The 57,671-nt window shown below is 71.3% G+C and carries 48 protein-coding genes (2 of these 48 only partly in view); 30 read left to right on the top strand and 18 right to left on the bottom strand.

What is annotated here, in order from left to right:
* A protein-coding gene (locus ACQPZX_RS42235; protein ID WP_433368788.1) for a hemerythrin domain-containing protein crosses the window boundary here: on the top strand, positions 1 to 243 show its 3' portion. Its footprint begins 417 nt before the window's first position; the window shows 243 of its 660 coding nt (coding positions 418–660); the start codon falls outside the window, past its left edge; the stop codon is at positions 241 to 243.
* On the opposite strand, the gene ACQPZX_RS42230 is transcribed toward ACQPZX_RS42235, so the two are convergent.
* Positions 240 to 1,031, bottom strand: a complete 792-nt coding sequence (locus tag ACQPZX_RS42230; protein WP_433368785.1) for an SAM hydrolase/SAM-dependent halogenase family protein — start codon at positions 1,029 to 1,031, stop codon at positions 240 to 242. The genes ACQPZX_RS42235 and ACQPZX_RS42230 overlap by 4 nt on opposite strands.
* A gap of 84 nt (positions 1,032 to 1,115) precedes the next feature.
* Here ACQPZX_RS42230 and ACQPZX_RS42225 point away from each other — a divergent pair, with 84 nt between their 5' ends.
* A complete protein-coding gene (locus ACQPZX_RS42225; protein ID WP_433368782.1) occupies positions 1,116 to 2,042 on the top strand; it encodes a TIGR03560 family F420-dependent LLM class oxidoreductase in 927 nt (308 codons plus the stop codon).
* Here the strand turns inward: ACQPZX_RS42225 and ACQPZX_RS42220 are convergent.
* Positions 2,029 to 2,811: an NAD(P)H-binding protein gene (locus ACQPZX_RS42220; RefSeq protein ID WP_433368780.1), complete on the bottom strand. Its 783-nt coding sequence runs from the start codon at positions 2,809 to 2,811 to the stop codon at positions 2,029 to 2,031. The genes ACQPZX_RS42225 and ACQPZX_RS42220 overlap by 14 nt on opposite strands.
* 74 nt (positions 2,812 to 2,885) lie before the next feature.
* Here ACQPZX_RS42220 and ACQPZX_RS42215 point away from each other — a divergent pair, with 74 nt between their 5' ends.
* On the top strand, positions 2,886 to 3,539 hold the full coding sequence (locus ACQPZX_RS42215; RefSeq protein WP_433368777.1) for a helix-turn-helix domain-containing protein: 654 nt from the start codon (positions 2,886 to 2,888) through the stop codon (positions 3,537 to 3,539).
* Here the strand turns inward: ACQPZX_RS42215 and ACQPZX_RS42210 are convergent.
* The 3 genes from ACQPZX_RS42210 to ACQPZX_RS42200 all read right to left on the bottom strand — a co-directional run bounded on the left by ACQPZX_RS42210 (position 3,523) and on the right by ACQPZX_RS42200 (position 7,637).
* Positions 3,523 to 5,064: a PHP domain-containing protein gene (locus ACQPZX_RS42210; protein WP_433368774.1), complete on the bottom strand. Its 1,542-nt coding sequence runs from the start codon at positions 5,062 to 5,064 to the stop codon at positions 3,523 to 3,525. The two genes, ACQPZX_RS42215 and ACQPZX_RS42210, sit on opposite strands and share 17 nt — an antisense overlap.
* Positions 5,065 to 5,126: 62 nt before the next feature.
* Positions 5,127 to 7,037: a LamG-like jellyroll fold domain-containing protein gene (locus tag ACQPZX_RS42205; protein WP_433368771.1), complete on the bottom strand. Its 1,911-nt coding sequence runs from the start codon at positions 7,035 to 7,037 to the stop codon at positions 5,127 to 5,129.
* 60 nt (positions 7,038 to 7,097) lie between these two features.
* Positions 7,098 to 7,637, bottom strand: a complete 540-nt coding sequence (locus ACQPZX_RS42200) for a GNAT family N-acetyltransferase (protein WP_433368768.1) — start codon at positions 7,635 to 7,637, stop codon at positions 7,098 to 7,100.
* Between the two features lie 56 nt (positions 7,638 to 7,693).
* Between ACQPZX_RS42200 and ACQPZX_RS42195 the strand changes: the two genes are divergently transcribed.
* A complete protein-coding gene (locus ACQPZX_RS42195; RefSeq protein WP_433368765.1) occupies positions 7,694 to 8,713 on the top strand; it encodes a hypothetical protein in 1,020 nt (339 codons plus the stop codon).
* 387 nt (positions 8,714 to 9,100) lie between these two features.
* Here the strand turns inward: ACQPZX_RS42195 and ACQPZX_RS42190 are convergent, their stop codons facing one another.
* Entirely contained in the window at positions 9,101 to 13,648 is a 4,548-nt protein-coding gene (locus ACQPZX_RS42190) for an ATP-dependent helicase (protein ID WP_433385770.1), read from the bottom strand.
* Between the two features lie 166 nt (positions 13,649 to 13,814).
* On the opposite strand from ACQPZX_RS42190, the gene ACQPZX_RS42185 reads away from it, so the two are divergent.
* The 6 genes from ACQPZX_RS42185 to ACQPZX_RS42160 all read left to right on the top strand — a co-directional run bounded on the left by ACQPZX_RS42185 (position 13,815) and on the right by ACQPZX_RS42160 (position 20,927).
* Entirely contained in the window at positions 13,815 to 14,669 is an 855-nt protein-coding gene (locus ACQPZX_RS42185; protein ID WP_433368762.1) for a DUF4397 domain-containing protein, read from the top strand.
* A 10-nt stretch (positions 14,670 to 14,679) separates the two neighbouring features.
* On the top strand, positions 14,680 to 15,600 hold the full coding sequence (locus tag ACQPZX_RS42180) for a class F sortase (RefSeq protein WP_433368759.1): 921 nt from the start codon (positions 14,680 to 14,682) through the stop codon (positions 15,598 to 15,600).
* 77 nt (positions 15,601 to 15,677) lie between these two features.
* Complete coding sequence (locus ACQPZX_RS42175; protein WP_433368756.1) at positions 15,678 to 17,324, top strand: protein kinase domain-containing protein; 1,647 nt, start codon at positions 15,678 to 15,680, stop codon at positions 17,322 to 17,324.
* A gap of 103 nt (positions 17,325 to 17,427) precedes the next feature.
* On the top strand, positions 17,428 to 18,714 hold the full coding sequence (locus ACQPZX_RS42170) for a hemolysin family protein (protein ID WP_433368753.1): 1,287 nt from the start codon (positions 17,428 to 17,430) through the stop codon (positions 18,712 to 18,714).
* Positions 18,711 to 19,742, top strand: coding sequence for a hemolysin family protein (locus ACQPZX_RS42165; RefSeq protein ID WP_433368750.1), 1,032 nt, complete (start codon positions 18,711 to 18,713; stop codon positions 19,740 to 19,742). Before ACQPZX_RS42170 ends, ACQPZX_RS42165 begins: the two co-directional genes overlap by 4 nt.
* A 75-nt stretch (positions 19,743 to 19,817) precedes the next feature.
* Positions 19,818 to 20,927, top strand: coding sequence for a sporulation protein (locus tag ACQPZX_RS42160; RefSeq protein ID WP_433368747.1), 1,110 nt, complete (start codon positions 19,818 to 19,820; stop codon positions 20,925 to 20,927).
* A gap of 675 nt (positions 20,928 to 21,602) precedes the next feature.
* On the opposite strand, the gene leuE is transcribed toward ACQPZX_RS42160, so the two are convergent.
* Positions 21,603 to 22,277: a leucine efflux protein LeuE gene (leuE, locus tag ACQPZX_RS42155; RefSeq protein ID WP_433368744.1), complete on the bottom strand. Its 675-nt coding sequence runs from the start codon at positions 22,275 to 22,277 to the stop codon at positions 21,603 to 21,605.
* A gap of 10 nt (positions 22,278 to 22,287) precedes the next feature.
* Positions 22,288 to 23,550 (bottom strand): bifunctional pyridoxamine 5'-phosphate oxidase family protein/GNAT family N-acetyltransferase, encoded by a 1,263-nt coding sequence (locus ACQPZX_RS42150; protein ID WP_433368741.1) that lies wholly within the window; start codon positions 23,548 to 23,550, stop codon positions 22,288 to 22,290.
* 51 nt (positions 23,551 to 23,601) lie between these two features.
* Between ACQPZX_RS42150 and ACQPZX_RS42145 the strand changes: the two genes are divergently transcribed.
* The 7 genes from ACQPZX_RS42145 (at position 23,602) to rny (ending at position 32,048) form a co-directional block, all read left to right on the top strand.
* Positions 23,602 to 24,948 (top strand): aminotransferase class I/II-fold pyridoxal phosphate-dependent enzyme, encoded by a 1,347-nt coding sequence (locus ACQPZX_RS42145; RefSeq protein ID WP_433368738.1) that lies wholly within the window; start codon positions 23,602 to 23,604, stop codon positions 24,946 to 24,948.
* Between the two features lie 257 nt (positions 24,949 to 25,205).
* Positions 25,206 to 25,868 (top strand): UdgX family uracil-DNA binding protein, encoded by a 663-nt coding sequence (locus ACQPZX_RS42140; RefSeq protein WP_433368735.1) that lies wholly within the window; start codon positions 25,206 to 25,208, stop codon positions 25,866 to 25,868.
* Between the two features lie 94 nt (positions 25,869 to 25,962).
* A complete protein-coding gene (locus tag ACQPZX_RS42135; protein WP_433368732.1) occupies positions 25,963 to 26,163 on the top strand; it encodes a DUF3046 domain-containing protein in 201 nt (66 codons plus the stop codon).
* A gap of 199 nt (positions 26,164 to 26,362) precedes the next feature.
* Positions 26,363 to 27,409: a recombinase RecA gene (gene recA / locus ACQPZX_RS42130; protein WP_030435981.1), complete on the top strand. Its 1,047-nt coding sequence runs from the start codon at positions 26,363 to 26,365 to the stop codon at positions 27,407 to 27,409.
* 15 nt (positions 27,410 to 27,424) lie between these two features.
* Positions 27,425 to 28,159 carry a regulatory protein RecX gene (locus tag ACQPZX_RS42125; protein ID WP_433368729.1) on the top strand — a complete coding sequence of 245 codons (735 nt, stop codon included), beginning with the start codon at positions 27,425 to 27,427 and terminating at the stop codon, positions 28,157 to 28,159.
* 69 nt (positions 28,160 to 28,228) lie between these two features.
* Entirely contained in the window at positions 28,229 to 29,938 is a 1,710-nt protein-coding gene (locus tag ACQPZX_RS42120; protein WP_433368726.1) for a hypothetical protein, read from the top strand.
* 385 nt (positions 29,939 to 30,323) lie between these two features.
* Positions 30,324 to 32,048, top strand: coding sequence for a ribonuclease Y (gene rny, locus ACQPZX_RS42115; protein WP_433368723.1), 1,725 nt, complete (start codon positions 30,324 to 30,326; stop codon positions 32,046 to 32,048).
* A gap of 3 nt (positions 32,049 to 32,051) precedes the next feature.
* Here rny and ACQPZX_RS42110 read toward each other — a convergent pair whose 3' ends face one another.
* Genes ACQPZX_RS42110 through ACQPZX_RS42095 form a run of 4 tightly spaced genes read right to left on the bottom strand, consistent with a single transcriptional unit; the run spans position 32,052 to position 35,309 of the window.
* Complete coding sequence (locus ACQPZX_RS42110; protein WP_433368720.1) at positions 32,052 to 32,918, bottom strand: amino acid ABC transporter permease; 867 nt, start codon at positions 32,916 to 32,918, stop codon at positions 32,052 to 32,054.
* Positions 32,915 to 33,589 carry an amino acid ABC transporter permease gene (locus tag ACQPZX_RS42105; RefSeq protein ID WP_433385767.1) on the bottom strand — a complete coding sequence of 225 codons (675 nt, stop codon included), beginning with the start codon at positions 33,587 to 33,589 and terminating at the stop codon, positions 32,915 to 32,917. Before ACQPZX_RS42105 ends, ACQPZX_RS42110 begins: the two co-directional genes overlap by 4 nt.
* Before the next feature lie 53 nt (positions 33,590 to 33,642).
* A complete protein-coding gene (locus tag ACQPZX_RS42100; RefSeq protein ID WP_433368717.1) occupies positions 33,643 to 34,512 on the bottom strand; it encodes a glutamate ABC transporter substrate-binding protein in 870 nt (289 codons plus the stop codon).
* A 53-nt stretch (positions 34,513 to 34,565) separates the two neighbouring features.
* Positions 34,566 to 35,309, bottom strand: a complete 744-nt coding sequence (locus ACQPZX_RS42095; RefSeq protein ID WP_433368714.1) for an amino acid ABC transporter ATP-binding protein — start codon at positions 35,307 to 35,309, stop codon at positions 34,566 to 34,568.
* A gap of 117 nt (positions 35,310 to 35,426) precedes the next feature.
* Between ACQPZX_RS42095 and ACQPZX_RS42090 the strand changes: the two genes are divergently transcribed.
* Entirely contained in the window at positions 35,427 to 35,855 is a 429-nt protein-coding gene (locus ACQPZX_RS42090) for a hypothetical protein (protein WP_433368711.1), read from the top strand.
* A complete protein-coding gene (miaB, locus tag ACQPZX_RS42085; protein WP_433368708.1) occupies positions 35,852 to 37,339 on the top strand; it encodes a tRNA (N6-isopentenyl adenosine(37)-C2)-methylthiotransferase MiaB in 1,488 nt (495 codons plus the stop codon). Before ACQPZX_RS42090 ends, miaB begins: the two co-directional genes overlap by 4 nt.
* Here miaB and ACQPZX_RS42080 read toward each other — a convergent pair.
* Entirely contained in the window at positions 37,307 to 38,866 is a 1,560-nt protein-coding gene (locus ACQPZX_RS42080) for an SCO2524 family protein (RefSeq protein ID WP_433368705.1), read from the bottom strand. The genes miaB and ACQPZX_RS42080 overlap by 33 nt on opposite strands.
* Positions 38,863 to 39,747 (bottom strand): LysR family transcriptional regulator, encoded by an 885-nt coding sequence (locus ACQPZX_RS42075; RefSeq protein WP_433368702.1) that lies wholly within the window; start codon positions 39,745 to 39,747, stop codon positions 38,863 to 38,865. The genes ACQPZX_RS42080 and ACQPZX_RS42075 overlap by 4 nt, the downstream gene beginning before the upstream one ends.
* 85 nt (positions 39,748 to 39,832) lie before the next feature.
* Between ACQPZX_RS42075 and ACQPZX_RS42070 the strand changes: the two genes are divergently transcribed.
* Positions 39,833 to 40,762 carry a threonine ammonia-lyase gene (locus ACQPZX_RS42070; RefSeq protein WP_433368699.1) on the top strand — a complete coding sequence of 310 codons (930 nt, stop codon included), beginning with the start codon at positions 39,833 to 39,835 and terminating at the stop codon, positions 40,760 to 40,762.
* Here ACQPZX_RS42070 and ACQPZX_RS42065 read toward each other — a convergent pair.
* On the bottom strand, positions 40,759 to 41,967 hold the full coding sequence (locus tag ACQPZX_RS42065; protein WP_433368696.1) for a DUF349 domain-containing protein: 1,209 nt from the start codon (positions 41,965 to 41,967) through the stop codon (positions 40,759 to 40,761). The two genes, ACQPZX_RS42070 and ACQPZX_RS42065, sit on opposite strands and share 4 nt — an antisense overlap.
* Before the next feature lie 181 nt (positions 41,968 to 42,148).
* Between ACQPZX_RS42065 and miaA the strand changes: the two genes are divergently transcribed.
* Genes miaA through ACQPZX_RS42050 form a run of 3 tightly spaced genes read left to right on the top strand, consistent with a single transcriptional unit; the run spans position 42,149 to position 44,641 of the window.
* Positions 42,149 to 43,060, top strand: a complete 912-nt coding sequence (miaA, locus tag ACQPZX_RS42060; protein ID WP_433368693.1) for a tRNA (adenosine(37)-N6)-dimethylallyltransferase MiaA — start codon at positions 42,149 to 42,151, stop codon at positions 43,058 to 43,060.
* Positions 43,061 to 43,068: 8 nt separating this feature from the next.
* Positions 43,069 to 43,902: a diaminopimelate epimerase gene (dapF, locus tag ACQPZX_RS42055; protein ID WP_433368691.1), complete on the top strand. Its 834-nt coding sequence runs from the start codon at positions 43,069 to 43,071 to the stop codon at positions 43,900 to 43,902.
* Between the two features lie 13 nt (positions 43,903 to 43,915).
* Positions 43,916 to 44,641, top strand: coding sequence for a glycerophosphodiester phosphodiesterase (locus ACQPZX_RS42050; RefSeq protein WP_433368688.1), 726 nt, complete (start codon positions 43,916 to 43,918; stop codon positions 44,639 to 44,641).
* Here ACQPZX_RS42050 and ACQPZX_RS42045 read toward each other — a convergent pair.
* Entirely contained in the window at positions 44,638 to 46,098 is a 1,461-nt protein-coding gene (locus ACQPZX_RS42045; protein ID WP_433368685.1) for an NAD-dependent malic enzyme, read from the bottom strand. The genes ACQPZX_RS42050 and ACQPZX_RS42045 overlap by 4 nt on opposite strands.
* Before the next feature lie 216 nt (positions 46,099 to 46,314).
* Here ACQPZX_RS42045 and hflX point away from each other — a divergent pair, with 216 nt between their 5' ends.
* Together hflX and ACQPZX_RS42035 are read left to right on the top strand one after the other, a co-directional pair.
* Complete coding sequence (gene hflX / locus ACQPZX_RS42040; protein WP_433368682.1) at positions 46,315 to 47,736, top strand: GTPase HflX; 1,422 nt, start codon at positions 46,315 to 46,317, stop codon at positions 47,734 to 47,736.
* 71 nt (positions 47,737 to 47,807) lie between these two features.
* On the top strand, positions 47,808 to 49,568 hold the full coding sequence (locus ACQPZX_RS42035; protein ID WP_433368679.1) for a hypothetical protein: 1,761 nt from the start codon (positions 47,808 to 47,810) through the stop codon (positions 49,566 to 49,568).
* Positions 49,569 to 49,647: 79 nt separating this feature from the next.
* On the opposite strand, the gene ACQPZX_RS42030 is transcribed toward ACQPZX_RS42035, so the two are convergent.
* Positions 49,648 to 50,472 (bottom strand): helix-turn-helix transcriptional regulator, encoded by an 825-nt coding sequence (locus ACQPZX_RS42030; protein ID WP_433368676.1) that lies wholly within the window; start codon positions 50,470 to 50,472, stop codon positions 49,648 to 49,650.
* Positions 50,473 to 50,618: 146 nt separating this feature from the next.
* On the opposite strand from ACQPZX_RS42030, the gene ACQPZX_RS42025 reads away from it, so the two are divergent.
* Positions 50,619 to 51,593, top strand: coding sequence for an NmrA/HSCARG family protein (locus ACQPZX_RS42025; protein WP_433368673.1), 975 nt, complete (start codon positions 50,619 to 50,621; stop codon positions 51,591 to 51,593).
* Between the two features lie 180 nt (positions 51,594 to 51,773).
* Here ACQPZX_RS42025 and lexA read toward each other — a convergent pair whose 3' ends face one another.
* Complete coding sequence (gene lexA, locus ACQPZX_RS42020) at positions 51,774 to 52,496, bottom strand: transcriptional repressor LexA (protein ID WP_433385765.1); 723 nt, start codon at positions 52,494 to 52,496, stop codon at positions 51,774 to 51,776.
* 334 nt (positions 52,497 to 52,830) lie between these two features.
* Here lexA and ACQPZX_RS42015 point away from each other — a divergent pair, with 334 nt between their 5' ends.
* The 4 genes from ACQPZX_RS42015 to ACQPZX_RS42000 form a co-directional block, all read left to right on the top strand.
* On the top strand, positions 52,831 to 53,151 hold the full coding sequence (locus ACQPZX_RS42015; protein WP_433368670.1) for a LysM peptidoglycan-binding domain-containing protein: 321 nt from the start codon (positions 52,831 to 52,833) through the stop codon (positions 53,149 to 53,151).
* Positions 53,152 to 53,457: 306 nt separating this feature from the next.
* Positions 53,458 to 53,910: a transcriptional regulator NrdR gene (gene nrdR, locus ACQPZX_RS42010; RefSeq protein ID WP_433368667.1), complete on the top strand. Its 453-nt coding sequence runs from the start codon at positions 53,458 to 53,460 to the stop codon at positions 53,908 to 53,910.
* A gap of 36 nt (positions 53,911 to 53,946) precedes the next feature.
* Positions 53,947 to 56,838: a vitamin B12-dependent ribonucleotide reductase gene (locus ACQPZX_RS42005; protein ID WP_433368664.1), complete on the top strand. Its 2,892-nt coding sequence runs from the start codon at positions 53,947 to 53,949 to the stop codon at positions 56,836 to 56,838.
* Between the two features lie 218 nt (positions 56,839 to 57,056).
* Positions 57,057 to 57,671 carry the 5' portion of a hypothetical protein gene (locus tag ACQPZX_RS42000; RefSeq protein WP_433368661.1) on the top strand. 84 nt of this gene lie beyond the right edge of the window, so only the first 615 of its 699 coding nucleotides appear in the window; the start codon lies at positions 57,057 to 57,059; its stop codon lies beyond the right edge, outside the window.

Here is a 57,671-nt window from a genome sequence, read left to right as displayed (position 1 = left end):
CTCCTGCCCCTCGCCGAGGCGCATGTCACGCAGGCCGAATGGGACGCTCTCGGGGAGCGTGGGCGTGAGTCGATCCCCCAGGGGAAGCTCGCGCTTATCTTCCTTGGGTCGATCTTCGAGGAGGCGACACCGGAGGAGAAGAAGCGCTTTCTCGCCGACTTGCCGGTGCCGGCTCGCGTCGTGTGGCGACTTCTCGGGGATCGGACATACCGCTCATACCGCGATACGCTGCGGCAAGGCTAGGCTCGCGCCGAGATCCGGATCATGTCGCCGGGGCGCACCGAGAGCACGACCACGGCCCGGCCGTTGTTGACCGCGATCGCCACGTGGCCGGCCGAGTCCTCGAACACCAGCAGCTCGCCCCGCTCGACGTCGGCGAACGTGGTGCCGCGCCGGGCGCTGACCGAGCCGTTGATCACCAGCTCCTGGGCCAGGCCGGCCAGCACGTCGCCGGTCGCGGACAACTGCACGTTGCCGAATCGGTCGACCGTGCCGACCTCCGACTCGATCCAGCCGTCGCCGACCGTGACGACCGGGTCGGGCAGCCGGATCAGGTCGGCCGGATCGATCGCGGGGCCGGCGTCGACCGGGCTGCCGCCGAGCGCGAGGTGGGCGGCAGCCGGGGAGAACACGTCGCGGCCGTGGAAGGTGCGCGAGACGTCGCCGATCAGCCAGTCCTTGTTGGCCAGCTCGAAGGCGCGGTCGACGCCGCCGAGCGCGTCGGCCGCCCAGATCAGCAGGCCGTTGTCGGGGCCGACCAGCAAGCCGTTCGGCGTCTCGAGGACCAGCCCGCGGCGGGCCGTGCCGACGCCCGGGTCGACCACCGCGACGTGCACCGCCGCTGGCAGGTAGGGCGCGGTCTGGGCGAGCACCGCGGCGCCGCGGGTCACGTCGGCCGGCGGCACGTGGTGGGTCACGTCGATGACGCGTACGGCGGGCGCGATGCGCGCGATCGTGCCATGGCACGCCGCGACGAACCCGTCGAACGTCCCGTAGTCGGTAGTGAGGCTGATCCATTCATATCCGGCCATGGTGGCCAACGTTACTGCCCCGACACCCTTCGTGTGTGACAGCCCCGACAGGGCACGCCGGAGGACATCTGGCAGGTTTGAGTCATGCGTCTTGTGATCTTCACCGAGCCCCAGCAGGGGGCCACCCACGGCGACCTCGTCAAGGTCGCGCAGACCGCGGAGGCGTCCGGCTTCGACGGCTTCTTCCGCAGCGACCACTACGTGGCGATGGGTCAGCCGGGCGAGCCGGGCCCGACCGACGCCTGGGTCACGCTGGGCGCGCTGGCCGTGCAGACGTCCCGCATCCGGCTCGGCACGCTGGTCACCTCGGCCACGTTCCGGCTGCCCGGGCCGCTGGCCATCGCGGTGGCGCAGGTCGACGAGATGAGCGGCGGCCGGGTCGAGCTCGGCCTGGGCGGCGGGTGGTTCGAGCGCGAGCACACCGCGTACGGGATCCCGTTCCCGACCGTCGGCGAGCGCTTCGACCGGCTCGAGGAGCAGCTCGAGATCGTCACCGGGCTGTGGTCGACGCCGGCCGGCCGGTCCTACGACTTCGAGGGCAAGCACTACCAGCTGATCGACTCGCCGGCGCTGCCCAAGCCGGTGCAGTCGCCGCGCCCGCCGGTGATCGTGGGCGGACACGGCAAGAAGCGCACGCCGGCGCTCGCGGCCCGTTTCGCCGACGAGTTCAACGTCCCCTTCGCCAAGATCGAGGACGTGGCGCCGACGTTCGAGCGGGTCCGTCTCGCTTCGCGGGAGATCGGCCGTGACACGCCGCCGGCCTTCTCGGCGGCGGCCGTGCTCTGCGTGGGGCGCGACGACGCCGAGGTGCGGCGCCGTGCCGCGGCCATCGGCCGCGACGTTTCCGAAATGCGCGAGAACGGCGGCATCGTGGGCACGCCCGCCGAGGCGGTGGAAACCATTCTTCGGTACGCCGAGGCCGGCGCGACCCGCCTGTTCCTGCAGACGCTGGATCTCGCCGACCTCGACCACCTCGAGCTGGTCGCCTCCGAAGTGGCTACCCAGCTCTGAAGCAGTCCGCGGCCCAGGCTCGGTAGCTGCCGGGCCTGCGGCCGAGGACCTTCTCCACGTCGGCGGTGACGATCGCGTTGCCGCCCGCGCGGACCAGCAGGGCGCCGGCCAGGGCCATGTCGGCGATCTCCGGCGGGAAGTGCTCGCGGGCCGGCGGGACGTCGACAGTGGTGATCGTCGTGCCCAGGACCTCGGCCAGTTGGGCGGCCTGCTCGGGGACGCCGAGCAGCTCGGGACCGGTCAGCGTGTAGACCTGACCGTCGTGGCCGGCCGTGGTCAGGGCCTCGGCGGCCACCGCGGCCACGTCGCGGGGGTCCACGACGCCCTGGCGGCCCGCGCCGGAGATGTTGGGGATCGGCCGCCCGGCCCGGATGTCGTCGCGCCAGGCGAGGGTGTTCGAGGCGAACGTCGTCGGGCGCAGGATCGTCCAGGGCCGGCCGCTGTCCCGGATGGCCTCCTCGCCGGGCGCGTGCCACGTGTTCAGGCCCGCGTCGGGCGTCGCGATCGCCGAGAGCTTGACCACTCGCTCGACGCCCGCCTCGATCGCCTGCCGCAGAAACGCCCGGTCGATGCCGGGGATCGCCGGCCCGGCCGGCGCGAGCAGGAAGGCGGCGCGCGCCTTGCGGATCTCGGTCGTGACCGTGAGGCCCGGGCGGGGCTCGATCTTCGCGGGGTCGCGGGTCAGGGCGGTCACTTCTTCGCCGCGCGCGAGCAATTCACCGACCAGGGCGGATCCGATGGTGCCGGTGGCACCCGTCACGAGAATCATGGTCCTACCGTCGTCGCCCGCCCTTCGAACGTCTTGGAGTTTTCGGTACTAGCGTGAGTGCCGTGGATACCGTTGTGCAGCAGCCCGAGGTGGCCACTGTGCTCGCTTTCCGGACGGCGGCCGACGGGCGCAGCGACCTCATCGTGGTCGGGCCGCGGACGCGGGGCACCTACAACCCCGGCAAACCGCTGGCGGCCTGCGCGCGGGTGCGGTTGCGGCCGGGGCAGGTTCGGCCGGTGCTCGGGGTGCCGGCTTCCGCGCTGGTCGATCGCGCTTTCCCGTTGACCGAGCTGTGGGGCGATGCCGCGCTTGCCTTGACCGACCATGTCGCCGCAGCGGGCTCCGATGCGGCCGCTCTTTTGCAGGAAAATATGCCGAAAAATCTGGGCATATCTGGCGTCGACGTGGCTGCGGATCTCCTGAAGCGACCCGGCGCCCGGCTGTCCGAAGTGGCCGCCGATGTCGGCGTGAGCGAGCGCTACCTGCGCACCCTGTTCGCCCGCGAGGTCGGCCTGTCGCCCAAGCATTTCGCCCGGATCAGCCGGGTGCGCACGGTGCTGTCGCTGGCGGGCCGGCGGCCGTGGGCGGAAGTCGCCGCGAAGGCCGGCTTCTTCGACCAGGCCCACATGATCGGCGACTTCCGCTCGATGATGGGGGTGTCGCCGGGGGCGTTCCTCGCGGGACGCCTCCCGGCGGTCACTCCGTGCTCGCTTACTCCACGTCTATGAAGATCGGGTTCGTGTAGAACCAGGTGTCGAGCCACGGGTCGCCGTCACCCGGGGTGTGCGGGATCGGCCCGCGCGGGTCGATCCCGGCGCCGAGCGGGCCGGGCCCGTTGCGGCGGCCGTCGCTGCCGCGCAGCCGCACGTAGGACGGCTCCCTGATCGGGTCGAGCTCGATCCGCAGCGTGTAGGTGCCGGTACGGCCGCGCACGTCGATGCTGCGCGCGACCCGGGTGGCCGGCGCCTTCCAGCTCGTGCGGTCCTTGGCCGGCCCGCGCACCGCGCCCCGGATCACGTCCACATGGGCGAGCTTCGGCAGCTCACCGTGGTAGTTCGGCCGGGTCGCCGTGGTGATCGTGACCTCCAGCGTGAGCCGCTGTCCACGCCGGACCCGCAGGCGGCCGCCCAGCGTCTTTCCTTCGAGGCGCACGTCGACGCCGTCGATCAGCTGCCCGTGGTCGACCCAGACCCGCCCGGCGCGCAGGCCCGCCATCACCTGGGCGTAGCCGTAGCCGGTGACGCCGACGTGCGTGCGGCTGAACTGGCCGGGCCAGAAGTCGCTGCCCGGCTGCGGCGTCCCGGTGTCGACCGGGTCGGGCAGCTTGCCGGTGTTGTCGAAGTTCTGGCCGGCGGGCCAGTCGCCGTTGCGCCAGGTGTCGAAGACGGTGCGGTGGTTGTCCGAATTGGAGGTGATCGAGAACAGCTTGCCCTCGGCGAGCATCGCGTCCCACATGCCGCCGACCGTCGCGGTCATCCAGTCGAAGCCGCCGTGCGTCACGTACGCCTCGGGCGGGAAACCGGCCCACGACTGGGCGGACGGCTTGTTCTCGTACTCGCCGCGGATCGAGCTCGCGCCGCGCCAGCCGGGCAGCGCCGCGCCCTGAGCGCCCGGCGCGCCCTCCATGCCGATCATGATCGACGGGTCGGCGTCGCGCCAGCCGCGGATCTCGGCCGGCGAGTCGATGCCGAGCCGGGACGGGTGGTTGGCGAGCACCAGCACGTCGGGCACGGCGCCGGCCCGCTTCCGGTCGGCCAGCCACTTGATCGCGTCCACCGCTAGCTGCAGGTTCTCGGCGCCGTCGGTGGTGCGGTTGAGCAACTTGCCGTCGTAGGCGAGCTCGAACTGCCGCAGCACGTCCGCCTCGTCCGGCCCCGGCGCGGTGAACACGGTCGCGTGCTCGGCGCCCGGGATGTACCACTCGAGGCCCTGGAAGATCAGCATCCGCGGGTTCTCGACGCGCGCCTCCAGCACCTCGAGGTGCTCGGCGAGGGCGCCGCCCGCGTTGGCGTGGCCGAAGTTGCTGTGCTCGGTGAACACCATCCAGTCCAGGCCGAACTGTGCCGCACGCATCGCCTGCTGCGAGAACGTGTACTTGGCGTCGTGGCTGTAGACGGAATGCACGTGGTGGTCGCCGACGAGCCACGCGTATTTCGCGCTTTCCCGGCCGTGCGCTTCGGCCGGCGTTGCTCCGCCTGCCACCGCCAGTCCGCCGAGCAGCCCAGCGGCGGCCAGCAGCCCACGCCGTGACAACCCTTGAGGATCAAGAGCATCTTCTCGTACGGCGGGGTCCGCCCACTCGGGCAGCGGGTGCGTCACTTGCCCCCTCCGATCATGAACTGCTCCGGGCGCAGGGCGCGTCCGACGATCCGGACGTCGCCGAGCCAGCCGTAGTAGGCCTGCTCGACGATGTCGTCGTAGTGGTAGGCGCCGACCAGCCACGGCTTGCCGGCGGTGGCCAGGCCGATCGCGGGGGTCGACGGGTTGCGCAGCACGGGGCAGCCATCGACGTACATGATGGTGTGTCGGCCGTCGTTGACCACCGCGACGTGCCACCACTTGTTCAGCGGGAGCAGGTGGCTCCAGTTCGTGGAGATCCGGTCCTGGTTGCGGGGGAAGACGGCCCACTGCAGCTCGGCGCCCGAGGAGAGGTTGAGGCAGGCGGCCGGCTCGGACGGGTCGTCCCCGGTCTTGCCGGCGTCGCCGCCCGTGCCCATCCGGGTCAGCACTCCGCACCACGCGTGCGGGTCGCCGAAGTCGGCGGGCAGCTTGAGGAACGCCTCGATGGTGTAGCCCCTGTCGAGGGTCATCGCGTTCAGGGGTGCGCCGTCCGCCGTACGCAGATAGGCCCCTCGCGCCGGCTTCTTGCCGCCCAGGAAGCGCAGGCTCGCGTGTGCCGGCTGGTCGGGGTGGAACTCGTCCGACCAGGTCAGCGTGTCCGGACCGCCGGCGAGGTCGGCCCGGGTGAGGTCGTTGCGGTTGCCCGAAAGGTCGGCGATCACGCCGTTCACCGCACCGCTGGTGGCCTGGTCGAACCGCCAGTACGCGAGGGTGCCCGGCACCAGCACCGACTTGGCCGGGCGCGCGGGCCGGACCGGCGGGACGCCGAAGCGGGTGGTGAAGTCGATGTCGATGCTGAAGCGGTTGGCCGCCCCGGTGAGCTCGACCTCCAGCTCGGCGAGCTCGTTGCGCTTGTCGTCCTTGATGCCGAGGAAGTACGGCGAGATCGTCTCGACGTCGACGCAGCCGCGCGCCAGGTCGAATTGATAGAGCCGGATCATCGCGCCGCCGCCGTAATAGCGGTCCTGGTAGTTGGTGATGTGGACGTGTACGTCGTGCCCGGCGTCGTTCTTCAGCACGGTCCGTCCCGGCGGCCAGAAGTGGCCGTTGAGGGTCAGGAAGATCCGGTCGTTGCGGGCGATGAACTGGTCCCACAGCTGCCGGCCGAAGTCGGACAGGTGCGCCTCGCCGTTGTCGTCGGCGAACGCGATCTCGTGGGTCGTCACGATCACCGGCAGCGCCGGGTGCTTGTCGAGGACCGACTGCGCCCAGGCGAGGCCGGCCGCGCTCGGCCGCCAGTCCAGCGCCAGCACCAGCCACTGCCGGCTGCCGCCGGTGAACAGGTGGTAGCTGTTGTAGCCGTCCGGGCTCGCGCCGCCGTAGCTCTTGGCCTTGTTCTTCCCGCCGATGAACCGCTGCGGTCCGAAGGTCTGCAGGTACGCGCTGTCGCCGCGCTGGTCGGTCGTGGACGAGTTGATGTCGTGGTTGCCGGCGAGAACGCTGTACGCCGCGCCGGCCCGGTCGAGGACGGCGAACGCCTTGCCGATCGCGTCGAATTCCTCTTTCTTCCCGTTCTGGGTGAGGTCGCCGAGGTGCGAAAGGAAGACGATGTTCTCGTCGTCGCCGTGGTCGAGGATCCAGCGCAGCGACGCCTCGAGCGGCCGGGAGTCGCCGCGGTCCTCGTCGAAGAGGTACTGGGTGTCCGGCATGACCACCAGCGTGAAGCGGGGACTCTCGGGGTCGTTCTTCGTCCCGCCCGCATGTGCCGCGGCGGGAAGCGTGGGCAGCGCGGCGGTCGCCATCGCGCCGGCGCCGAGCAGGCCGGCGGCGCGCAGCAGGCCGCGGCGGCTCGCCTTCGGGGTGGTGTCGCCGTGGTCGTGCAGGTCGGCGCAGTTCGCCGACGACTCCATGGCGTGGATCAGACAGGGGTCGGCATGATCGTGCATGTCAGCACTATCGACAGCCGACCCGATCTTGATCGCAAACTCACGGGGAACGACGAATGGTCACCAGACGTCGCCGTCCCGCCAGTCGCAGGCCAGCGTGCCGGTGAGGCGCAGCTCGGCGCCGCCCGCGACGACCCGGACGAACGTGCTGTCGTCGTCCTCCTCGGTGCGGGTCAGGCCGCCCGGCGCCAGCACACAGGTCGGCCCCTGCCAGGGCAGCCAGCCCCGCTGGAGGTAGAGGCCGCGGCCGGCGTGCGAGGCGGAGAGCGCGCCCAGGTCGTACCCCTGGTCGACGATCCGCTCGGCCTCGGCCATCACCGTCGCCGCGTGGCCCTGCCCGCGCCGCCCCGGATGCACGGCGACCCCCTCGACATAGCCGCCCCGCCACGAGCGGTCGGCGTGCAGGAAGCGGCGCTGCACCACGGCCGCGTGCGCGATCGGCTCGCCGCGCTCGAGGACCAGCACGTGCAGGCCGCCGAGCGCATGCTCGAAGTCGTGGTCGTCGAAGTTGCCGAGAAAGGCCAGATCGAGAAGCTCGCGGATCGCCGATCGCTCGGCGGTGGTCAGATCGGCCGTCGCGACCGTCCGGGTTTGAGGCACCCGCCCAACCTACTGGGGCTCCGCCGCCTCGCCGGTCATGACTATCCTCCGGGATCGTGGTGTTGTTCGTCGCACGTGACCGGGACACAACGGTGATCTCGCGGTCCGTCATCCGTGTCCCCGACGGCCGCCGCGTGCGCCGCGGCTGGAACGCGCTCGTCGAGATCCGAGCCCCGCAGCACCCGACCCGCGTCGACAACACACCCGCGGTGGTCGCCCTGATCGCGTTGCCGCCCGTTGTGGTGGCGCTGCTGGCCATCCGCTACCTGGGCCTCCCGGTAGCCATCGTCGGCACGGTGCTGACCCTGCTGGTGACGCTCTCGATCGTGCCCCCGCTCTTCCGCCGCTCGCCCGTCGGCGCCACTCCCTCCAAGCGGCGCTCCGGCCATGCGGATCGTTCGGACGCCACCTCCTCCTCGCGGCGCTCCGGCCATGTGGACCGCTCGGGCGCCTCCTCCGCAGGCCAATCCGGTCTGCTGTCACCTGCCGATGACGCGCCCGTGTCTCGCCCGCCGCTGCCGGACGAGAGCGTGCGCACGCTGACCGCCGCGGCCGAGCGCACCGCTTTTGACCGCGCCGTGTCCACCGCCGACCGCATCAGCCAGACCTGGCCGGCCCTGAACGGTCTGATCGACATCCCCGAGGCCGAGTCCCTGCTGGCCGCCGCCCTGTGGGAGATCTCCGGCCTCCTGGCCCGCCGCCAGGAGCTGACCACCGTCCTGGCCGGCCTGACCCGCCCCGACTTCGCCACCCTCTCCCCGCCGGACCCCATCGCCGACAAGCTTCAGTCGCAGATCCGAGCCACCAAGGAAGCCCTCTCGGCGGTGGAGATCGACCTGGCAGCCCGGGAAGCCAGCCTCCGCCGAGCCGAGGAAGCGGGCCGAACCTTCATCCGCGAGCACGAACTCCGAGAAGCAATCCGAGCCGCCGAGCGCTCACTCGGCACCCAGCCGAACCCGCCTCTCCCCACCGTGTCCACCCCCGACGCCGCAGCCGACTTGGCCGACCACACCAGCCTGGTGCTGGCCGCCTACCGCGAGCTGACCACCACCCTCCACCCCGACGACAGCCCCTAGCCACGCCGACCCCAACCACGCCACGCGCCGGCGAACGTCGCTCCAGCCGCCCGAGGAGCCGCGTTCGACGGCGTCTCGCCCGGCGCCGCGTGGGTAACGCGCTCGGCGGCGTCTCCCGGCTGCGCCCGCGTGGGTAACGCGCTTGGCGGCACCCTGGGCTGCGCCGCGTGGGTGACGCGCTTGGCGGCGTCTCCCGGCTGCGGCGCGTGCGTGACGGGCTCGGCGGCGTCTCCCGGCTGCGGCGCGTGCGTGACGGGCTCGGCGGCGTCTCCCGGCTGCGGCGCGTGCGTGACGGGCTCGGCGGCGTCACCCGGCCGTGCCGCGTGCGTGACGGGCTCGGCGGCGTTGCCCGGCTGCGCTGCGGGCGTGACGGCTCGCCGTGCGGCGTCAGCCTCGTAGCCGCAAGCCGCGCGGGGTCGCGCGGAAGCCGGCCGTGGTCAACGCGTCGCGCAGGGGCGACGCGTGTACCGACTCGCCGTCGGCTCGTTCCACCGACATGGCACCCAAGGCGCCCGAGCGCACCGAATCGGCGAGCGCGCGGCCGGCGGCGATCAGGGTCTCGGGGTCGTCGGTGAAGCTCAGGAGTGTGCGGCCGCCACGCTCCACATAGAGCACCAGGTCGCCGGATACCTGGATGACCAGGGCGCCGGCCTTGCGGCCCGGGCGGTGACCGGCCCGGGTGGTGGGCTCGCCGTCGCCGCTGTCGATGATGCGGTCGGGCCAGGGCAGGGCCGCGCCGTAGGGGTTCGCCGGGTCGGTCGCCGCCAGCACCTGCGCGTGCGAAGCGCGGCGGGACAGCTCGTCGGGGTCGGCCAGGGCGCGCAGCCGGTCGACGGCGCCGGGGACCGCGAACTGGGCCGCGCCCAGCCCCTCGACGAAGTAGCCGCGGCGGGCCGCGCCGCGCTCCTCGAGGGCGCCGAGCACCGGGTAGACCGCCGCGAAGCCGCCGGTCACGCCCTCGGCCATCACCGCGCCGCGGGTCACCACCCCGTGGCGTTCGAGAAGCAGGTCGGCCAGGGCGGCCGCGCGGCGGGTCGGGTCGAGGTCGCGGTCGGGGAGGCGGGACCAGCGGCCGGCCATGCTGGGCGGGCCGCCGCGGGCGGGCATCGCCGGGCGGCCCAGGCTGCCGGGCCGGCCGGGGCGGCGGTAGCGGGCGCGGGCCGGCGCGGCCTTGGCGCGGTGGGCGCCGCTGCCGCCGAGCAGGGCGCGCAGCGGGGCGAACGTGTCGTTGGTCAGGTGGCCGGCCCACACCAGATCCCACACCGCCGCCGCCAGCTCGGGGTCGTCGGTGGCGCCGATGCGGTCGGAGAGGTTGCGGAAGAACAGTGCCTGGCCGTCGCCGAGCGCCTCGAGAACCCGCTGGTGCAGCGGGGTGAGCGCGAGCTCGTCGTCGGGCGGGGGCAGCAGCAGCGCCGCGCTGTCGGCCCAGGCCAGCGTGACCCAGCCGTCGTTGCCGCCGATCGAGCCCGAGCCGGCCCAGAGCACCTCGCCGCCCGCGGACAGCTCGTCCAGCTGAGGCGGCGCGTAGTCGGCGATGCGGGCCGGCAGCACCAGCCTCTCCCACGCCGAGGCGGGCACCGCGATGCCCTGGAGCTGCTCGATCGAGGCGGCCACCGCGTCGACCCCGCGCGCGTTGCCGCCGATCTGGTGCCAGCGTGGCAGGAACGCGGCCAGCACCCGGGGCGGCACCGGCTCGATCTCGCGGCGCAGCGCGGCCAGCGACCGGCGGCGCAGCATGCGCAGCACCTCGCTGTCGCACCACTCGCTGCCCGCGCCGCCGGGGGAGAACTCGCCCGAGGCCACCCGGCCGGTCGCGGCGAGCCGCTTGAGCGCCTGCTCGACGACGAAGACGCCGAGACCGAACCGGGCCGCGCAGGTCGCCGCCGCGAACGGGCCGTGCGTGCGGGCGTAGCGCGCGACGAGGTCGCCGAGCGGGTCGGCCACCGGCGAGAGATAGGCCTCGGGCAGCCCGACCGGCAGGGCCACGCCGAGCGCGTCGCGATAGCGGCCCGCGTCGTCGATGCCTATCCAGCGCTCCTCGCCGGCCACCCGCACCCGGATCGCCCGGCGGGCCGCCTCGAGCTCGACCAGCCACGCCTCGTCGACGCCGCGCACGGCGAGCTCGGTGGGGGACAGGTCGCCGAGCAGCCGCAGCAGCTCGGCCGCGTCTTCGGCGTCGCGCGGCTGCCGGCGACTGGTCAGCCACTGCAGTTGAGCCTCGGTCTCGCCGACCACCTCGGGGTCGAGCAGCTCGCGCAGGTCGACCCGGCCGAGCAGCTCGCCGAGCAGCGTCGAGTCGAGCGCGAGCGCCGCGGCCCGCCGCTCGGCCAGCGGGGCGTCGCCCTCGTAGAGGAACGCTCCCACGTAACCGAAGAGCAGCGACCGGGCGAACGGCGACGGCCGCGGCGTCTCGACCTCGACCAGTCGCACCTTGCGGCCGGCCACCTCGCGCATCAGCCCGACCAGGCCGGGCACGTCGAAGACGTCCTGCAGGCACTCGCGGGCGGCCTCGAGCGTGACCGGGAAGTCGGCGAACTCGCGGGCCACGTCGAGCAGCTGGGCCGCGCGCTGACGCTGCTGCCAGAGCGGCTGGCGGCGGCGCGGGTCGCGGCGGGGCAGCAGCAGCGAGCGGGCCGCGCACTCGCGGAAGCGGGACGCGAACAAGGCGGAGGTGCCGACCGACTCCTCGACGAGCTGGGCGATCTCCTCGGGGTCGAAAGCCACCAGCTCGGCGCCGGGCGGCTCCTCGGCCGTGTCGGGCAGTCGCACCACGATGCCGTCGTCGGAGGGCATGACCTGGCCGTCCACGCCGTACCGCTCGGACAGGCGGCGGGCGATCGCGAGCGACCAGGGCGCGTTGACCCGGGCGCCGAGCACGCAGTGCACGGTCATCCGCCAGTCGCCGAGCTCGTCGCGGAAGCGCTCGACCAGGATCGTGCGGTCGTCGGGCAGGTTGCGGGTCGCCTCGCGCTGCTCGCCGAGGTACGCCACCAGGTTGCCCGCGGCCCACTCGTCGAGGCCGGACTCGCGCAGCGTGGCGGTGGCCGCCTCGTCGCCGGCCTTGACCAGCGAGCGCAGCTGCTTGCCGATGGCGCGGCCCAGCTCGATCGGGCGGCCCAGGCTGTCGCCCTTCCAGAACGGCATGCGGGCCGGCGCGCCGGGCGCGGGGGAGACCAGCACCCGGTCGGGCGTGATGTCCTCGATGCGCCAGGAGGTCGAGCCGAGCAGGAAGACGTCGCCGACGCGGGACTCGTACACCATCTCCTCGTCGAGCTCGCCGACCCGGGCCGCGCGCTCGGCGCCGGCCAGGAAGACGCCGAACATGCCGCGGTCGGGGATGGTGCCGCCGCTGGTGACGGCGAGCCGCTGAGCGCCGGGGCGGCCGGTCAGCACGTCGGTGCCGCGATCCCACACCAGGCGGGGGCGCAACTCGGCGAAGGCGGTCGACGGATAGCGGCCGGAGAGCATGTCGAGCACCGCGTGCAGGGCCGACTCGGGCAGCTCGGCGAAGGGCGCGGCCCGGCGCACCAGCGCTGCCAGCTCGTCGACCTGCCAGGCGTCGAGCGCGACCATCGCCACGATCTGCTGGGCCAGCACGTCGAGCGGGTTGCGCGGGTAGCGCAGCTCCTCGATCGCGCCGGCGCCCATCCGCTCGGCGACGACGGCGCAGGAGACCAGGTCGCCGCGGTGCTTGGGGAAGACGACGCCGCGCGAGACCGCGCCGACCTGGTGGCCGGCCCGGCCGATGCGCTGCAGGCCGGCCGCGACCGATGGCGGCGCCTCGATCTGCACGACCAGGTCGACCGCGCCCATGTCGATGCCGAGCTCGAGGCTGGAGGTGGCGACCACGGCGGGCAGGCGCCCGGATTTCAGCGCCTCCTCGATCTGCTTGCGCTCCTCACGGGAGACGCTGCCGTGGTGGGCACGGGCCACCACGGGCGGGGCGCCGCCGGCCTGCCCGGCCTGGGCCATGATCTCGGCAGGCGGCCGAGCGGGGACAGGCAGCACCTCACCGGCCCGCTCGGCGGCCAGCTCGTTGATGCGGGCGCAGAGGCGCTCGGCGCCGCGCCGCGAATTGGTGAAGACGATCGTCGAGCGGTGCGCCTGGATGAGGTCGAGCACCCTTTCCTCGACCGCCGGCCAGATCGACGGGGTGTGCCGGTTGCCATCGGGATTGTCAGGGTCGACGTCAGGCACCTCGTCGAGGCGGGTCATGTCTTCCACCGGGACCTCGACGGCCACCTCGATGGTCTTGGCGCTCGGTGGCTGGACGATCGTCACGTCGTGCGCGCCGCCCAGGAAGCGGGCGGTCTCGTCGATCGGCCGGACGGTCGCGGACAGGCCGATGCGCTGGGCCGGCTTGGGCAGCAGCGAGTCGAGCCGCTCGAGCGACAGCGCCAGGTGGGCGCCGCGCTTGGTGGCGGCGACGGCGTGCACCTCGTCGACGATCACCGTCTCGACGCCGCGCAGCGACTCGCGGGCGGCGGAGGTGAGCAGCAGGAACAGCGACTCGGGGGTGGTGATCAGGATGTCGGGCGGGGTGCGGGCGAACAGGCGGCGCTCGTCGGCCGGGGTGTCGCCGGTGCGCATGCCGACGGTGATGTCGGGCGGCGGGACGCCGAGCCGGCCGGACGCCTGGCGGATGCCGGTGAGCGGGGCGCGCAGGTTGCGCTCGACGTCGACCGCGAGGGCCTTGAGCGGGCTCACGTAGAGGACCCGGCAGCGGTGTTTCGGATCTTTGGGAGCGGGCTCGTGGGCCAGCCGGTCGAGCGACCAGAGGAACGCGGCGAGCGTCTTGCCCGAGCCGGTCGGGGCGACCACCAGCGCGTTGCGCCCCGCTCCGATCGCCTGCCACGCGCCGGCCTGGGCGGCGGTGGGCGCGGCGAAGGCCGCCGTGAACCACTCCCTGGTGGCCAGGCCGAAATCCTCCAGCACGTCTCGCACCCGACCATCCTCTCTCGGGGGTACGACAAAAAGTCGCGGAGGGATGGCCGTCTATCGGTCTTTACTGGCACAGCGGACCATGGTGGGGTCGGAGGACGAGGCATATACAGATCAAGCACCTGATCGACACAAGAGGCCCCCACCGACAGGAGGCTCCGTGTTCATCCGCGCACCACACATCCGGCGCCTCGGCAGCGCCGCCGCGGTCCTCGCCGCGGTCGCTGTCGTCACCCTCTTCGCCTCCCCCGCCCGCGCGGCCGGCGACGGCTACGTGCGTCTCGCCCACCTCTCTCCCGACACCCCGGCGGTGGACGTCTACCTGCGCTCCACCGCCGACACGATCAAGCCGCAGACGTTCAAGGCGGTCGGCTATGGCGACATGTCGTCCTACCTGCGGCTGCCGACCGGCACCTACCAGGTCGCCATGCGCAAGGCCGGCGCGCCGGCCAGCACCGCGCCGGTGCTCACCACCCAGGTGGGCGTCGAGAACGGCGCCGCCTACACGGTGGCCGGCGTCGGCCGCTTCGCCGACCTCGGGCTGCGGGTGCTCAAGGACGACCTGAAGCTGCCCGACCCGGGCAAGTCCAAGGTCCGGATCATCCAGGCCTCGGTCAAGGCGCCGGTCCTGGACGTCGCCGGCCAGAACGGCAACAAGATCGCCGACGGCGTCGCGTTCGCCACCACCACCACGTACCGGGAGGTCAACCCCGGGAAGTGGAGCGTGCAGGTGGTGCCTACCGGCGGCGGCAAGACCAGCGTGCTGCCCTGCACGCTCGGCGCGGGCAGTGTGTATTCGCTGATCGTGCTCGACGACAGCGGCGGCGGCCTCAAACCCGAGCTGCACGTGGACGCGGAAAGGCAGGGCGCGGTCCCGCTCGGCGGCGTGGCCACCGGCGGCGGTGGCAGCCAGCCGGCCTCGCCGATGCCGATGGCGTTGCTGTTCGCGGGCCTCGCGGCCGTGCTCACCGGCGGTCTCGTCGTGGTGCTCCGGCGCCGGCTCCGGGTCGTCTGAGGGTCACGCCATGACCGACGGGATGGACGACGAGGGCGTTCACGCCGTCGGCGTGGCGGCGGTGCCGGGTGCGCTTTCCGTGCCCCGGCGCCCGCCGCCCGCCCGGCCGATCCCCCCGCCGCCGATTCTGTTCGAGGCGCCGGCCAGAAAGCCGGTCAAAAAGGCGGCCGAAAAGCCGGCGGCGATCCGCGCACCCGCACCCACCACCGCCGCGGCAGGCACCGGCCCCGATTCCGGCGACAAACCCCGCAAACCCGTACGAAATCGTGGTTTTCTGAAGAATCTCGGACGCCGTGCCGCGCTGCCCGCCCTCGCCGCCGCTTTGGCCGCGTTTGTCGTGGGAACCACCTACTTCGCGCTGGCGACGCGGGCGATCGAGACCAAGGATCCGGTGCCTGACCTGGGCAGATGGGCCGCAACCGGGCAGGCGGTCGAGGGCGCCGGGAACGCCGCCCGCCCGGCCGGAGATCCATTCGGAAGCGCTAATGTCGTCGCCAACGGCGCGCCGACCCGAGTCCGGATCAAGGCGATCGGGCTCGACAGCGCGCTCGAGACCCTGCACGTAGCGAAAGGTGCACTTCAGCCACCGAAGAGGTTCGACCGTGCCGGCTGGTATGCCGACGGGACGGCTCCGGGTGACAACGGGCCGGCAGTGATCGCCGGACATGTCGACTCGAAGGCCGGGCCGGCGGTGTTCTACCGGCTGCGTGAGCTCACCGTGGGCGACCGCATCGACGTGCTGCGCGGTGGCAAGGTCGTGACCTTCGTCGTCACCCGGACGGCGTGGTACCCGAAGAGCGCGTTCCCCACGGAGGAGGTGTACGGCCCCACTCCCGACCGGCAGCTCCGGCTGATCACCTGCGGCGGCGTCTTCGACCATCGGCTGCGTTCGTACAAGGACAACCTCGTGGTCTACGCGGTGGCCGGGTGATCGTCGTTCCGCTGGTCGGGCGGCCTGACTATCCTGAAAACGAGTCGACGGGTGGGGGCGGGATGGCGGTCAGACGCATGCTCATCGCCGGTCGGTACTGCCTGCTCGAGCCGGTCGGCTCCGGTGGCATGGGCCGGGTCTGGCTGGCGCGCGACGAGATGCTCGACCGGGACGTCGCGGTCAAGGAGTTCGTCCCGCCGGACTGGATGACCGACGACGAGAAGACGCGGCTGCGCGATCGCACCCTGCGCGAGGCCCGCAGCGCCGGCCGGCTCAACCACCCGCACGTGGTCCGGGTCTACGACGTCGTGCACGCCGAGGGGCTGCCCTGGATCGTGATGGAGTACGTCCCCTCGCGCTCGCTGCACCAGGTGATCAACGAGGACGGGCCGTACTCGCCGGTCGCCGCCGCCCGCATCGGGCTCGCGGTGCTCGACGCGCTGAGCGCCGCGCACCGGGCCGGCGTGCTGCATCGCGACGTCAAGCCGCACAACGTGCTGATCGGCCTCGACGGCCGCGTCGTGCTGACCGATTTCGGACTCGCCACGTTCGTCGACGACGGCTCGGTGACCGGGCCGGGCCTCGTGGTGGGCTCGCCGCAGTACGTCTCGCCGGAGCGGGCACGCGACGGTGCGTCCACGGTGGAATCCGACATGTGGTCGCTCGGCGCGACGCTGTACGCGGCCGTCGAGGGCCGCTCGCCCTACGCGCGCGAGACCGCGATGTCGACGCTGATGTCGCTGGCCACCGAGCCGCCCGATCCGCCGGAGCGCGCCGGTCTGCTGGGGCCGGTGCTGCTCGGCCTGCTGCGACACGATCCGGAGGCCCGGCTGACGGCGAGCGAGGTGGAGCGCCGGTTGCGCATGGTGGTGGCCGCGGCGCCGGGTGGGGGAAACGTGCCCTCGCCGCGGCGCGCCCGGGTGACTGCGTCGGCGGCTGCGCCGGTCTCCGTACGCACGTTGCCGCCGCCACGCGTTGCGGAGGCGCCGGTGTCCCCGGCTCCGGCCGTTCCCGCGTCGTCTTCGCTGCCCGCCTCGCGATCACGGCCGCTGGCCCTGCTCATCGCGGTGGGGCTGGCCGGCCTGGTGCTGATCGGGGCCGGCGGATTCCTGCTCAGCCGCGCCGACGACATGCCGGTGGCCGGGCCGTCCCCGTCGGCCGCGGCGCCCTCCTTCGTGACCGTCGGGTTCTCGCCGGCGGCGTGTTCCGCGCCCGCACCCTCGTCCGCGCCCCGTCTGCCCCAGAAGGGTTCGGCCCTCGGGGTGAACGGGTGGCGCCTGCTGCCCGGCTGGTCGTATTTCACGGATGGATCCGGCTTCCACATCCCGGTGCCGGATGGCTGGACCTATACGAAATCGGGGACGATGTACTGCTTCCGGGACACGCAGGGTGACCGGGTGCTGAGCCTCGACACCGGGCGCAATCCGATCGGCGATCCGGTGAAGGCCTGCCGGACGGAGGCGTCGCGGCTGGTGGCGGCGGGTGCGTTACCCGGCTACCACGAGATCTCGATCGAGAAGCGCCCGCTGCTCAACAAGGCCGCCGACTGGGAGTACCAGTACCGCGGCCCGGACGGCGCCGCGCTGCACGCCCAGACCCGGTGGTTCACGAACAGCGGCCGCGGCTTCGCGCTCAGCTGGGCCACTCGCGAGATCGACTGGTCCGGCGACCTCGCCAAGATCAACATGATCCTGAGCACGTTCTACACCGACAAGCCCAGTTAGCTCACAGCAACCACTCAGCCGGCGTTGATACCGTCTTTTCCATGATCGGCAGTACCCGGCCGGGCTCGGCCCGGCTCTTCGTCTCTAACTGCACCATCCAGCCATGCTGATCCTCATCGGGTTGGCGCTGGTCCTGGTCGTCACGGCCGTCACGGGCTATTTCGTGGCTCAGGAATTCGGATATGTCGCCGCCGACCGCGGCCGCCTCCGCCATGAGGCCGCCCAGGGCGATCGGGCTGCGGCGCGAGCACTCACCGTCACCGAGCGTCTCTCCTTCGTGCTGTCCGGCGCTCAATTGGGCATCACCGTCACCGCGCTGCTTGTCGGATATGTCGCCGAGCCGTTCCTCGGCGAGGGACTGGCCGCGCTGTTCGGCGTGGCCGGCGTGCCGGCCGCGGTGAGCATGCCCGTCTCGGTGGCCCTCGCCCTGGTGGTGGCGACCGTCGTGCAGATGGTGCTCGGCGAGCTCGCGCCCAAGAGCCTCGCCATCGCCCGGCCCGAGGCGGTGGCCAAGGGGCTGAGCCGGTCGACGCTGATGTACCTGGCCGTTTTCGGCCCGATCATCCGTCTTTTCGACCGTGCCGCCTCCCGCTTGCTGCGCCGCATCGGGATCGAGCCCGTCGAGGAGCTGCCCGAGGGCGCCACCAACGAGGATTTGTCGCAAATCATCGCGACATCGCGCGAGGGTGGCCGGCTTTCGTCCGAGTTGTCGAAGCTCCTGGACCGCGGGCTGGACTTCCGCAGCCGCACCGCCGCCGAGGTGATGATTCCCCGGGTCGACGTGCGGTTCGTGGCCGCCAGCGCCGCCGCCGCGGATGTGGTGACGCTGCTGGAGACCGGTCACTCGCGCTTCCCGGTGCGCGGCGCCACGTCCGACGAGATCCTCGGCATCATCGCGATCTCCGACATCATCGCCGTGCCACCGGCCGCGCGCTCGTCGGTGCCCGTCTCCTCGCTGCTCCGCGAGGCCATCATGATCCCCTCGTCGCTGCGCCTGCCGCAGGTGCTGGAGCGCCTGCGCGCCGCCCGCAGCCAGATGGCATGCGTGGTCGACGAGTTCGGTGGGTTCGCCGGCATCGTCACGCTCGAGGACATCGCCGAGGAGCTGGTGGGCCCGATCCGCGACGAGGACGACCTGCCCGAGCCCACGCCGGTCCGCCAGGACGACGGTTCGTGGCTGGTGCCCGCCCGCTGGCGGCTCGACGAGATCAGCGACGCCACCGGCGTCGACCTACCGGTCTCCGACGACTACGACACCGTGTCCGGGCTGGTCATGGCGAGGCTGGGGCGGGTGGCCAAGGCAGGCGACTCGCTTGAGCTCGACAACCTTCTCGTACGGGTGGAGAGCGTCAACCGCCACGTCCCGCAGACCGTGAGGTTGTCCCGATGAACGCCGTCTGGGCTCTGCTTCTGCTCGCCGGCAACGCATTCTTCGTCGCCGCGGAGTTCGCCCTGGTCGCGAGCAAGCGCCACCGCCTCGAGCAGGCCGCCGCGTCCGGTGGCCGGGCCGCGCAGGCGGCGCTGGCCGGCAGCCGCGAGCTGCCGCTCATGCTGGCCGGCGCGCAGCTCGGCATCACGCTCTGCTCCCTGGGCCTGGGCGCCCTGGCCGAGCCGGCCCTGGCGCATTGGCTGGACCCGCTGCTGCACACGGTCGGCCTGCCCTCGTTCGCAAGCCACGCGGTCGCGTTCCTGATCGCGCTGAGCGTGGTGACGTTCCTGCACCTGGTCGTCGGCGAGATGATGCCGAAGTCGTGGGCGATCACCGACCCGGAGCGCTCGGCCACCCTGCTCGCGGTGCCGTTCCGCGCTTTCGCCCGCGTCGTGGGCCCGGTGCTGCGGGTGCTGAACGCGCTGGCCAACGCGGTGCTGCGGCCCTTCGGGGTGCGCCCGCAGGATCAGCTGGCGGTCTCGCACGGCCCCGCCGAGATGAAGATCCTTCTCGACCGGTCGCGCGAGGAAGGCCTGCTGGAGGCGGAGCAGACCGAGCTGCTGACCAGCGTGCTCGGCCTGGAGTCGCTGACCGTCCGGGAGGTCGCCCTCCCGTTCGCCGAGCTGGTGACCGTTCCGGTCTCGGCCTCTGCCGCCGAGGTGGAGCTGGCCTCGATGGGCAGCGGCCGCTCCCGCCTTGGCGTGACGTCACCCTCGGGCGACGTGGTCGGTTTCGTCCACGTGCGGGAGGTCGTCCGGGCGACCACGGCGGGTCGCTTCTGCACGGCTTCCGACCTCATGGATCCGGTCTTCACCCTCGCGGCCGGCGATCGGGTGGTCGAGGCCGTCGCCGCGATGCGCTCGGGCCGGGCCCAGGTGGCACTGGTCCGCGACGATGCGGCCGTGGCCGGCTTCGTCGCCCTCGAGGACCTGCTGGAGCAGGTGCTCGGCCGCTTCGACGACGAGACCGACCCGGTGCCGGTCCCGTGATCGTTTTCGGACCTCTTGTTTCGACGGTTGTCTCCGTTTGTTCGCCACCCCGTTTGTTCGAGGAGGAATGACCCGGTGGTTTTCAAGAAGATGATGCGCGCCTTCGGCGTCGGCGGCCCGTCCGTCGACACCGTGCTGGCCAACCCGAACACTCGTCCCGGCCTGGCCTTGGACGGCCAGGTCCGGATTCTTGGCGGCGACCACGACGCCGCGATCGAACAGGTGGTTCTCGGCCTGGTCACCCGCGTGGAGCACGAGCACGGCGACGGTTTCGTCGAGTTCCACCGGGTGCCGGTCGCCGGCGCGTTCCAGCTGCGCGCGGGCGAGCAGCGCGACCTGCCGTTCTCGTTCCCCGTGCCGTGGGAGACCCCGATCACCGACGTCTACGGCCAGCGCCTGCGCGGCATGACGATGGGCCTGCGCACCGAGCTGGCCGTAGCGAAGGCAGTCGACAAGGGCGACCTGGACGAGGTCGCGGTGCATCCGCTGCCCGCCCAGGAGCGCATCCTGGACGCTTTCGCCCAGCTGGGCTTCCGCTTCGCCAAGGCCGACTTGGAGCACGGCGGCATCTACGGCGTCCGCCAGCAGCTCCCGTTCTACCAGGAGATCGAGTTCTACCCCGCGCCCCAGTTCGCCGGCGGCATCAACGAGGTCGAGGTCACCTTCGTAGCCGACCCGCAAGGCGTAGAGGTGATCCTCGAGTTCGACAAGCGAGGCGGTTTCCTGGCGCCCGGCCACGACGCGTACGGCCGCTTCCGCGTCTCCCACGCCGAGGCCGACACCACAAACTGGACCGCGGTAGTAGAGACCTGGGTCCGCGAGGCAACGGGCCGCTACCAGGGCCTACGAGGCGCAGCCGGCTTCGGCGCCCACGGCGCTCCCGGCCACGGTGCTCCCGGCCACGGCGCTCCCGGCCACGGCGCTCCCGGCCACGGCGCTCCCGGCCACGGCGCTCCCGGCTACCCGGCCGGCCTCGGCGCTCCGGGCGGCCACGGTTACCCCGGCGGACACGGCTACGCAGGCGGCCACGGCTCCCACGGCTACGGCCACCACGGCCACTACCGCCGCGGCTCCGGCGCAGGCGCGATGGTCGCAGGCATCGCCGGCGGCGTCCTGGGCGGCATGGTCCTGGGCGAGGTAGCCGAGGAAATCTTCGAAGACGACGGCGGCGACTTCGACGAGTAGGCCATCTCCGCGGTGACGTCCCGGGGTCGCTTCGGGACGTCACCGCGTCCGCCCGCCCGCGTCCGCACTGGCCAGCGCCGCGTCCGCGCTGCTCAGCGCCCGTCCGCGCCCAGTGCCGCGGTGGTTTGCCTGCGTCGCGCCAGCGCCTGTCCGGGCCCCGTGCGGCGGCGGGTTTGCCTGCGTCGCGTCCGCGCCCGTCCGCGCCCCGTGCCGTGGCGGCTTGCCTGCGTCGCGCCAGCGCCCGTCCGCGCCCCGTGCGGCGGCGGTTTGCCTGCGTCGCGTCCGCGCCCGTCCGGGCCCCGTGCCGTGGCGGCTTGCCCGCGTCCCGCCCGCGCCGCGCCCGCCCGCCGCGCCACGCCGCGCCCGCCGCGTTCGCCCGCGCCACGCCGCGCCCGCCCGCGCCACGCCGCGCCCGCGCCCGCCGCGCCCGCGCCGCGCCGCGCCCGCCCGCGCCGCGCCCGCCCGCCGCGCCCGCCCGCCGCGCCCGCCCGCGCCGCGCCCGCCCGCGCCGCGCCCGCCCGCGCCGCGCCCGCCCGCGCCGCGCCCGCCCGCGCCGCGCCCGCCCGCCGCGCCCGCCCGCCGCGCCCGCCCGCCGCGCCCGCCCGCCGCGCCCGCCCGCGCCGGGCCCGCCCGACGCCCGACGGTCGCCGCGCGGCTCGCAGGCGGCTGGTGGGGTCAGCTGATGCTGGCTGTGGCCAGCTTGATGCCGAAGCCGACGAACAGCGCGCCCACGCCCGTCGTGACGCCGGCTGCGAGTTTGCGGCGCCGGCGGAACTGGCCGGCCAGGAACTTCCCGCCGAAGATCAGCGCCGTCAGGTACAGCGAGCTGAACAGCTGCACCACCGCGCCCAGCACCAGGAACGACACGGCTGGGTGGGCGTAGCCCGGCTCCACGAACTGGATGAAGAACGACACGAAGAACAGAATCGCCTTGGGATTGAGCAGGCTGATCACGGCCGCCCGCCGGAACGGATGCCGCAGATCTCCCGGCGCTTCGCCCGCTGTCTGCGCCAAGGCGCCGGCCCCGCCCGCGGCCGGCTCGCCGCGTGACCGCAGCTTGCCCCAGGCGCCGCGGACGATGTTGAAGCCGATCCAGAACAGGTAGGCGGCGCCCGCGTACTTGATGACCAGGAACAGCGGCGGATAGGTGCGCAGCAGCGAGGCCACCCCGGCCGCCGACAGCGTCATCAGCACGGTGTCGCCGAGGAACACCCCGGCCGCCGCCTGATAGCCGGCCCGCACGCCGCGGCGCGCGCCGACCGACAGCACGAAGATCGAGTTGGGCCCCGGCAGCAGGATGATCGCCAGGGTGCCCAGCACGTACGTCCAGAAATCGGTGATACCCAGCACGACGCCGACCCTATGCCGTCGCGAGGGCAGCCGGACCACCCGCGGCCAGCCGTTCCCGCAGGCGCTCGGCCGCGGCCGGCCATTCCTCGACCGTCATGGCGAACAGCACCGTGTCGCGCCACGTGCCGTCGGGCCGGAGCCGCTGCCGGCGGATCACACCGTCCCGGGTCGCGCCCAGCCGCGCGATCGCCCGCTGGGACCGCTCGTTGCGGATGTCCGTATACCAGAACACCTTTTCCGCGCCGAGCGTCTCGAAGGCGTGCTCCAGCAGCATCAACTTGGCCTCGGTGTTCACCCCGGTGCGCCACCAGCGCCGGCCGACCATGGTGTGCCCGATGGCGAGCGAGCGGTTGACCGGGTCGATGTCGTGATAGCTGGTGACGCCGATGACCGTGCCGGTGCCGGGCTCGACCTGTGCCCACGGGAGCTGGAGGCCGGTCCACTGGCGACGGCGCAGGTCGGCCAGATAGATGGCCATCTCGTCGAGCGTGCGCGGCTGAAGCGTCGGCAGATAGCGCCAGACCTCCTCGTCGGCGAGCGCCTCGACCAGCCCCGCCGCGTGAGCGGGGGCGAGCGGCTCCAACCGGACGTGCTTACCCGCGAGCGTCACCGGCTTGACCCAGGACGACCCGCCGCCCGGCAGATAGGAAGGCGGCGCGACCGCGACCCCGTCGTCGGTCACCGGCGGCCCGAACACCCGGCTCACCGGTAGAACCCCGGCCCACTGGGGGAGCGAGAGGTCTTCCGGCTCGTCGATGACCCCGCCGGCGCGGGACCGCACCGAGACCTCCTCGAGTGACAGGGCCAGCACAGCGGTCTCGGCCAGTTCCTTCTTGTTGGGCGGGCGGGTGTCGGCGGCGCGGCCCGCACCCACCTTGTCGGCGAGCGTGCGCATCACGACGAGCTTCTTCTCGGGGTCGCTGACCGGGCGCGCGACGCCGTGCACGACCACGGACCGATAGTTGGCGCTGTGGTGCGCCTGCGATCTCGCGTACACGATCGCATCCAGAAGCGTGACGCTCACGCAGACCCGGACCCCCTCGCCTCGTGCCGAAAGGCCGAGGCGGCCGCCCGAGGAGCCGTGCAGATAGAGCGTGTCGCCGACGCGAACGTGCAGGGTGGGCAGCACTCGGGGCTCGCCGTCGACGACGAACGCGACGGAACAGTCAAACGCCTCGTCGAGGATGGCGTGCGCGGCCTCGCGGTCGTAGGCCATGCGGTCGCGATAGCGGGTGGCGGTCGTGCGGTCCGTCTGAGTAAAGAGGTCGGACATTCCGGCTCCCCAAGCTTGCCAGTTCGCCTGTACTAGTACAGAATCTGTCTTGTGCCAGCACAGTATCAGGTCACCGGCGACAACGCCGCCGAGATTTCGGCCAGCATCGAGTCGGGCGTCATGCGCGGCGATTTCGTCTGGGGCTCCCCGCTCCCGGCGATCCGCGCACTCGCCGGCGACTTGAGCGTCAGCCCCGCCACGGTGGCCAAGGCCTATCAGGAGCTGCGACGACGCGGCGTGATCGAGGCCGACGGCCGCAAGGGCACACGGGTCCGTTCCCGCCCGCCCATCGCGACCGAGCGATCTTTGATGCGCCTGCCGGTTCCCGAGGGTGTGCTCGATCTCTCCTCGGGCGAGCCCGACGTCCGCGTCCTGCCGTCGATCAGCTCCGCCCTGCGTCGCATCGCCGACGACACCGGCCCGCCACAGGGCTACGCGTCCGCGATCGCCATGCCCGAGCTGATCGACATCGCCCGCCCGCGCCTCGCGGCCGATGGCGTCCCGATGGAAAACGCCGCGATCGCCGCCACCTCGGGCACGCTCGACGCGATCGAGCGCCTGCTCACCGCCCATCTGCGGCCGGGTGACGCGGTCGCGGTGGAGGATCCCGGCTGGGCCAATCTCCTCGACCTGCTGGCCGCGCTCGACCTGCGCGCCTTTCCGGTCACGATCGACCAGGAGGGTCCCCACCCCGAGTCGCTGGCCGCCGCTCTTCACTCCGGTGCCCGCGCGTTCGTCGTCACCGTGCGCGCGCAAAATCCGACCGGCGCAGCCGTCTCCGCCGCCCGCGCGGCCCAGCTCCGCGGGGTGCTGTCCGTCAAGCCAGAGGTTCTGCTGATCGAGGACGATCACGCCGCCGAGCTCGCCGGCGCGCCGCTGCACTGCCTCGGCCCGGTGACCGAGTCGTGGGCGTTCATCCGCTCCGCGTCCAAGCCCTTCGGCCCCGACCTGCGCATCGCCGTGGTCGCCGGCGACGAGACCACGATCGCCCGCGTGGTCGGCCGCATGCGCCTCGGCACGGGCTGGGTCTCCACGGTCTTGCAACGCCTGCTGGTCTGTCTCTGGCTCGATGAGGAGGTGACGTCGCTGGTGCGGCATGCGGCCGCGGGCTACGCCCGGCGCCGCGAGCTTCTGCGGGAGGCGTTCCGGGAGCGCGGGCTTGCGGTCGAGGGCGCGACAGGCATCAACGCATGGGTACGGGTTCCCGACGAGACCCGCGCTGTCGGCCTGCTCCGCGACGCGGGTTACGCCGTCGCGCCCGGTTCGCTGTTCCGCATCAGCACCCCACCCGGCGTGCGCATCACGATCAGCCCGCTCGACGAGTCCAGCATCCCCGCCCTGGCCGACGCCGTGGCGACCGCCACCGGCCCACCGGGCCTGACCACGCCGTCCCGCTGACCGGCCGACGATCGTGGTCCGCGCGGATGAGTGTGAGCCCGGCGAGTGATGGGGCCCGTGCGGCGGATTCCGGACCGCGCCGTCGCGACGACCGGTCCTTCGGGAGGGCGCGGGCGCGGGGGACGTCACGGGCGCGGGCGCGGGGGACGCCACGGGCGCGGGCGCGGAGGACGCCACGGGCGCGTGCGCGGGAGACGGCGTGCGCGTGGGGAGTGCCCGCTGTGCGTGGGTCGTGCCCGTTCGGGTAAAACGATGGGATGCCAAGGACCGATGCGCCGGTCGGCGCGCAGGAGTGGGTGCCGCCCCAGCCGCGGAACATCGAGGAGCTCAAAGAGGCCGCCGCCGGTTGTGAAGGTTGCGAGCTGCACGAGCACGCCACGCAGACCGTCTTCGGCCGGGGCGCCGAGCACGCGCGCATCGTGTTCGTCGGCGAGCAGCCGGGCGACGTGGAGGACCAGCGCGGCCTGCCGTTCGTCGGCCCGGCCGGCCGTCTCCTGCGCGAGGCGGTCGACGACGCCGGCATCGACCCGGCCGATCTCTACATCACCAACGCCGTGAAGCACTTCCGCTTCGAGCTGCGCGGCAAGCGGCGCATCCACCAGACGCCCGGCCCGGCGCACATCGTCGCCTGCCGCCCCTGGATCGTCGCCGAGTTCTCGCTGCTGAAGCCGGAGCTCGTGGTGCTGCTCGGCGCGACCGCGGGCAAGGCGCTGCTCGGCCCGTCGTTCCGGGTCACCCAGCAGCGCGGCCGCCTACTGCCGTGGCCGGCCTCGGCCCAGCATCCGGAAGACTTCCCGGTCGCCGAGATCCAGGCGATGGCCACGATCCACCCGTCCGCGGTGCTGCGCGCCGACGATCGCGACACCGCATACCGCGGTCTCGTCGACGACCTCAAGGTCGCCGCGGCGGCCGTGTCCTGACCACCGCCGAGGCGCGCCTGCCCGTCGCTTGAGGACGCTGCCGGGCCGACGCCTGGCGGGGGCGTCGCGGGATTTCGCTGAGTAGGCTCGCAGGGTGCGGTTGACGGATTTCTGGGCGCGGCTCGACGAGGCTTTCGGCGCCACCTATGCGCGGAGTATCGCGGCGGACCATTCTTTCGCGGGCCTGGGCGACCGCACGATCAACCAGGCGATCGCGGACGGTATCGACACCGCTACGATCTGGCGAGCCGTGGTGGCCAGTTACCCCGATCGGGTGCCTTCCCGCCTGCGTTGACACGTTTTTCGTACGCTTGTTCTGGCGTGTCGCTTCGATTTAGTACAGGTGTTCGGCTATTGTCCACACCGGCCCGGTTATCCACAGCTCGCGGAGGGGCGGCAGATTTTTGTCATACCCTCCGCCTACCTTGTAGCGCGTGGTGAACAGAGGCTCATCGGCGAAGACGCCTGCGAAATCGAATACAGGGGTGGCGGACATGGTGGCAGGACCTGACCGAGACAAGGCGCTCGATCTGGCGCTGGCTCAGATCGACAAGCAGTTCGGCAAGGGCTCGGTGATGCGGCTCGGGGAGCGGCCGGTCATTCAGACCGCCATCATCCCGACGGGCTCCATCGCCCTCGATGTGGCGCTCGGCGTCGGCGGCCTGCCGCGCGGCCGGGTCATCGAGGTGTACGGGCCGGAGTCCAGCGGTAAGACGACGGTCGCGCTGCACGCGGTGGCCAACGCTCAGCGCAACGGCGGCATCGCGGCGTTCATCGACGCCGAGCACGCGCTCGACCCGGAGTATGCGAAGGCGCTCGGCGTCGACACCGACGCCCTGCTCGTCTCCCAGCCCGACACCGGTGAGCAGGCGCTCGAGATCGCCGACATGCTGATCCGCTCCGGCGCGCTCGACATCATCGTCATCGACTCGGTGGCCGCGCTCGTGCCCCGCGCCGAGATCGAGGGCGAGATGGGCGACAGCCACGTCGGCCTGCAGGCCCGCCTGATGAGCCAGGCGCTCCGCAAGATCACCGGCATCCTGAACAACTCGGGCACGACCGCGATCTTCATCAACCAGCTCCGGGAGAAGATCGGCGTCATGTTCGGCTCGCCCGAGACGACGACCGGTGGCCGCGCGCTGAAGTTCTACGCCTCCGTCCGGCTCGACGTGCGCCGCATCGAGAGCCTCAAGGACGGCACCGACGTGGTCGGCAACCGCACCCGCGTCAAGGTCGTGAAAAACAAGGTGGCGGCCCCGTTCAAGCAGGCCGAGTTCGACATCATGTACGGCAAGGGCATCTCCCGCGAGGGCTCGCTCATCGATGTCGGCGTCGAGCAGAGCATCATCCGCAAGTCCGGCGCCTGGTACACCTACGACGGCGACCAGCTCGGCCAGGGCAAGGAGAAGGCGCGGGAGTTCCTCAAGGAGAACCCCGACGTCGCCGCCGAGATCGAGAAGAAGATCCTCGAGAAGCTCGGCGTGGGCCAGACCACCGGTGACGCCGCCGGCGGTCCCGAGCTCCCGCCGGTCGACTTCTGATCCGAGGTATAGCCAATGGCCGGACGGCGCGGCGCACGGTCGGGGCGAGGGTGGGACGCACTCCCACCCCGCTCGTCGCGCCATCCCTCCGATGAGCACCCGCCCGGCGAGACTCCCGGCGGCGAGAGGGAACGCGGCAACGTTCCCGCCCGTCGCCGGCGTTCCTCGCCGGGCGGCTACCCTCGCGGCGATCGGGAGGGCAGCGCGCAGCCCGAGCAGAGCGAGTCGGAGCTGGCCCGGGAGATTTGCCTGCGGCAGCTTTCCGTACGGCCGCGCACGCGCGCCGAGCTGGCCAAGGCGCTCGCCCGCAAGGAGATCTCCGAAGAGGTGATCGCCGAGGTTCTCGACCGCTACGACGAGGTCGGGATCATCGACGACGCCGCGTTCGCGCGGGCGTGGGTCTCCAGCCGGCATCACGGGCGCGGGCTCGCGCGCCGGGCGCTGGCCAACGAGCTCCGGCAGCACGGGGTGGACGCCGAGGTGGCAAGCGAGGCGCTCGAATCACTCGACGACGAGGACGAGGCCGCGACGGCGCGCGCCCTTGTGGATCGCAAGCTGCGGACCACCCACGGCGCGCCCGAGGCGGTGTTCCGTCGCTTGGTCGGCATGCTCGCCCGCAAGGGCTATCCGGCAGGCGTGGCGATCCGCGCGGTCAAGGACGCGCTCGCGGCCCGCGACGCCGAGGCAGCCGAGTTCGCCGACCAGATCGACGCCGACGCCTTGGCCGACGAGAGCAGCGACCCCGGCTGACCGGCGGCGGGTAATGCCTGCGGGTGAGTAAAGATCGACATTCGCCACTGGCTGCTAGCGTGAGTTGGCGTGACCGAGGACTCGCGGAACGTGCGGGGCTACGGTTCCTTCCCGGAGGGTTCCGAGCCGACCGAGCAGGTCGCGGCGCGCATTGCGGCCGCCGACCCGTCGGCCGACCAGCCTGCTTCGCCGTCGTCCGCCCACCCCAGCATCCCCATCCAGCACCCGGCACCGTCCGCCGGCCGGCCCTCCAACCCCTGGAGCGCCCCGCCGCGCGACCCCCACGCGCCGCCGCCCGAGCCCGAGCAGGTCGCTCCGGTGGACACCTACTCCATGTCGGCCGGCAGCGCCGAGCGTCCGGCCATGAGATCCCGCCCGGAGACTTCGCCCGGCCCCTACTTCGCGCCGAGGAGCCCAGCGCCGGCGCCGACGCCGACGCCGACGGAAGCCAACAGCCCGTGGGCAGCCGACCCCGCCGAGGCCGGCGCCTCGTGGGCAACCGACCCCGCCAAGGCCGACAGCTCGCGGGTAGCTGACCTCGCCCAGACCGGCAGTTCGTGGGCAACCGACTCCGCCGAGACCGGCAGTTCGCGGGTGGCCGACCCCGCGCAGGCCGACAGCTCGTGGGCCGCCGAGCCCACTGACAACGAAAACTCGCGGGCAGGAGAGGCCGACGCATCGTGGGCTGCCGAGACGAACGCGCCGGCGCCGGCAACTGAGGCGCCCTACGACGATCTGGACGCCTGGGATCCGCAGAGCATCGAGCCGCCGCCGAGTGGCCCGGCCGCTCCTATCCCGGCGAGCGGCGCCCCCTACGACCCGTGGGATCCCTACGCGCCACCACCCCCGACCATCGAGGACCGGCCCAGCAGCGCCCTCTACCCGGCCCTGTCCGACTCCGGCCTCTACACGCCCGCCGTCAACAAAGCCGATCCCAACTTCTACGCGCCCGCCGCCGAGACGGCCGATCCCGGCTACTACGGGCCCGCCGCCGACACGGCCGATCCCGGCTACTACGGGGCCGCCGCCGACGCGGCCGATCCCGGCTTCCGCTCGCCCGCCGCCAACACCGCCGATCCCGGCTACTACGCGCCGGCCGCGAACAAGGCCGACCCCTACGGCCTCCCCGCCACCCCCACCCCGCGCATCGAGCCCACCCCGCCGCCCCCGCCCCGCCCGGCCAAGCTCCTCACCGGCCTGCTGGTCGGCCTCCTGGCGGGCCTCCTTCTCTTCGGCGCCGCCGGCGTCCTGGTGGGCCGCACCACAGCCCCCCAGCCAGAACCGCCCAAACCCCCCACCCCCACCCAGAGTCTCTTCGAGCAGACCCAAGCGGCCCTCAACCGCCCCAAGTTCGCGAACACCGGCCTCCTGCCCCTGTCTCAGGGCTGGCTTCCGTACCTCTCCACCTGCGCCCGCGCCACCGCCAAGGCCGACGACGGCGAATCGGTCCGGATCCGCTGCACCGTCAGTGGCATGAGCGCCCTCTTCGTGGAGTACAAAACCACCGCAGACCGCGACAAAGCCCGCGGCGACCTCAAGAAGCAGGCCGAGGACGCCCGCACCCTCACGCCGGGCGCCGGCCAGAACGCACCGAAGACCAGCGGCAACTACGTTGAGTACGCATACCCGTTGACCGAGGGTGGCGTCACCCGCACCGTCGCCGGGATCTGGTGGGAGGACCCGCAAGCGCCCGCCGCGGCCTACGTTCTCGCCTACTGGAAAGATGGGCTGGGCGAGCGCTGGGAGCCGATGCGCGATCTCTGGTCCCGGTACGCCTGAAATGCCCACCAACTTCGTGAGCTGCGCGTAAGCGGGTCTGTGCCCTAAGTCCCATCCCGGACCAAATCATGGATCCTTGACCGAAGTGGCACTCGCGACCTAGCCTCGCGTTACACAAGGTTTGTTCGACCATCGCATGCAACACGCACAACATAGATCGCATTACATTACGGCATCACTTGTGATCCCCACCGTCACCGAACGAAGGGTCACAACCGGAGAACAGCAGACCGAGGCGTGCCACGAAACGGCACGTCGCGGTCCGGCATAGCCTGCGTTCAGCCAGCCTTGGTCGGGCATCCCGCAGACGGCCTGCGCGCTTCACCGCGTGCCAGGCGGCGCGGCGCGCAACAGCGCGCGGTGCGGCGAAGGGAGACGCGGCGAGATGACCGCCCTGGACTGGGTGCTGGTGGTGGCTATCGTCGTCCTCGGCGCCCTGGTGGTGGCCGGTTTGGTGCTCGGGGCACGGGCGCTGCGCCAGATGCGGAGCGACCGCGCCGACGCTCAGGAGCGTCAGGACCAGGCCGTCGGCGCCGCCCAGGCGAAGGTTGCCGACGCGAACGCCAAGGCCGCTTCCGTACGCGCCGAGGTCGCCGCCGCCAAGGCCGAGGCCACCGCCGCCCGCGCCGAGGCCCGCCGGGTCCTCGAGGACGCGCACAGCGAGGCCGACACGATCCTGGAGCGCGCCCACCGCCAGGCCGAGGCCGACGCCGAGCAGGTCCGTTCCGCCGCCCGCCGCTCCGGCGAGCGCGAGGTCGCCCTGCTCAACGCGACCGCCAAGGAGCAGGCCGCCGAGGTGGAGCGCCGCGCCGCCCGGATCGACGAGCGGGAGCGGCTGCACGGCGACGAGGTCGAGCGGCTGGTCGAGCGGGAGCGCCGGCTGGCCGCCCAGGATGCGGATCTCGTCGGCCGGGAGAACGCTCTCACCACCCGCGAGTCCGAGCTGGCCGACGCCGAGAAGCAGAAGCGCCGGGAGCTGGAGCGGATCGCCAAGCTGACCGCCGACGCCGCCCGCGCGGAGCTCGTCGAGAACATCGAGGCCCAGGCCAAGCGCGAGGCCGCGATCATGGTGCGGGACATCGAGACCGAGGCGAAGAGCACCGCCGACAACCGGGCCCGCCGCATCGTGGTCGACGCCATCCAGCGGATCGCCAGCGAGCAGACCGCGGAGAGCGTGGTCAGCGTCCTGCATCTGCCCAGCGACGAGATGAAGGGCCGGATCATCGGCCGCGAGGGCCGCAACATCCGCGCCTTCGAATCGGTCACCGGCGTCAACCTGATCATCGATGACACCCCCGAGGCGGTGCTGCTCTCCTGTTTCGATCCGGTCCGCCGGGAGGTCGGCCGGCTGACGCTGGAGAAGCTGGTTCTCGACGGCCGCATCCACCCGCACCGCATCGAAGAGGTCTACGACAGCGCCAAGAACGAGGTGGAGGTTCTCTGCGACCGGGCCGCCGAGGAGGCGCTGGTCGACGTCGGGATCACCGACATCCACCCGGAGCTGGCCAAACTGCTCGGCCGGCTGCGGTACCGCACGAGCTACGGGCAGAACGTCCTGAAGCACCTCGTCGAGACCGCGCACATCGCCGGGATCATGGCGGCCGAGCTGGGCCTCGACGTCCCGTCGATGAAGCGGGCGGCTTTCCTGCACGACATCGGCAAGGCGCTCACCCACGAGGTCGAGGGCAGCCATGCGCTGATCGGCGCCGACCTCGCCCGTAAGTACGGCGAATCGGAAGACGTCGTCCACGCCATCGAGGCGCATCACAACGAGGTGCCCCCGCAGACCATCGAAGCGGTGCTCACCCAGGCGGCCGACGCCTGTTCGGGTGGCCGCCCGGGCGCACGGCGGGAGAGCCTCGAGGCGTACGTGAAGCGATTGGAACGTATCGAGGAGATCGCCGCCGGAAAGGTGGGCGTCGAGAAGGTCTTCGCGATGCAGGCCGGGCGCGAGATCCGCGTCATGGTGCGGCCGGACGACATCGATGACATCGGCGCCGCTGTCCTCGCCCGCGACGTCGCGAAGCAGATCGAGGAGGAGCTGACCTACCCGGGCCAGATCCGCGTCACGGTCGTCCGCGAGTCCCGGGTGACGGAGCTGGCTCGGTAACGATCACTGCTCGGCCGCCTCCACCAGGGCCGGTGGCCCCATCGTCCGCCGTGGCGCCTTCCCGCTGCGCCGGGTCCGCCGTCCCAGCCAGCCCGCCGTCGCGGTCAGCGCCGAGTTGATCGTGATGTAGATGATCGCGGCCACGATCGCCGCCTGCACCACGTTGCCGAAGTTGGCCGACAGGTTGTTGACGCCCAGCTGGAGCAGCTCGTTGTAGGAGATGATGTAGCCCAGCGCCGTGTCCTTGACCAGCACCACGAGCTGGCTGACGATCACCGGCAGCATCGCGCGCGCCGCCTGCGGGATGAGGATCTGACCCATCACCTGCGATTTGCGCATGCCGATCGCGTACGCGGCCTCGCTCTGCCCCAAGGGCACCGCCCGCACGCCGGCCCGGAAAGCCTCGGCCAGCACCGACCCGTTGTAGAGGGTCAGCGCGATCACGACCGCCCAGAAGTTGGACATGGGCTTCTCGGTCACGAACGGGATGCCGAAGAAGATGAAGAACATCATCAGCAGCAGCGGCACGGCCCGGAAGAACTCGACCACCACGCCGGACGGGACGCGCAGCCACCAGTGGTCGGAGAGCCGGCCCACCGCGAAGAGAACGCCGAACGCGAGCGACAGCACCATCGCGACCGCCGCCGCGGCGAGGGTGTTCTTGAGGCCGGGCAGGATGTAGTCGGTCCAGGTGCTGGACTTGGTGAACGGCTCCCACAGCGCCGCCGCCCACTGGCCCTTTTCGTCGAACTTCGTGTAGATCCAGAACAGCAGCGCGAGCAGCAGCACCCCGAAGGCGACCGTGAGGATCCGGTTGCGGGCGCGGGCGCGCGGCCCGGGGTGGTCGTAGAGGACGGCGTCGGTGCTCATCGCTTCACCGCCAGTCGGTTGGCCAGCCAGCCGAAGCCGTAGCCGGTGGGAATGAGGACCACGGCGAAGGTGCCGGCGAAGACGAAGAAGATCGAGAAGACCGCGTTGCCGTTCGCGTTGATCAGGTCCTTCATGGCGTTCGACGACTCCATGAGACCGATCGTGCCGACGATCGTCGCGTTCTTGCTGAGCGCGATGAAGATGCTGCCCAGCGGCGCGATCACGGCGCGGCCGGCCTGCGGCAGGATGATCATCGACAGGGTCTGCTGGAACGTCATGCCGATCGCGCGGGCCGCCTCGGCCTGCCCGGCCGGCACCGTGTTGATGCCGGAGCGGATCGCCTCGCAGACGAAGGCCGCCGTGTACACGGACAAGCCGATCACGCCGAGCCAGTAGTTGTTGAGCTCGAGGTCGTCCGAGGCGCTGAAGCCCAGCACCGCGTACAGGCCGAAGTAGCAGAAGAAGACGATCAGTGTGAGTGGGGTGTTCCGGAAGATGTTCACCCAGGCCGTGCCGAAGGCGCGCAGCACCGGGATCGGGGACACCCGCATGGCCGCCAGCAGGGTGCCGAGCACCAGCGCGAGGACCGACGACGCGAGCGTGAGTTTCAGGATCCACAGGAATCCGGTCACATAGACGTCGCGATTGGTCGGATCGGAGAAAACTTCCATCGTCACCCCAAAAGGGAGGGGCCGGACTCAGCCGGCCCCGCCGCCACAATTCCTCAGGAGCAGTTGGTCAGCTTGGAGGTGTCCAGCTCGGGCGCGGCCTTGCCGCTCTTGCCGAGAGTGTCGTCCCAGGCCTTCTTGTACGACCCGTCGCCCGCGGCCGCCTTGAGGATCTCGTTGATCTTGTTACAGCCCTCGGAGTCTTCCTTCTTGACGCCGATGCCGTACGGCTCGGTGCTGAACGGCTTGCCGACGACCTTGAACTTGCCGGCGTACTGCTCCTGCGCGGCGTACCCGGCAAGGATGATGTCGTCGGTGGTGACCGCGTCGACCTGCCCGCCGGCCAGCGCCGTCACGCACTTCGAGTACGAGTCGAACTGCTGGAGCTGGGCGTCCTTGTAGTCGGTCTGGATCCGCTTGGCCGGGGTCGAGCCGCTCACCGAACAGACCTTCTTGCCGGCCAGCGCCTCCGGGCCGGTGATCGTCGAGTTCACCGGCACCAGCAGGTCCTGCCCGGCGATGTAGTACGGCCCGCCGAAGTTGACCTTCTGCTTGCGCTCGTCGTTGATCGTGTAGGTGGCCACCACGACGTCGACCTGGCCCTGCTGGATGTACGGCTCACGGTTGGCCGACACGGTCGTCTTCCAGGTGATGCCGCTCTCCGGCACGCCCAGGCCCTTGGCGATGATCTTCGAGATCTCGATGTCGAAGCCGGTGTACGTGCTGCCGGTCTGCAGGCCCAGACCGGGCTGGTCGGCCTTGACGCCGAAGGTCAGCTTGCCGCTCGACGCCTTGCCGACGATCCCCGAGCCGCCACCGCTGCTGCCGGTGCCGCTCGCGTTGTCGGAGTCGTCCCCGCCGCACGCGGCCACGGCAAACAGCATGGACATTGCACCGAACGTCGCTGCCAATCGGGTGATGCGCATCATTACGCTCCTCGAAATAGTTGCTTGCGTTTGGACGAAGAGTGTTCGCACGATCAATGCGTAAGGATTTTGGAGAGAAAGTCTTTGGCCCTGTCGCTTTTCGGACTCGCGAAGAACTCGGCCGGCGGCGCCTGTTCGACGAGTTGACCGTCGGCCATGAACACCACCCGGTTGGCGGCGTGCCGCGCGAATCCCATCTCATGCGTGACCACGACCATCGTCATGCCCTCACGCGCCAGCGAGGTCATCACGTCGAGCACCTCGCCGACCATCTCGGGGTCCAGCGCGCTGGTCGGCTCATCGAAGAGCATCGCTTTGGGCTGCATCGCGAGGGCGCGGGCGATCGCGACGCGCTGCTGCTGGCCGCCGGAGAGCTGGGCCGGGTATTTCTCCGCCTGGTTGCCGATGCCGACCCGGTCGAGCAGCGACATGGCCCGCTCGCGAACTTCGACGGGTTTCTCCTTACGCACCTTGACGGGCCCGATCATGACGTTCTGCAGGATCGTCTTGTGCGCGAAGAGGTTGAACGACTGGAACACCATGCCCACCTCGCTGCGCAGCCGCGCGAGCGCCCGGCCCTCCTCGGGCAGCGGCCGGCCATCGAAGGTGATCGTCCCGGAGCTGATCGGCTCGAGCCGGTTGATCGCTCGGCACAGGGTGGACTTGCCGGAGCCGGACGGTCCGATCACGACGACCACCTCGCCGCGTGCGACGGACAGATTCACGTCGTCGAGCACGTGCAGCGGGCCGAACCATTTGTTGACGTTCTCGAGGACGATGAGAGCATCGTCGGACACTGTGAGACCACCGTCCGTTCGTTGCGGATCACCCGGATGGGCCAACTCTAAGTGGACCGTAGTATCGGTTCGCCACGAGAACGGTCACGGAGCGGTAACTTAACCGAGGGAAGGTGTATGGCTGACGGGGATCCGACACCCGGCCTCTGGAACTGGGCGCTGGGAAATCGAATTGACGCGGATCGAGTCCGTGGCGCTCTGGCCGGCATGCTGGAACGCAGCGTCGTTCCTCTCGGTGACGACGGCGCTATTCTCTGCGATGTCTACCACGTCGGTGGCGAATTCCCGACGCTAGTCGATGTCTTCCTCGCGCCCGGCGATGTCGCCGAGGCAACGGCCGCGAGCGCCGTCTCGGTCCGGCTCGGCGAGGCGGTGCTGCTTCCCGACGATTCGCTCGATCCCACCGCGTACGTCCTGGCGCAGCCGGACGGAAGCCTGCGGCGCGTGCACGTCGACGAGGTGGAGACCGACGACGGCCCGGAACGCCGGAACGTGCGCCCGTGGGCCCCCGGCGAGCCGACGCAGTACCCTGGTCAATTGCCATGACTGTTGAAATCCAGGGCACCCCGCGCACCTATGACGTGCGCACCTACGGCTGCCAGATGAACGTGCACGACAGCGAGCGGATCTCCGGCCTGATGGAGGACGCGGGCTACGTGCGTGCCGCGGATCCGGAGGCGGCGGACGTCGTGGTCTTCAACACCTGTGCCGTACGGGAGAACGCCGACAACCGCCTCTACGGCAACCTCGGCCACCTGCGCCCCACCAAGCTCAAGCACCCCGGCATGCAGATCGCCGTCGGCGGCTGCCTGGCACAGAAGGACCGAGGCGACATCGTCAAGAAGGCGCCCTGGGTCGATGTCGTCTTCGGCACCCACAACATCGGCTCGCTGCCGGCGCTGCTCGAACGCGCCCGGCACAACGAGGAGGCCGAGGTCGAGATCCTCGAGTCGCTCGAGGTGTTCCCGTCGACGCTGCCGACCAAGCGCGAGTCGACGTACGCGGGATGGGTTTCGATCTCTGTCGGTTGTAACAACACCTGCACGTTCTGCATCGTCCCGTCGCTGCGCGGCAAGGAGAAGGACCGCCGGCCCGGCGAGATCCTGGCCGAGGTTTCCGCGCTGGTGAACGAGGGTGTCCTCGAGGTCACCCTGCTGGGGCAGAACGTCAACTCCTACGGCGTGGAGTTCGGCGACCGGCTCGCCTTCGGCAAGCTGCTGCGCGCCACCGGCGAGATCGAGGGCCTCGAGCGGGTGCGCTTCACCAGCCCGCACCCCAAGGACTTCACCGACGACGTGATCGCCGCGATGGCCGAGACGCCGAACGTGTGCCACTCGCTGCACATGCCGCTGCAGTCCGGCTCCGACCGGGTGCTCAAGGCGATGCGCCGCAGCTACCGCCAGGAGAAATACCTGGGCATCATCGACAAGGTCCGGGCCGCCATGCCCGACGCCGCGATCACCACCGACATCATCGTCGGCTTCCCCGGCGAGACCGAGGAGGACTTCGAGCAGACCCTCGAGGTCGTCCGCAAGGCGCGTTTCTCCAGCGCGTTCACGTTCCAGTACTCGATCCGCCCCGGCACCCCCGCCGCCACCATGGCCGACCAGATCCCGAAGGCCGTCGTCCAGGACCGCTACAACCGCCTGATCGCCGAGCTCGAAGAGATCACCTGGGCGGAGAACAAAGAGCTGGTGGGGGAGAAGGTCGAGGTCCTGGTCGCGGTGGGCGAGGGCCGCAAGGACGAGCGTACGGGCCGGCTCAGCGGCCGCGCCCGCGACGGCCGCCTGGTCCACTTCGCCACCGGCGACCTGACCCCGCGCCCCGGCGACATCGTCGAGACCGTGGTGACCTACGCGGCCCCCCACCACCTGAACGCCGACGGCGCCCCGCTCTCGTACCGCCGTACCCGAGCCGGCGACGCGTTCGAGGCCGGCCGCACCCCACGCCTCAAGGGCGTCTCCCTGGGCCTGCCCACGGTCGGCGTCCCCGCGCCCCTACCGGTCGCCGCCGACGGCTGCGCCCTCTGATCGGCGCGCCGCCCCGCGCCGTTCGAGCACGTCGGCCGCGCTGATCAGCGCCTCGACCACCCGCAGGGTGCAGCGCCACGACGGCAGACGGTGATCGGCCGACCGGTCCCAGAGCCCCGGCGTCGCCTCCGGGCCCATCCGGCGCCCGTCCAGGTGATCCCAGGTGTGGTCGGCCAGGCGCAGCATCTGGGTGCGCTGCCTCCCGTCGCGCAGCATCCCGGCGATGGCCACGCTGTTGCGCAGCAGCACGGGCGCGAAGTCGCCGGCCACCCAGGCCGCCTGTGGCTCGTCCCACGCTTGCGTCTCGCGGTCGATCAGGGTGATGACCTGGCCGGGCTGAGCCTCGGGCGCCAGCCGCAGCCCGTCGGACAGATCGGCGAGCACCCGGCCGACCCGTGCCAGGTCCTGGGCCCGAGGACCCGGCTGACTCAGGTCCTTCACCAGGACGGAGGACAGCAGCAGGGTGTGGTAGTCGTCGCGCCGGGCCTCCAGCGGCCATTGCCAGCCGTCGGTGAACGTCGCCAGGGTCGTCCAGTAGGACAGCGCCAGGTCCCGGCGCAGCATCAACTCACGGGCCAGCTGGTACTGCTCCGCGTCGAGCAGACTCAGCTCCCGCGTTCGCTCGGAGAGGAGCTCTTCGATCGCGTCCAGCGCGACCGCCGTGAAGTACAGATGCGGCCGGTCCTCCGCGAAGCCTGCCAGCTGCCCAAGGAGGATTTCCGGGTCGTCGACGTAAACCTGTGGCGCCTCGGTGACGGTCCCCCACGACCAGCCGCACTCGAACAGGCTTGCGTCGTCGAGCTCGAAGATCTGGCCCGATCCGATCTCGACCTCACCGAGTCGCCGCGTGGTGGGCCGCAGGGCCGCACGAAGCTGGGACGCGACCTCCCGGCGGGGCAGGCTACCCCGGTTCACCGTGTCGATCAGGACATGTCCCTCCTCGCTGCCCGGGTCGAAGACGTTCGTCGAGAAGCTGCGGAGCAGGCCGATCATGGCCGCGGTGAGCCGGAGGCTCGCCACTCGTTCCAGCCGCTGCGCCTGCGCCAGATGGCCGGCCTGGGTCAGCACGGGCTGGAAGAGCCGGGCGAAGCCACGGACCACCAGCGACAGCGTCAGCGAGACGGCGTAGGAATCGACCACGTCGCGCTCGCGCTGCCAGTCCTGGAGCTCGCCGTTCCGGCCGGTATCAAGATCGAAATAGGTGCCGCCTGCGAAGATCGAACGGGGTTCGTAGGTCGTGTACCGCTCGAAGTACTCGGTGGCGATCCGGATCAGCGTCAGCGGAATGGTGTTCGCGTCACCTAGCGGCGCGAGGGCCCTGAGCGCATGCTCCGACATGGTCTCCGGCCGGTCGAGGGCCAGCGGCAGCACCTTTGCCGCCGGCAGCAGGATGCACAGCAGCTGCTCGGCGTCCGAGATCGAGTTGGATCCGTCCCGGCCGCCCCAGTGCCAGATCCCACCCCGCCACGAAGCCTGTACCGTCGCCGCCCAGGTCTCCAGGAGCCGCTGCCGCGGATCGATCCTCACCGGACCGATGATGTCGTAACCGCGGAGTCCCGCAAATGGCTCAACAGGGCGGCGGTTGCGGGCGGATCGGGCGGTTCGCCGTGCACGGCCAGCAGCACCTGCCGTGTCGTGCCGGGCAGCATCGCGGTGCGCACCTGCGGGTCCCGGTGCGCTTCAAGGGCCAACCCCGGCAGCGTGGTCACCCCGAGACCGGCCGCCACGAGCCGTTGCACCGCCACGTAGTCGTCGGTCTCGTAGCGGATGTCCGGCGCGAAACCCTCGGCCTCGGCGGCCCGCAACAGCTGTCCCCGGCAGCGCTCGCAGCCACCGATCCACGGCCGGTCCTTGTGGTCGGTGAGCCGGTCTCCGGCCCACGAAGGCGGCGCCACCAGATACAGCGGCTCCTCCAGCAGCACCTCGCAGCGCAGCCCGTCCAGCTCGGGCGCGGGAGCGTGCGTGAACAGCAGCGCCGCCTCGACTTCGCCGCTGCGCAGAAGGCGTACGCCCTCGGGTGGCTCGGCCTCCCGGAAGCGCAAGTCGATCCCCGGATGGGCGGCGGCGAAGCGCGCCGCCGCGAGCGGCACGAAAGTGCCGAGAGCCGACGGAAAGGCCGCGAGCCGCACCCGCCCGGCGCGCAGGCCGTTGTACGCCGCCAGCTCGTCCTCGGCCGCGTCGAGGCGGCCCAGGATCTCCTCGGCCCGGGCCGCCAGCACCCGCCCGGCCTCGGTGAGCCGGATGCCGCGCCCGGCCCGCTGCACCAGCCGGCTGCCCGTCTCGGCCTCCAGACGCGCCAGATGGTGGCTCACCGACGGCTGCGAGTAGTGCAACGCCCGCGCGGCGGCCGTGACCGAGCCGTGTTTGGCGACCGCGGCCAGCACCCGCAGCCGCGCGACGTCCAACATCATCCGAACCTATCAGCGATGTTGATGGGTTTCCCCGAAGATTGTCATTGGACCTATGCGTCGGCCGCCCCGAATGATCGTGGGCATGGAGCTGACGATCGATGACATACGAGCCGCGCGGGACGTGGTGCGCCGCTACCTGCCGCCCACCCCGATGTGGTCCTACCCGGTGCTCGACGCCGCCACGGGCGCCACGGTCCACGTCAAGCACGAGAACACGCAGCCGGTGGGCGCCTTCAAGGTTCGCGGCGGCCTCACCCTGCGCGCCGCGCTCGAGGGCCGCGCCACGGTCACGTACTCCACCGGCAACCACGCCCAATCCATGGCGTACGCCTTCGGCGAGCTCTGCACGGTGGTCATGCCCGCCGGCACCACCCCGTCGAAGGTGGCCGCGGTCGAGGCCCGGGGCGCCGGCGTGGTCCTGACCGGCGCCAACCTGGCCGACGCCGAGGCCGCCGCCGAGAAGATCGCCGCCGACACGGGTGCCCAACTGGTGAGCCCCGGCGACACTCCCGAGCTCGTGGCCGGCGTCGGCACGCTCTACCTGGAGATTCTCGAGGCCCGCCCCGGCTTGGACGCCATCGTCGTCCCGATCGGCAGCGGCTCCGGCGCGGCGGCCGCCACCATCGTGGCCCGCGCGCTGGCGCCCGACTGCCAGATCATCGGCGTCCAGTCCTCGGCCTCGACGGCCGCTCACGACGCCTGGCGCACCGGAGTTCCGCAGAGCCGCCCCAACAACACCCGCGCCGAGGGCCTGGCCACGGGCCGTTCCTTCACCCTGCCGCAGCAGATCCTGCGTGCCTCCCTGAGCGACTTCCTCCTGGTCACCGACGACCAGATCGCCGACGCTCAGCGCCTGATGGCCACGGCGGCGCACACGCTCACCGAGGGCGCGGGCGCCGCACCGCTGGCGGCTGTCCTCGCCCACCCCGACCGCTTCGCCGGGCGCGAGATCGCCGTCGTCTGCACCGGCGGCAACGCGTCCCCTCAGGAGCTGGCGCTCCTGGGCGGTTAGTTGGCCTGCTCGGCGAGGGCGAGGAACTGCTTCTTGGAGGAGAGCGCCTGCTCCGCCTCGCGGATGCGGCGGGCGTCGCCGGCGGCCTGGGCGCGGGCCAGCTTCTCCTCGGCCTCGGCCACCTGCTCGCGCATCTGCTGCAGCAGCGGGTTGTCCTGCGGGGTGGTCTTGCGCCACGCCGAGTCCATCGCCACGCGGATGCGCTCCTCGGCCGCGCGCCAGCGGCGGTCCAGAGACGCCGCGTTCTCCCGCGGGACGCGGCCGGCGTCGTGCCAGGCGGCCTGGGCGTCGCGCAGCTTGTTCTGCGCGGCGCGCGGGTCGGCGTCGACGTCGACGGCCTCGATCTCGGCGAGGATGGCCTGCTTCTTGTCGAGGTTGCCCTTGTACTCGGCGTCGCGGGCCGAGAAGACCTCGCTGCGGCGGGTGAAGAAGCTGTCCTGCGCGGCGCGGAACCTCTCCCAGAGGCGCTGCTCGGCCTCCTTGGCGGCGCGGGGCGCGGCCTTCCACTCCGTCATGAGCTCCTTGAGGCGGTTGGCCGTGCTCGACCACTCGGTCGACTCGGCCAGGCTCTCCGCCTCCTTCACCAGCTCTTCCTTGGCCGTCTGGGCCTGCTTGCGCTGCCCGTCGAGGGTGGCGAAGTGCGCGCCGCGGCGGCGGGTGAAGCCGTCACGGGCAGCGGCGAAGCGCTTCCACAGCTCGCCGTCGGTCTTCTTGTCGACGCCGCGGATCGTCTTCCACTCGTCGAGGATCTCCTTGAGGCGGTCGCCGGCCGACTTCCAGCCGGTCGCGTCGGCGGCGATCTTCTCCGCCTCCTCGACCAGGACGGTCTTGCGGGCGAGCGCCTCGCCGCGGGCGGCCTCGCGAGCAGCGCGGGCTTCGCCGGCCTTCTCGTCGGCGACGCCGGCCAGCTTGTCGAGCCGGGTCGCGAGCCCGTCGATGTCGCCGACGACGTGCGCCTCGTCGAGCTGGGTGCGCAGCCGCTTCACGCTGGCGAGCGAATGCGACGCGTCGGCCGCGCCGGACTTGAGTCGTGCCTCGACGAGGTCCACCTCGGTGACGAGGTCGGCGAAGCGGCGGGCGAAGTGGGCCAGGCCCTCTTCCGGGGTGCCGGCCTGCCAGGAGCCGACCACACGGTCGCCCTCCCCGGTCTTCACGTACACGGTGCCGTCGGCATCCACGCGCCCGAAGGCCGTCCAGTCGTTCATAACCCGTCCTCAAGTCTCCCGGTGTCCACCGGCCTGGGAGGGCCGGCGACCGCCGCCACAGCGCAGTCGAACGCCAAAGCTTCTCAACGGCATTCTTTCTCGCGCATTGTCACAGGTCCAACCCGGTTATGGGGAAGCGCCCGCCGATGACCGTGACATAACAGTGTCCTACCGTTGCTCCGTGCCGTTCGAATTGGTTCCGCGCGTGATCACGATCGTGGGGCCGACCGCGGCGGGGAAATCCGCCCTGAGCATCGCTCTCGCCCACGAGCTGGGTGGTGAGGTGATCAATGCCGACTCGATGCAGCTGTACCGGGGCATGGACATCGGCACGGCCAAATTGACGGTGGACGAGCGGGCGGGCGTTCCGCACCACCTGCTCGACATCTGGGACGTGACCGTCCCGGCCGCGGTGGCGGAGTACCAGGCGCTGGCGCGGGCCGCGATCGACGACATCCTGTCCCGCGGGCGGGTGCCCCTGCTGGTCGGCGGCTCGGGGCTGTATATCCGGGCCGTGCTGGAGGAGTTCGAGTTCCCGGGCACCGATCCCGAGGTGCGGGCGCGGCTCGAGGAGGAGCTTGCGGCGAGCGGTCCGGCGGTTCTGTTCGAGCGGCTCAAAAGGTGGGACCCGGCCGCCGCGGCCAGCATCCTTCCCTCGAACGGCCGGCGGATCGTGCGGGCGCTCGAGGTGATCGAGCTGACCGGCAAGCCGTTCACCGCGACGCTGCCGGCGCCGACCCCGCACTACCCGTCGGTGCAGATCGGCGTCGACCGATCGCCCGAAGACCTGGACGAGCGGATCGCCACGCGGGTCGACCTGATGTGGGCGGCCGGCCTCGTCGCCGAAGTGCGCGGCCTCGCCGAAAGAGGCCTGCGGGAGGGACGCACCGCGAGCCGGGCGCTGGGCTATCAGCAGGCGCTGGCCGAGATCGACGGCGCCATGTCCGAGACCGAGGCAAAAGACGACACCGTACGGGGTACGCGCCGTTTCGTCCGCCGCCAGCGCTCCTGGTTCAAGCGCGACCCGGCCATCCACTGGCTCGACGGGGCGTCGGACACACTCGTGGCGGATGCTCTGGCGCTTACGGGATGATGGACGGCGTGTTGTTTACCAAGGGCCACGGCACCGGCAACGACTTCGTCATAGTCCCCGACCCGGACGGCGCTCTCCTGCTGACCCCGGAGCGGGTCGCGCAGCTCTGCGACCGCCGGTTCGGCATCGGGGCCGACGGCGTGCTCCGCGTGGTGCGCGCCGCGAAGGATCCGGACGGCGCCGCTTTCGCCGCCGACGCCGAGTGGTTCATGGACTACCGCAACAGCGACGGTTCGATCGCCGAGATGTGCGGCAACGGCGTGCGCGTCTTCACGAGATACCTGGTGTCGAGCGGGCTCGCCACGCCCGGACCCGAGGGCCTGCCGGTGGCGACGCGAGCCGGCGTCGTGGTCGCGGTGGTCGAGGGCGACGAGATCCGGGTGCGGATGAGAGACCCCAGGGTGTACGCGGCGAGCACCGCGACCGTGGGTCCGCTGACGTTCCCCGGCATGGCCGTCGACTGCGGCAACCCCCACCTGGTCTGCGCCCTGCACGACGGTCTCGCGCTGTCTTCGCTCGACCTCCTGGCGGCGCCCGGCTTCGACCACGCGCTGTTCTCCGCGGGGGTGAACGTCGAGTTCACCGTGCCCGCCGAGCCGGTCGAGGGCGTCGATCGCCACGTGGCCATGCGGGTCTACGAGCGCGGCTCGGGCGAGACGCTGTCCTGCGGTTCCGGCGCGCTCGCGGTGGGCGCGGTGGCGCTGCGCGAAGCGGGGCTGGAGACCGGCGTGGTCGCGGTCGACGTGCCCGGCGGCCGGCTCACGGTGACCCACGACGAGGCCGGCCGCTGGTGGCTGGCCGGCCCGGCCGTCCTGGTGGCCAGCGGCGAGGTCCTCGATTGATGGTTTCCGCCTGATGCGGCATCGGGTGGCGCACCGCGGCTATTCGGCCGTGGCGCCGGAGAACACGCTGCCCGCCTTCGCCGCCGCCGTGCGTGGTGGGGCCACTCATGTCGAGTTCGACGTGCGCACGACCGCCGACGGCGTACCCGTCGTGATCCACGACCGCACGCTGGACCGCACGACGACAGCTGCCGGATATGTCTGGGATGTGATTTCTTCAGAGGTTTTGTCGGCGGACGCCGGATCCTGGTTCTCCCCGGCGTTCACGGGCGTGCGGGTGCCGGCCCTCACCGAGACCCTCGATCTGCTCGCCCCGACCGGCGCCCAGATCCTGCTGGAGATCAAGCCGCCCGCCACCCTCGACCAGGTCAAGGCCATCGTCGAGCTGGTCGCCGAGCGCGGGCTGCTGGCGCGCACCATCGTGCAGAGCTTCGACCCCGAGGTGGTCCGCCTGGCCCGCGAGGCCGCGCCCGACGTGCGCCGCGGCCTGCTGCGCCAGGGCCTCGTCCCGGAGACGGTCGCCCTGGCGCGCGAGCTCGAGGTGGTCTGCTGCAACCCGTCGGTCGACGACGTGCTCGGCGATCGGGCCACCACGCGCGCGTTGACGGAGGCCGGCATCGAGGTCATGCCGTGGACCGCCAACGACCTGACGCGATGGGCCGATCTCGCCGCGGCGGGCGTTGCCGGCCTGATCACCGACCACGTCGCCGAACTGACCGGCTGGACGGCCCGGCGCTAGAAACTCTCCTCGGGGGCCTCGCGGAGCTCGGCCTCGGGCATGGCCGCGGGGTTGTGCGGCGCCGGGACGCCCCGGACCACCGCGCGGATGGCGGCCGCGACCGCGGGAGTGACCTTGGGGTCGAAGACGCTCGGGATGATGACCGTGGGGTTGAGCTTGTCCTCGCCGACCACGTCGGCGATCGCCCGCGCCGCCGCGAGGGCCATCTCCTCGGTGAACTCCTGGGCGCTCACGTCGAGCATGCCGCGGAAGACGCCGGGGAACGCCAGCACGTTGTTGATCTGGTTGGGCTGGTCCGAGCGGCCGGTCGCGACCACGGCGGCGTGCTTGCGGGCCTCCCGCGGGTCGACCTCGGGGTCGGGGTTGGCCAGCGCGAACACGATCGACTTCTCGGCCATCTTGGCGATGTCGTCGCCGCTGAGCAGGTTGGGCGCGCTCACGCCGATGAAGACGTCGGCGCCGACGATCGCGCCCGGAAGGTCGCCCGAGTAGTTGGACTTGTTGGTGTTCTCGGCCAGCCAGTGCCAGGTCGGAGTCATGTCGGGCATCCCGCGGTGCAGGGCGCCCTTCCGGTCGTACGCGATGATGTCGCCCACGCCCTGGCGCAGCAGCAGTTTCATGATCGCGGTGCCGGCGGCGCCGGCGCCCGACACCACCACCCGCACGTCCTGCAGGCGCTTGCCCACCACCCGCAGCGCGTTGGTGAGCGCGGCGAGCACGCAGATCGCGGTGCCGTGCTGGTCGTCGTGGAAGACCGGGATGTCCAGCTGCTCGCGCAGGCGCTCCTCGATCTCGAAGCAGCGCGGCGCCGCGATGTCCTCGAGGTTGATGCCGCCGTAGGCCGGGGCGATCGCCTTGACGATCCGGACGATCTCGTCGGTGTCCTGCGTGTCGAGCACCACGGGCCACGCGTCCACCCCGCCGAAGCGCTTGAACAGCGCCGCCTTGCCCTCCATCACCGGCATGGCCGCGGCCGGGCCGATGTTGCCCAGGCCGAGCACCGCCGAGCCGTCGCTGACCACCGCGACCGTGTTGCGCTTGATGGTCAGGCGCCGGGCGTCGGCCGGATTCTCCGCGATCGCCATGCAGACCCGGGCCACGCCGGGCGTGTACGCGCGGGAGAGCTCGTCCCGGTTGCGCAGCGCGACCTTGGAGCTCACCTCGATCTTGCCGCCGAGGTGCAGCAGGAAGGTGCGGTCCGACACTTTGCGGACGTCGACGCCGTCCAGCTCCTCGAGGGTCTTGACGACCTGGTCGGCGTGGTTGGAGTCGGCCGTGTCACAGGTGAGGTCGACGAGCACATGTGTCGGGTCCGAGTCGACCACGTCGAGCGCCGTCACGATCGCGCCGGCCTCCCCGACGCAGGTCGTGAGGCGGCCGATCGACGAGGCGTCCGCGGTAACGGCGATGCGAATCGTGATCGAGAATCCTGCGCTCGGCAGGCGGGTGGTCACCACGGTGTGTCCTCCGGATCGGGTGGATCGTTCACCGCATTCTTGCTCTTCCGGAATATCGGTTTCCAATCCGGTGGTTACTAGTGAGTCAGACACTCAGGGATAACGCTTCAGTCCGGTCGTGGGTGGCGGGCGGGGCGGTTGGAGAGGGCCCGGCCCTGTTATGTAGGTGCGCCCGACTCCGCGACGTGCCACGATCGGGCCGAGGAGGTCACTTTTTTGCGAAACACTTACCAGGCGCCCGTCCTCGACGAGCTCGAGGCGGACCCCACGACCGGCGAGCTCGAGCTCGAGGAGCGGCACTCGCTGAGGCGCGTCGCCGGGCTCTCCACCGAGCTCACCGACATCACCGAGGTCGAGTACCGGCAGCTGAGGCTCGAACGGGTCGTCCTGGTCGGGGTCTGGACCGAGGGCACCATCGCCGACGCGGAGAACTCACTCACCGAGCTCGCGGCGCTGGCCGAGACGGCCGGCTCACAGGTGCTCGAGGGGCTCATCCAGCGGCGTGGCCGGCCCGACGCGGCCACCTTCATCGGCCGGGGCAAGGTCGACGAGCTGCGCGACGTGGTGGTCACCTCCGGCGCCGACACGGTGATCTGCGACGGCGAGCTGTCCCCGTCCCAGCTGCGCAACCTCGAGCAGCAGACCAAGGTCAAGGTCGTCGACCGGACGGCGCTGATCCTCGACATCTTCGCCCAGCACGCGAAGAGCAAAGAGGGTAAGGCGCAGGTCGAGCTGGCCCAGCTGCAATACCTGCTGCCGCGTCTGCGCGGCTGGGGTGAGACGCTCTCTCGCCAGGCCGGTGGCTCCGGCCGCGGTGGCGGCGCGGGCGGCGGCGTGGGCACGCGCGGTCCGGGTGAGACCAAGCTCGAGACCGACCGCCGGCGGATCAACAACCGCATCGCGCGCCTGCGTCGTGAGATCAAGGCCATGCGGACCGTACGGCAGACCAAGCGCTCCCGTCGGCAGGCGAGCGGCGTTCCGGCGGTGGCCATCGCCGGCTACACCAACGCCGGCAAGTCCAGCCTGCTCAACCGCCTGACCCAGGCCGGCGTCCTGGTGGAGAACGCGCTGTTCGCCACCCTCGACCCGACCACGCGGCGCACGGCGGCCGAGGACGGCCGGGTGTTCACGCTGTCCGACACGGTGGGCTTCGTCCGGCACCTGCCGCACCAGATCGTCGAGGCGTTCCGCTCGACGCTCGAGGAGGTGGCCGAGGCCGACCTGGTCGTGCACGTGGTCGACGGCGCGCACCCCGACCCCGAGGGCCAGGTCAGCGCCGTGCGCGAGGTCCTGGGCGAGGTCGGCGCCGACCGGATCCCGGAGCTGCTGGTCATCAACAAGGTGGACGCCGCCGACGAGGAGAGCCTGCTCCGGCTCAAGAGGACGTGGCCCGACGCGGTCTTCGTCTCGGCGCGCAGCGGCATCGGCATCCCCGAGCTGCACGCCGCGATCGCCCAGCGGCTGCCCCGCCCGGCGGTGGATCTGCGGGTCCTCCTTCCGTATGACAGGGGTGACCTGGTCGCACGAATTCATAGGGCCGGTCAGGTACTCAACACCCGCTATACGGATGAGGGGACTGAGCTGCAGGTGCGGGTCGATGAGCGGCTCGCTGCCGAGCTGGAGTCGTTCCGCGACTGAGAGTGGGCGGGCTGACCAGGGTTGATCCACGCGTAATCCCGGTTCGGGACGCCGCATGCGACACTGATCGGATGCGGCGTCTCGTGTTTCCGGTCATCGCGGCCGTTGGCCTGGTGATGGTCGGTCCGTCCAGCGCGTTTGCGGATGATCCGGCACCCACCGTCAGCGTCAAGGCGACGGCGGGCAAGAAGCTGTGCAAGGTCACCGACCCGAAGCTCGACGAGCTCTCCGGGATCGTGGCCACCAAGACCGGCTTCATCGTGATCAACGACAGCACGAACGTCGACAGCCACAAGAAGGTTTTCTTCCTCGACAACAAGTGCAAGGTCACCGACGAGAAGGCGTACTCGGGCAAGGGCCCGCTCGACCCCGAGGACCTGATCCTCTCGCCGGACGGCAAGACGTTGTGGATCGCCGACATCGGCGACAACAACTACAACAAAGAGGACGGCACCCGCCGCGAGAAGATCGCCCTCTGGAAGATGCCGGCCGACGGCTCCAAGAAGCCGACGCTCTACCGGGTCAAGTACCCCGAGGGCGACTACCACGACGCCGAGGCCCTGCTGCTCACCGGCAACGGCATCCCGCTGATCGTCACCAAGGAGATCGGCAAGGCGAACGTCTACGAGCCGTCCGCCGCGCTGGTGGCGAACAGCGAAGAGGCCGTCCCGCTGAAGAAGGTGGCCACGCTCACCATCTCGGCCACCGAGACCGACGGCACCCCGATCGCCCGCATCGGCAACAAGTCGATCGACGGCGGCGCGATCGCCCCCGGCGGCGGCAAGGTGGTGCTGCGCACGTACACCGACGCGCTCGAGTTCGACGTTCAGAACAACGACGTGCTCGCCGCGCTGAAGGGAAAGCCGCGCTACACCGGCCTGCCCAACGAGCCGCTGGGCGAGGCGATCACCTACAGCGCCGACGGCAAGTCCTTCTACACCGTGTCCGACATGAACGGTGACGAGGAGACGGCCAACTACATCCTGCAGTACACGCCGTCCACCGAGGCCGCGGTCATCAAGAAGAACTCGGCGGCCGCCGAGGGCGGCGGCAAGGCGTGGTACTCGGACCTGACGATCGACCAGATCACGTACGGCGTCGGCGCGGTCGGCCTGATCGGGCTGATCCTGGTCGGTGTCGGCGTGCTCGGCATCGCGCGGCACCGCAAGCGTCTCGCCGAGCTGCCGCCGACGGTCGACCTCGACGACCCGCCGGGCGACCCCGAGACCGAGCTGATCGGTGTGGGCGGCGCGGGCGGCCAGCGGGCCGGTGTCTACGGTGGAGCCCGGTCCGGCCCGGCGGCCGGCGGCGGCAGCGGTCCGGTCTACGGGGGCCAGGGCGGCCAGCAGCGCGGCAGCGGCCCGGTCTACGGCGGCCAGTCCGGCGGTGGCGCGCCGCAGTACGCGCGCTCCCAGCAGGGCGGCGGCCAGCCCGCGCGCGGGCCGCAGCAGGGCGGGTCCCGGCCGGGCGGTGCGCAGCAGGGTCAGCGTCCTCAGCAGCCCGGCCGCAACGGCGTGTACGGCGCTCCCGGCAGCGGCGGTGGTGGCGGTGGCGGCGGGTATGGCCAGCCGCGCGGGCCGCAGCAGGGTCAGCGTCCGCAGCGGCCGGCCGGTCCGCCGCAGGGCGGTCAGGGCGGCATGCAGCAGCCCCGGCCCCAGCAGGGTGGCGGGCCGCGTCCACCGCAGGGCGGCCGGCAGCAGCCGCCGCGCGGGCAGGGCGTCTACGGCCAGCCGAACGGCCGCGAGGGCGGTCCTCGCCCGCCGCAGCGGGGCGACGACGAGCGCGGCTACCGGCCCGAGGGCCGCTTCGACAACCCCGGCTACCGCCGCTGAGAGAGCGCCGACGCCCCGGCGACGCTGGAGCACGGGACCGCTGGAGCGCGGGACCGCTGGAGTCAGGGGCGCGCCGGCGTCAGGAGACCAGGGAGTCGAGCAGGCGCAGGCGGTCTGCTGTGTCGGAGCCGGGGGCCGCGCCCAGGAAGATCATGCGCTGGCCGGGGTCGTCCGGGACTCGCAAGGTCTCCTCGATCAGCGTGAGGCGGCCGACCAGCGGGTGGTCGTACTCCAGGACGCCGTGCACGCACTCGGCGACCGGGTGGGCGGCCCAGATCCGGGCGAACTCGGGGCTCTTGATGCTCAGTTCCCCGATCACCTCGGCGAGCTTCGGGTCGTCGGGCTGGTCGCCGGTCGCCATGCGCAGGTAGGCGGCGGTGGCGACGGCGTCGCCCGCCCAGTCGACGAGCAGGTCGCGCATCGCCGGCTCGAGGAACATCTGGTGCGCCATGTTGACCCGCCGGCCGGGTGTCAGGCCGTAGAGGGCGTACGCGAGCCGGTTGCCGCCGAGCAGGTCCATGTAGCGGCCGACGATCAGCGCGGCCTGCCCGGTCGTGCTCTCGGCCACGGCCAGCAGCGAGCCGCGCACCTCTTCCGGCTTCGGGTCGCGGCGGGTCACGGCCGGCCACGCCAGCCGGCGCAGGTGCACCCGCTCGCTGTCGTCCAGGCGTAGCGCATTGGCGATCGCCTCCATGACCGAGTCGGACATCTGGTGGCTTTCGCCCTGCTCCAAGCGCGTGTAGTAGGTCGCGCTGACGCCGGCGAGCAGCGCCACCTCCTCGCGCCGCAGCCCCGGCACCCGGCGGGTCGTGCCGTAGGTCGGCACCCCGGTCTCGACCGGCGTCAGCTGCGACCGCCGTGCGCGCAGGAACTCGCCAAGCTCGTTGTTGCGATGCTCACCCACGTCGCGATCCTGCCTCCCGCCCCGGGCGCGAACCACACCACGCCATGGGTACCCACAACGTGGTGCGGCACCGCCGTCTTCCCCGCGCCAGGCTCGTCGAGCGGCCCGCCTCAGGCTCGCCGCTATCGCAACGGGAAGGAATCACCGTGACCGACAAGAAGATCATCGCTGTGGTGGGCGCGACCGGCTCCCAGGGCGGTGGCCTCGCCCGCGCCATCCTCGACGACCCGGACGGGCCGTTCGCGCTGCGCGCGCTCACCCGCGACGTGGACTCGCCCAAGGCCAAGGAGCTCGCCGCCCGCGGCGCCGAGGTGGTCCGGGCCGACCTCGACGACGAGGCGAGCGTGCGGAAGGCCTTCGAGGGCGCGTACGGCGCGTTCGTCGTCACCAACTACTGGGCGCCGCTCACGCCCGAAGAGGAGGCGGCGCGCAGCCGGGCCCGGATGGAGCTGGAGCAGGCCGAGACCGCGGCGCGGGCGGCCAAGGCCGCCGGCCTCAAGCACGTGGTGTGGTCGACGCTCGAGGACACCAGACCGCATTTCGAGTACGCCGAGAGCGCGATCCCCACGCTCGCGGAGGGCTACAAGGTGCCGCACTTCGACGCGAAGGGCGAGGCCAACGCGTACTTCTCCGCGCAGGGCGTGCCGACCACGTTCCTGGAGACCACGTTCTACTACGAGTCGCTGCTGGCGGGGCAGGGCCCGAGCCGCGGCGCGGACGGCCGCCTGGCGCTGACCATCCCGATGGGGGAGAGCCCGCTGTCGCTGGTCGCGGTCGAGGACATCGGCCGCACCGCGTACGGCATCTTCCTGGCCGGGCCGCGCTACGTCGGGCGGGCCGTCGGGCTGGCCGGCGCCCACTACACCGGCGCCGAGCTGGCCGCGCTGTTCACCCGGGTGCTCGGTGAGCAGGTCGACTACCGGCCGCTCACCCACGACCAGGTGCGCGCGGCCGGCTTCCCCGCCGCCGACGAGGTCGCCGGGACGTTCCAGTTCTACGCCGAGGCGGCCGAGTCGTTCGTCGGGCACCGGGATCTGGACAACGTCCGGGAGATCAACCCCCGGCTGAAGCCGCTCGAGGAGTGGATCACCGAGCACCGCGACGAGTTCCTGCGGGGCTGAATCACGCTTCTTCGACGCCGGCCGGCCTTGTCGGCCGGCGTCGCGCTGTCCCGGCCGCCTTCGCGCGCTTTCGGGCCGGTTTTCGGCCGTCGTCCGGGCCGGCGGCCGGGGACGGCCCGGTGTTTCGCCCAGGCCGTCCGCAAAACGGGGGACTTCTCCGAACTCGTACGATATAGGGATTTAAACCCGACGCAGAACCGCGACCACTCGTCCCATGATGGTGGCGTCGTCGCCCGGAATCGGGTCGAAGGCCGGGTTGGCCGGCATTAGCCAGACGTGGCCGTCGCGTTGCCGGTAGCTCTTCACCGTTGCCTCGCCGTCGATCATCGCGGCCACGATGTCGCCGGTGTTGGCGGTGGGCTGCTGGCGGACCACGACCCAGTCACCGTTGCAGATCGCGGCATCGATCATGGACTCGCCCTTGACCTCGAGCATGAAGACCTCGCCCTCGCCGACCAGCTCGCGCGGCAGCGGGAAGAACTCCTCCACGGCCTGCTCGGCGAGGATCGGGCCGCCGGCGGCGATGCGGCCGACCAGCGGCACGTAGGCGGGCTGGGGACGCGCGCTGCGCACGGTCTCGTCGTCGACGATCTCGCTGGGCGCGCGGACGTCGACGGCACGCGGACGGTTGGGGTCGCGGCGCAGGAAGCCCTTGGACTCGAGCGCTTTCAGCTGGTAGGCCACACTGGACGGCGAGACCAGGCCGACCGCCTCGCCGATCTCGCGGACGCTGGGCGGGTAGCCGTAGCGCTCCACCCAGTCGCGGATGAACTCGAGGATGCGCCGCTGGCGGGCGGTGAGGTCGGCGGTCACCAGGTCGGGGAAGTGGCTGACCACGGGCGTGACCGACCGCAGCTGCGGCGCCTCGTTGCCACGCGCGCGGCCCGGTGAGCGGCGGCGCAGCGCGGTCGCCGCCTCGGGCTTGGGGATCTGCTGTTGTTGCCGGCTCGTCCGGTCGTCGGTCGACACGTCCGCCCTCCTTGTCGGCCAAGTGCCTCGTCGGCACGTGGTGCGCTCGCGGAGCCGGCGCGGAATGCCGTGGGGATGGCGATCGCCCGGCTGACCCCTCTTGTCGCAAAACCGTAGTGGTGGGGTCCGACATATTCAAACATCTGTACGACATTCGCGTCGGCGTGTCGCCCGAAGGTGCTCGACTTCCGTACGTGTGTTCTGGTAGACCGTCGTACGGGCGTTCTATCGAACGAGTGTTCCAATAGTGGATCTTGGGGGTCCTGGGATGGTCGCGCACACTGTTCGGCGGGCCGGGCCGTCGCTGCGATTGACCCGCCGCGGCCGTGTCGTGGTGCTGGTCCTGCTCGCCCTGATGGCCTCGGGGGCGAGCGCCGTGTTGTTCACCACCGCGTCGCGGGCCTCCGGCGACCCCTCGACGCCGTTGCCTACGATCACTGTCCAGCCCGGAGACACGCTGTGGGACATCGCGGCCTCGCTGCCCTCCCGCCGCGACGGCTGGGCCCGGGTCGACGAGATCCGCCGGCTCAACCATCTGGGCAGCGGTGATCTCCAGCCCGGCCAGGTTCTGGTCCTCCCGCACACGTGATCTACCGGCCAATGGCGCGTTGATCTTGTGTGAACGGCGGTCGGTAATCGGGTGGTACACCGCACGTGTTGAGTCGCAAAATACGGCGCGTCGGCACGCCGCTGCGCTTGCGTCCGCGTCCGCCGAGGCATAGCGTCTACCCCAACATCTAGTAGTTACAAGGGTGTAAGTCATCCACAGGTTGGGGTTTTCCTCCCCAGGGTTATCCACAGGCCGTCGACGGCGAAGCGCTGGCAGTGACCATCGCGACGCCGTGTTTTGGCGTGCTCGGAGGGACACTGGAGAGGGCTCCGGAAGGAGAACGCGGTGCGCTGCCCGTACTGTCGCCACGCCGACTCGCGCGTGGTCGACTCACGCGAGGCCGACGACGGAGCGCTGATCCGGCGCCGTCGATCGTGCCCCGAGTGCGGCAAGCGGTTCACGACGGTCGAGGAGGCGGTCCTCGCGGTCGTGAAGCGCAGTGGCGTGACCGAGCCCTTCAGCCGCACGAAGATCATGAGCGGGGTCCGCAAGGCCTGCCAGGGCCGGCCCGTCGACGAGGACTCGATCGCGAAACTCGCACAGCGCGTCGAGGAGACCGTCCGGGCCAAGGGGGCGGCCGAGATCCCCAGTCACGAGGTGGGGCTGGCGATCCTCACCCCGCTGCGGGAGCTCGACCAGGTGGCTTACCTCCGGTTCGCCAGCGTGTACAAGTCCTTCGACTCGCTCGACGAGTTCGAGAAGGAGATCGCCTCGCTGCGCGAGCGACTGAGCAACTGACGACGGTTTTGAAGCAGTACGACGAGGGGGAGCAGTATGGCCGGGGACGGCATCACAGCAGGGCGGCAGCGCAGCCGGGCCAACGGCAGCGCCGCGGCGTCCGGGGGGCTGCGTGTCGAGCGGGTCTGGACGACCGAGGGTGTCCACCCGTACGACGAGGTCGAGTGGGAGCGCCGGGACGTCGTCATGACGAACTGGCGGGACGGCTCGATCAACTTTGAGCAGAAGGGCGTCGAGTTCCCCGCGTTCTGGAGCGTGAACGCGGCGAACATCGTCACCACCAAGTACTTCCGGGGCGCCGTCGGCACGCCGGAGCGGGAGTGGTCGCTCAAGCAGCTCATCGACCGTGTCGTCTCGACGTACCGCAAGGCCGGCGAGAAGCACGGCTACTTCGCCACCAAGGCGGACGCCGAGCTCTTCGACCACGAGCTGACCTGGATGCTGCTGCACCAGGTGTTCAGCTTCAACTCGCCGGTGTGGTTCAACGTCGGCACCAAGTCGCCGCAGCAGGTCAGCGCCTGCTTCATCCTGTCGGTCGACGACTCGATGGACTCCATCCTGGACTGGTACAAGGAGGAGGGGCTGATCTTCAAGGGCGGCTCCGGCTCCGGCGTCAACCTGTCCCGCATCCGCTCGTCCAAGGAACTGCTGTCGTCCGGGGGGACCGCCAGCGGACCGGTGAGCTTCATGCGCGGCGCCGACGCGAGCGCCGGGACCATCAAGTCCGGCGGCGCCACCCGCCGCGCCGCCAAGATGGTCATCCTCGACGTCGACCACCCCGACATCGAGGAGTTCGTCTTCACCAAGGCGCGCGAGGAAAACAAGATCCGCGCGCTGCGTGACGCCGGCTTCGACATGGACCTGGGCGGCGCCGACATCGTCTCGGTGCAGTACCAGAACGCCAACAACTCGGTCCGCGTCTCCGACGAGTTCATGCGGGCGTACGAGGAGGGCGGTCAGTTCGCGCTGCGCAGCCGCCTCGACGGCTCCGTCATCGAGGAGATCGACGCGAAGCACCTGTTCCGCGGCATCGCCCAGGCCGCGTGGGAGTGCGCCGACCCGGGCATGCAGTACGACGACACCATCAACGACTGGCACACCAACCCCGAGACCGGCCGGATCACCGCGTCCAACCCGTGCTCGGAGTACATGTCGCTGGACGACTCGTCCTGCAACCTGGCCTCGCTCAACCTGATGAAGTTCCTCAAGGCCGACGGCGGCTTCGAGGTGGAGAAGTTCGTCAAGAGCGTCGAGTTCATCATCACCGCGATGGAGATCTCGATCGCGTTCGCCGACTTCCCGACCGAGAAGATCGGCATCACCACCCGCGCCTACCGTCAGCTCGGCATAGGGTACGCGAACATCGGCGCCCTGCTGATGGCGTCCGGCCTGCCGTACGACTCGGAGGGTGGCCGCGGGGTCGCCGCCGCCATCACCTCGCTGATGACCGGCACGGCGTACCGCCGCTCCGCCGAGATCGCCGGCGTGGTCGGCCCGTACGAGGGCTACGCCCGCAACGCCGACGCCCACAAGCGGGTCATGCGCAAGCACGCCGCCGCCAACGACGAGATCAAGTCGGCCAACCCGGTCGCCACCTCGATCGTCAAGGAGGCCACCAAGCAGTGGCAGAACGGCCTCAAGATCGGTGAGAAGAACGGCTGGCGCAACGCCCAGGCGTCGGTGCTCGCCCCCACCGGCACCATCGGCCTGATGATGGACTGCGACACCACCGGCATCGAGCCCGACCTGGCCCTGGTCAAGTTCAAGAAGCTGGTCGGCGGCGGCTCGATGCAGATCGTCAACCAGACCGTTCCGCGCGCGCTGCGCAGCCTCGGCTACCCCGAGGAGCAGGTCGAGGCGATCGTCGAGCACATCTCCGAGCACGGCAACGTCCTCGACGCCCCCGGCCTCAAGCCGGAGCACTACGCGGTCTTCGACTGCGCCATGGGCGAGCGCGCGATCGCGCCGATGGGCCACGTGCGGATGATGGCGGCCGTCCAGCCGTTCATCTCCGGCGCCATCTCCAAGACGGTCAACATGCCCGAGACGGCGACCATCGAGGAGATCGAGAACATCCACTACCAGGGCTGGAAGCTCGGCCTGAAGGCGCTCGCGATCTACCGCGACAACTGCAAGGTGGGTCAGCCGCTGTCGGCCGCCGGCTCGTCCTCGAAGAAAGAGGCGGCGGCGGTCGAGGTTGCCTCGGCCCCCGTCGTCGAGAAGGTCGTCGAGTACCGCCCGGTCCGCAAGCGGCTGCCGAAGAAGCGGCCGTCGGAGACGGTGTCGTTCTCGGTCGGCGGCGCCGAGGGCTACCTCACCGCGTCGTCCTACCCCGACGACGGCCTCGGCGAGGTCTTCCTCAAGATGTCGAAGCAGGGCTCGACCCTGGCCGGCGTCATGGACGCGTTCTCGGTGGCGATCTCGATAGGGCTCCAGTACGGCGTCCCGCTCGAGACGTTCGTCGGCAAGTTCACCAACATGCGCTTCGAGCCGGCCGGCATGACCGACGACCCGGACGTGCGCATGGCGGCGTCGGTGATGGACTACATCTTCCGTCGCCTGGCGCTCGACTTCCTGCCGTACGACACCCGTGCCGAGCTCGGCATCTTCACCGCGAAGGAGCGGGCCGCCCAGGTGCAGGCCGAGGCGGCGGCCGAGGCCGCGGCGGCGTCGGTCGACCTGGCCGGCATGGCGGCGTCGGCACCGGTGTCCGCGCCGGTGGGCGCGGCGACCTCGGACGCACCGGCCCCCACGGCCGAGGCGGAGAAGGCGGTGCCGGTCTCGATCGGCTCGTCGACCGAGCTGCTCGAGGTCGTGATGGGACAGGCGGCCGACGCGCCGCTCTGCTTCACCTGCGGCACCAAGATGCGTCGCGCGGGCAGCTGCTACGTCTGCGAGGGCTGCGGCTCGACCTCCGGCTGCAGCTGATCAAAAATAGGCAGGTGAATGCCGCTCACCCGGTTTTCGGGTGGGCGGCATTTCGCTTTTCTTGATCCTTGCCGGATGACAACAGTCCCGGCGTATTCCCTGGCTACCCACCGCGCAGCGATATTAACTACCGGATTTTTTCGCTCATCGATTCATGGATTAGAGGGCGCGGGGACGGGGGATTTCGGTCGCAGAATCACTCCTATCCTGGAGGCAACGTGACCGACCTACCGACCGGCGCCTACGCGCCGGACAGTTCCCCCGGTGGCGAGTCGTCCAAGGCCAAGCAGGTCGCCGAGCGGGGTGCTCAGGCAGCCGGCCACGCCGCGACGGACGTCAAGGACACCGCCACCCAGCAAGCACAGCGAGTCGGCGCCGAGGCGAAGGCTCAGGCGCGCAATCTGGCCGGGGACGTGCGTGACCGGCTCAGCGAGCAGGCCCGTACGCAGAACGACCGGCTCTCCGGCAGCATCCGCCAGACCGCCGACCAGCTCGACGAGATGCGGGGCGACCGGGGCGACTCCCCGGCGGCGCAGATCGTCACCCGGGTCGCCGACGGCGGCCGGCAGCTCGCCGACTATCTGGATCGGAACGGGCCCGAGGGCGTTCTGCGCGAGGTGCAGGACTTCGCCCGGCGGCGTCCGGGGGCGTTCCTGGCGACCGCGCTGGCGGCCGGCTTCGTCGTCGGCCGGCTCGGCAAGGGCATCGCCAAGGCCGAATCTTCGAATGGCGACAATCGCGTGAAGCCGAGCGTCGACGAGTTCTCGACCACCTATCCGCCGGCCACCGGGTATGAGGCCGGCACCGGATACACGTCGACGACCGGCACCGAA

Origin of the sequence: Actinoplanes sp. CA-142083 (genome assembly GCF_050942195.1) — a bacterium.
In the GTDB taxonomy this organism is placed as follows: domain Bacteria; phylum Actinomycetota; class Actinomycetes; order Mycobacteriales; family Micromonosporaceae; genus Actinoplanes.
The sequence above is the reverse complement of the archived record's forward strand: the minus strand, read 5'-3'. Positions and strand labels throughout refer to the sequence as shown.

Excerpts from the sequence above, each read along its gene's own strand:
- ACQPZX_RS42110 (WP_433368720.1), bottom strand. The coding sequence starts at position 32,918 with ATGAGCACCGACGCCGTCCTCTACGACCACCCCGGGCCGCGCGCCCGC.
- ACQPZX_RS42230 (WP_433368785.1), bottom strand. The coding sequence starts at position 1,031 with ATGGCCGGATATGAATGGATCAGCCTCACTACCGACTACGGGACGTTC.
- ACQPZX_RS42175 (WP_433368756.1), top strand. The coding sequence starts at position 15,678 with ATGCTCATCGCCGGTCGGTACTGCCTGCTCGAGCCGGTCGGCTCCGGT.
- ACQPZX_RS42180 (WP_433368759.1), top strand. The coding sequence starts at position 14,680 with ATGACCGACGGGATGGACGACGAGGGCGTTCACGCCGTCGGCGTGGCG.
- ACQPZX_RS42225 (WP_433368782.1), top strand. The coding sequence starts at position 1,116 with ATGCGTCTTGTGATCTTCACCGAGCCCCAGCAGGGGGCCACCCACGGC.
- ACQPZX_RS42090 (WP_433368711.1), top strand. The coding sequence starts at position 35,427 with ATGGCTGACGGGGATCCGACACCCGGCCTCTGGAACTGGGCGCTGGGA.
- ACQPZX_RS42125 (WP_433368729.1), top strand. The coding sequence starts at position 27,425 with ATGGCCGGACGGCGCGGCGCACGGTCGGGGCGAGGGTGGGACGCACTC.
- ACQPZX_RS42170 (WP_433368753.1), top strand. The coding sequence starts at position 17,428 with ATGCTGATCCTCATCGGGTTGGCGCTGGTCCTGGTCGTCACGGCCGTC.
- rny (WP_433368723.1), top strand. The coding sequence starts at position 30,324 with ATGACCGCCCTGGACTGGGTGCTGGTGGTGGCTATCGTCGTCCTCGGC.
- recA (WP_030435981.1), top strand. The coding sequence starts at position 26,363 with ATGGTGGCAGGACCTGACCGAGACAAGGCGCTCGATCTGGCGCTGGCT.
- ACQPZX_RS42205 (WP_433368771.1), bottom strand. The coding sequence starts at position 7,037 with ATGCACGATCATGCCGACCCCTGTCTGATCCACGCCATGGAGTCGTCG.
- ACQPZX_RS42005 (WP_433368664.1), top strand. The coding sequence starts at position 53,947 with ATGGCCGGGGACGGCATCACAGCAGGGCGGCAGCGCAGCCGGGCCAAC.
- miaB (WP_433368708.1), top strand. The coding sequence starts at position 35,852 with ATGACTGTTGAAATCCAGGGCACCCCGCGCACCTATGACGTGCGCACC.
- ACQPZX_RS42035 (WP_433368679.1), top strand. The coding sequence starts at position 47,808 with ATGCGGCGTCTCGTGTTTCCGGTCATCGCGGCCGTTGGCCTGGTGATG.
- ACQPZX_RS42140 (WP_433368735.1), top strand. The coding sequence starts at position 25,206 with ATGCCAAGGACCGATGCGCCGGTCGGCGCGCAGGAGTGGGTGCCGCCC.
- ACQPZX_RS42100 (WP_433368717.1), bottom strand. The coding sequence starts at position 34,512 with ATGCGCATCACCCGATTGGCAGCGACGTTCGGTGCAATGTCCATGCTG.
- ACQPZX_RS42070 (WP_433368699.1), top strand. The coding sequence starts at position 39,833 with ATGGAGCTGACGATCGATGACATACGAGCCGCGCGGGACGTGGTGCGC.
- ACQPZX_RS42105 (WP_433385767.1), bottom strand. The coding sequence starts at position 33,589 with ATGGAAGTTTTCTCCGATCCGACCAATCGCGACGTCTATGTGACCGGA.
- ACQPZX_RS42075 (WP_433368702.1), bottom strand. The coding sequence starts at position 39,747 with ATGTTGGACGTCGCGCGGCTGCGGGTGCTGGCCGCGGTCGCCAAACAC.
- ACQPZX_RS42050 (WP_433368688.1), top strand. The coding sequence starts at position 43,916 with ATGCGGCATCGGGTGGCGCACCGCGGCTATTCGGCCGTGGCGCCGGAG.
- ACQPZX_RS42015 (WP_433368670.1), top strand. The coding sequence starts at position 52,831 with ATGGTCGCGCACACTGTTCGGCGGGCCGGGCCGTCGCTGCGATTGACC.
- ACQPZX_RS42150 (WP_433368741.1), bottom strand. The coding sequence starts at position 23,550 with ATGTCCGACCTCTTTACTCAGACGGACCGCACGACCGCCACCCGCTAT.
- ACQPZX_RS42065 (WP_433368696.1), bottom strand. The coding sequence starts at position 41,967 with ATGAACGACTGGACGGCCTTCGGGCGCGTGGATGCCGACGGCACCGTG.
- ACQPZX_RS42165 (WP_433368750.1), top strand. The coding sequence starts at position 18,711 with ATGAACGCCGTCTGGGCTCTGCTTCTGCTCGCCGGCAACGCATTCTTC.
- ACQPZX_RS42220 (WP_433368780.1), bottom strand. The coding sequence starts at position 2,811 with ATGATTCTCGTGACGGGTGCCACCGGCACCATCGGATCCGCCCTGGTC.